This is a genomic window from Rahnella contaminans, from assembly GCF_011065485.1.
In the GTDB taxonomy this organism is placed as follows: domain Bacteria; phylum Pseudomonadota; class Gammaproteobacteria; order Enterobacterales; family Enterobacteriaceae; genus Rahnella; species Rahnella contaminans.
In genome coordinates this window covers 230686-288356 of record NZ_JAADJS010000002.1, presented here as the reverse complement: position 1 = coordinate 288356, position 57671 = coordinate 230686, and the positions used below count along the sequence as shown (strand labels likewise).

Below are 57671 nucleotides of genomic sequence, written 5' to 3'. Positions count from 1 at the left end.
TAAAGAAATGCTGATCAGCGAAGTCCGTAACAGCGAAGTTCGCCGTCGCGTGACGATCCTGCCTCAGGAAGTGGATCAGCTGTCCAAACAGGTTGCGGCTCAGAACGGCAGCAGCGCTGAATTTAACCTCAGCCATATCCTGTTGCCATTGCCGGAAAACCCAACGCAGGATCAGGTTGATACGGCTGAACAGCTGGCGAAGAAAATCGTTGCCGATCTGAACAACGGCGCGGACTTCGGCAAACTGGCTATCACCTACTCTGCTGATTCCCAGGCGCTGAAAGGCGGCAACATGGGTTGGGGCAAATTGCAGGAATTACCTTCCCTGTTCGCTCAGGCGCTGAGTACTGCGCAGAAAGGCCAGGTTATCGGTCCGATCCGTTCAGGCGTGGGCTTCCACATCCTGAAAGTGAACGATATCCGTGGTGATAACAAAAGCGTTTCCGTCACTGAAGTCCATGCACGCCATATCCTGATCAAGCCATCCGTTGTGATGACCGATGCTCAGGCGCGCGCGAAACTGGAACAGGCTGCGGCGGATATCAAGAGCGGTAAAGCAACGTTTGCTGATGAAGCGAAACAGCTTTCTCAGGATCCGGGTTCTGCAAATCAGGGCGGCGATTTAGGTTGGGCGTCTCCGGATATGTACGATCCTGCGTTCCGCGATGCACTAATGAACCTGAAAAAAGGTGAAATCAGTGCGCCAGTTCATTCTTCCTTCGGCTGGCACCTGATCCAGTTACTGGATACCCGCCAGGTTGATAAAACAGATGCGGCACAGAAAGAACGTGCTTACCGCATGCTGTTCAACCGTAAATTTGCGGAAGAAGCCCAGACCTGGATGCAGGAACAACGTGCTGAAGCGTACGTGAAAATTATGGACGGTAATGGACAATAAAACACTGACAACGAAATCTGTCGTCATCACCCCCGGCGAACCTGCCGGGGTTGGGCCGGATCTGGTACTGGCGCTGGCTCAGCAGGCATGGCCTGTTGAGCTGGTGGTGTGTGCCGATCCGGCCCTGCTGCTTGAGCGCGCTGAAAAACTGGGTCTGAAGATCCAGTTGCGCGAATACCTGAAAGACAGCCCGGCAGAACCTCAGGCCGCGGGGACATTAACGGTTTTACCGGTCAGCACGGCTGTGCCTGTCACGCCCGGTAAACTGGATGTCGCCAACAGCCAATACGTGGTAGAAACGCTGGCCCGCGCCTGCGATGGCGCAATCAGCGGTGAGTTTGCCGCGCTGATTACCGGCCCGGTGCAAAAGAGCATCATTAACGATGCCGGTATCCCGTTTATCGGTCATACCGAATTCTTTGCTGACCGCAGCCATTGCAACCGCGTAGTGATGATGCTGGCAACGGAAGAACTGCGCGTCGCGCTGGCGACCACGCATTTACCGCTGTTAGCCGTACCGGGTGCGATCACGCGCGAATGTCTCCACGAAGTCATCACCATTTTGAATCATGATCTGAGAACCAAATTTGGCATCGCCGAGCCGCAAATCTACGTGTGTGGTCTGAACCCGCACGCCGGAGAAGGCGGTCATATGGGTCATGAGGAAATAGACATCATCATCCCTGCGCTGGAAGAACTGCGCCAGCAGGGAATGTATCTTATCGGTCCGCTGCCCGCTGATACGTTATTCCAGCCTAAATATCTGCAACACGCCGATGCTGTTTTATCGATGTATCACGATCAGGGCCTTCCGGTGCTAAAATATCAGGGATTCGGTCGCGCCGTGAATATCACGCTGGGCCTTCCCTTTATCCGGACTTCCGTTGATCACGGCACCGCCCTTGAACTCGCTGCAACCGGCACCGCCGATGCAGGCAGTTTCAAGACAGCAATAAATCTCGCCATTCGTATGGCAAATAACAGCAACGATAAATAACAACAATGAATAGTAGAGTCCACCAAGGTCACTTTGCCCGTAAACGTTTTGGGCAAAACTTCTTAACCGATCAGTTTGTTATCGATAGCATCGTGTCGGCCATTCATCCTATGCCGGGCGAATCTGTCGTCGAAATCGGTCCTGGCCTGGCTGCATTAACTGAGCCCGTCGCTTCACGTCTGGATAGCATGACGGTCATCGAACTCGACCGCGATCTGGCTACGCGTCTGGAAAACAATCCTAAGTTTCAGGGCAAGCTGCGCGTCATTCAGTCTGATGCAATGAAAATCAATTTTGGCGAGCTCTCCGAAGAGCTTGGTCAGCCGCTGCGCGTATTCGGCAACCTGCCGTATAACATTTCCACGCCGCTGATGTTCCACCTGTTCACCTACACCAACGCCATCAAAGACATGCATTTCATGTTGCAGAAGGAAGTGGTAAACCGCCTGGTTGCAGGCCCGAACAGCAAAGCGTATGGTCGTTTAACGGTGATGGCGCAGTATTACTGCAACGTTATCCCGGTGCTGGAAGTACCGCCGGAATCCTTTACACCGGCGCCAAAAGTGGAATCCGCCGTGGTGCGTTTAGTACCGCATGACGTGATCCCTTATCCGGTATCTGATATCCGCATTCTGAGCCGCCTGACCACCGACGCGTTTAATCAGCGTCGTAAGACTGTGCGTAACAGCCTCGGCCATCTGTTCACTCCTGAGCAAATGACGGAGCTGGGCTTAGATCTCAGCATGCGTGCTGAAAATATTTCGGTTGAGCAATACTGTAAACTGGCTAACTGGTTGTCCACGCGGCCTAAAACCCCGGAACCTCAGGAGTAGCGTTATGCTTAATTCGCCCCGTGTTTGTGTTCAGGTGCAAAGTATCTACGTAGAGTCACAGTCGATACCGGAAGAAGAACGTTTTGTTTTCGCCTACACCATCACGATCCGCAATCTGGGGCGTTTTAATGTGCAACTGCTTCGCCGTTACTGGCTGATCACCAACAGTAACGGCCGCCAGACCGAAGTTCAGGGCGAAGGGGTTATCGGTGAACAACCGCTGATCCTGCCTGGCAACGAATTCCACTACACCAGCGGCGCTGTTTTAGAAACGCCACTGGGCACGATGGAAGGCCATTACGAAATGGTCGCGCACGACGGTGAAAGCTTCCGCGTGCCGATCCCGGTCTTCCGCCTCGCCATCCCTACGCTGATAAATTAATCCACATGTCGACATATCTTATTGGTGATGTTCACGGCTGCATCGATGAACTCAAGGCGCTATTGGCGCAGGTGGATTTTGATCCGCAAAATGATGCTCTCTGGCTGACGGGCGATCTCGTCGCGCGCGGGCCGTCTTCTGTTGAAGTCCTGCGTTTTGTCAGTGGTTTGGGCGACTGCGTACGGATGGTGCTCGGTAATCACGATTTACATCTGCTGGCGGTTTACGCAGGCATCAGCTTTAACAAGCCGAAAGATCGTATTACGCCGTTACTCGAAGCAGAAGATGCCGATGAGCTGATCAACTGGCTGCGCCGTCAGCCGGTGTTGCAGGTAGATGAAGATCTGAAACTGGTGATGGCTCACGCCGGGATCACGCCGCAGTGGGATCTCGACACCGCAAAAATGTGCGCCCGCGAAGTTGAAGCCGTGCTGAGCAGCGACACTTACCCGCTGTTTCTCGATGCCATGTATGGCGATATGCCGAACAACTGGCATCCGGAGCTGAGCGGTCTGGCTCGTTTACGTTTCAGTACCAATGCGTTCACCCGCATGCGCTACTGTTTCCCGAACGGGCAGCTGGATATGATTTGCAAAGATGTACCCGAGAACGCGCCAAAACCCCTCAAACCCTGGTTTGATATTCCGGGTCCGGTGCAGGAAGCGGGTTACAGCATTGCGTTTGGTCACTGGGCATCGCTGGAAGGAAAAGGCGCACCGGAAGGCATTTACGCGCTGGACACCGGTTGTTGCTGGGGCGGGGATTTAACGATGCTGCGCTGGGAAGATAAAACCTATTTCACCCAGCCGTCGAACCGTCATAAAGAAAAAGAGCAATCAGAACTCCCGAAAGCACTGTAGTTTTTGGGCGGGATAAAAGTCAAAAGGCACCCCTGAAAGGTGCCTTTTTGCTTTGCGCGTCAGCCTGAAAAATCAGGCGCGACGGTCAAGGATTTCGAAGCAGTAGCCATGAGAGTTTTGCTCATCAGCGTCATGGAATTCGCTGAAAGTGCTTTCCCAGTCATCCGGCTCGTAGTCAGGGAAATGCGTATCCCCTTCCACTTCCGCATCAATGTGGGTCAGGTATAAACGGTTCGCCTTCGGCAATAATTGCTCGTATACGCGGCCACCGCCCATCACCATCACTTCTTCCACATCACCGGCAGCAGTCAGTGCGGCCTCCACAGACGTCACCCAGGTTACGCCATCGTGCGCACCTGGCTTTGAGCTGATGACGATATTCAGCCGGCCAGGTAACGGTCGCCCAATCGACTCGAACGTCTTGCGCCCCATGATGACAGGTTTGTTGAGCGTATTACGCTTAAACCAGGCCAGATCACCGGGTAAATGCCAAGGCATTGCGTTTTCCATGCCAATAACGCGATCGGTCGCCAGTGCGGCGATCAGGCTGATAATCATTAAGAAGCCCTGTGTTGATTAAAGAGACTCAAAAAAAGAGCCCACACTATACGGAAAGCCCAATCAACCGTCGATAGGGAGACTCACGCTTTACAAAGATATAAGAGCGCTCTTACCCTGACGGGATTTTACCCGCCTGATGTGCCAGTTTCGGGTCTGAAAGGGGGTTAAAAACCGGAAGAATTTTCATTTACCCAGCCGAAAATGCTGGAAACACGATCTGTAGTTTGCCCCTCCGATCACGCTTGTACAACTGAGCTTACACACCGGGGCGATTACGGTACAGTCATCGTCCTTTCCACCCTTAACCGAAATGTCAGTCGGGCAAAAAAAGCCATAAGAGTGATTTATCTTGCTAAGGATTGGCGTATCATGCGGCCTTCATTTTGTTCTGAACATTAACGACGGTTATTTCCATGCTTGAAACCACCCTTTTTGTTGCCAGTATTGCGTTCCTCGGCATGCTTTCTCCCGGCCCTGATTTCTTTCTGGTCATCAAAAATGCGGCCCGTTATCCTCGCGTTGCGGCACTGATGACATCGTTTGGGGTGATTTGTGGCGTGATCACGCATATGTCTTACTGCGTCGCGGGTCTGGCTGTCGTTATTACCACCACGCCGTGGCTGTTTGATTTATTAAAATACGTCGGTGCTGCTTATCTGATCTGGGTGGGTATTCAGGCGCTGTTCTCGCGCAGCAACAGTAAGATGAATCTCGACGGGCTGGAACCGCAGCAGGTCAAATTGCGTACCGCGTTTGTGCAGGGTTACTTGTGTAATCTGCTGAACCCGAAAGCCACGCTGTTCTTCCTGGCGATGTTTACGCAGGTCTTGCAGATCAACTCCACCCTGGGCGAAAAGTTGTGGTACGCGTCGATTATTGTCAGCTTATCTGTGGTCTGGTGGCCTTCGCTGGCACTGTTAATCCAGAGCGCACCGGTTCGCCGCGGTCTGGCAAAAGCGCAGAAAATTATCGATAAGCTGCTGGGTGGCGTGCTGATTGGTTTAGGCATTAAAGTGGCGTTGAGCTGATCAAAAAAGCCGGCATTTCAATTCTGTGCCGGCTTTCTGTTCTCCCTCTGAATCCTCAGAGTTTATCCTTTCGCTTCAATCACATCCTTTTCCGGCGCTTTTCCATCAATACTCCCGCGCCAGCCAGACTGAACCGATGACAAACGCTCCTGATCCTGCTCGATAGCCGCGGTCAGCATGTCCTTTGCACGTTGCATACTGGCGATACGGAATTCAGTATCTTCGTAATTCTCGATAGTGGCTTCGAGCATTTTCAGGTTATAGCGACGGAACAAATCAGCCTTTTCCCGCGCTTCATACGCATCCAGACCGAGTTCTTCCAGCACATCACGCCCTACGCGCAGTGAGCCTTCGAACAATTCACGCTCCGGTGCTTCCACGCCCAACTGACGCAGCTGATACCAATGGTCAACATCGCGGGCACGCGCAATCACCTTCAGGTTCGGGAAATGCTCTTTCGCCAGCGCCGTCAGTTGCAGGTTGGCTTCAACGTCATCGATGGCATTAATCAGCACCTTAGCCTGCGCCGCGCCTGCGGATTCGAGTAGATCCACGCGGGTCGCATCACCGTAAAACACTTTGGTGCCGAATTTCCGCAGCGTTTCGATATGATCCGGATCGTGGTCCAGAACGACTGTATGAACATTGTTGGCCAGCAGCAAACGACCGGCAATCTGACCAAAACGACCGAATCCGGCAATAATGACCTGCGCATTTTCGTCATCAATGGTGTCCTGCGGACGGTCATCTTTCGGCGCATTGCGCTCCATGCGGTTCGCAATTACCAGCAGCAGCGGCGTTACGGCCATTGAAAGCGCAACGGCGAGCGTCAGCGCTTTCGACCATTCGTCAGGCATCACGCCGGCCATTTTTGCAGCACTGAAAATCACGAAAGCGAATTCACTACCCTGCCCGATTAAGATCGCAAAAAGGCCACGTTGTTTTTTCGGTACACTCAGCCACGGCGCAATCAGCCACAACAGCGCCGCCTTGAGCGCCATAAAGCCTACCAGCAAGGTGGCGATCAGCAATGGCTGATGCACCAGCGTGCCGAAGTCGATAGACATTCCGACGCCGATAAAGAACAGGCCGAGGAGCAAACCTTTGAACGGCTGGATATCGCTTTCCAGCGCATGACGGTATTCCGAACTCGCCAGCAAAACGCCCGCCAGAAACGCGCCCATCGCCATCGACATGCCAGCCATCTCCAGCAGAATGCCGAAACCGAACACCAGGAAAAGTGCCACGGCGCTGAACACTTCGCGCATGCCGGAACGGGCAACAAAATGCAGCAAAGGCCGCGTAACGTAACGCCCAAGCAGCACCACCAACACCAGCGCACCGGCCACTTTTGCCGCCGACAGACCAAAGCTCAGAAGCGTTGTGGCTTCGCCGGTGCTGGCAAGAAGCGGGATCATCGCCACCAGCGGGATTGCCGCAATATCCTGGAATAACAGCACAGCAAACGCACTGCGGCCTAGCGGTGACGGCGTCAGACTGCGTTCGCTCATCGCCTGCATGGCAATCGCGGTGGAAGACAGCGCCAGCGTCATGCCAATTAACAAGGCAATTTTCCAGTCAAGGCCGAGGAAATAACAGAACGCGCTGAGTACCACGCCACAGCCGACCATCTGAATACTGCCGCCGCCAAAAACTGAGGCGCGCATGGTCCACAACCGTTTAGGATCCAGTTCCAGCCCGATGACAAACAGCATCAGCACCACGCCGATTTCCGCAAAGGTCAGAATCGACTCGGCATCAGAAACCAGTTTCAATCCCCACGGCCCGATAATACAGCCTGCGATCAGATAGCCGAGCACAGAGCCGAGCCCGAGGCGGACAGCAATAGGTACAAACAGTGCCGCGGAGCCAAGATAAATCAGCCCCTCAATCATCAGGTTATGATTATCCATGATTCACCTCCGGCGGGCAGCCTTCTTTCAGGCTCAGGCAGGCCGTCAGGCGACGACGATATTCTTCGCCCGCCGCTTTCAGCGCCACTTCGTCGCAAATGAAGGTGTTATGGACCGCAAAATACGGCAGCCAGTGCATACCGCAATAAATGGCCGTCGCCTGTAAAGGCTGGGCCAGCACATCGAAATCAGGATGATCACCCAGTTCAAAATGATGTTCGTTACCGCCGGTCGTCACTGCCCACAGACAATGTTTGCCGTTCAGCGCATTGCCTTCGTGACCGTATGCCCAGCCGTGCTCAAGCACTTTGTCGATCCACAATTTCATCAGCGGCGGCAGGCTGTACCACTGGATCGGATGCTGGAATACCACCAGATCAGCGCGTTCAACGGCTTGCTGTTCTGCGGCGATATCGATATTAAAATCGGGGTATAGATCATACAGCGAACGCACTTCAACGTTGGGTAAATCACTGACCGCCGAGAGCAGTCCCTGGTTGGCCCGCGAATGGCGCGGATAAGGGTGGGCGTAAATTATTAGAATCATGCAGGTCTCTTGTCTTATTTTATTTACTTCAGCATACGCAACTTTCGGCATTCGGGGGAAAACCGGATGCATAAAATGAAAAAGGCGCAGCTTTCGCCGCGCCTTTCATCTGGCAATTATGCCATCAGCCTTTGATTTTCGCGTGCATTTCCTGCACTGAAATCACCTGCTCAGTCGGGTCAGAAGACAGCGCCATCGCCGTGGCGAAACCGCCGTTAAGCGTGGTGTCGTAATGCACTTTGTATTGCAGTGCACTGCGGCGGATAAGCTTGGAGTCTTCAATCGCCTGACGGCCCGCCGTGGTGTTGACGATGTACACATATTCACCGTTCTTGATACGGTCCTGAATATGCGGACGGCCTTCATGCACCTTGTTGACCAGGCGCGGGTTAATCCCGGCTTCACCCAACACCACCGCCGTACCGTGTGTCGCATCCAGCTCGAAACCGCGTTTAAGCAGTTTCGCGGCCAAATCCACCACGCGGCCTTTGTCGCCTTCACGCACAGACAACAATGCGCGACCGGCTTTCTTCATGCCGGAGTTGCTGCCCAGCTGCGCTTTCGCGAACGCTTCTGCGAAGGTGCGGCCAACGCCCATGACTTCACCGGTAGAACGCATTTCCGGCCCGAGAATCGGGTCAACGCCAGGGAATTTGTTGAACGGCAACACCACTTCCTTGACGGAGTAGTATGGCGGGATGACTTCTTCGGTCACGCCTTGCTGCGCCAGCGTCTGGCCTGCCATGACGCGGGCGGCCACTTTCGCCAGCGCCACACCGGTCGCTTTAGACACGAACGGGACGGTACGTGCGGCGCGCGGGTTAACTTCAATCAGGTAGACTTCGTTGTTTTTCACCGCGAACTGGACGTTCATCAGGCCGCGAACGCTCAGCTCGAAGGCCAGTTTCTCAACCTGCTGACGCATCACGTCCTGAATTTCCTGGCTCAGCGTGTAACAAGGCAGAGAACATGCGGAGTCACCGGAGTGAACGCCAGCCTGCTCAATGTGCTCCATGATGCCGCCAATCAGCACGCGCTCGCCGTCGCAGATTGCATCGACGTCCACTTCAACAGCATCATCCAGGAAGCGGTCGAGCAATACCGGCGCATCGTTGGACACGCTGACCGCATTCTGGAAGTAACGGCGCAGGTCGATTTCGTCGTACACGATTTCCATTGCGCGGCCGCCCAGAACATACGACGGACGAACCACCAGCGGATAACCGATGCCTGCTGCTTTTTCGACAGCCTGTTCGATGGTCGCTACCGTGGCGTTAGCCGGTTGTTTCAGGCCCAGACGGTTAACCGCCTGCTGGAAACGTTCGCGGTCTTCGGCGCGGTCAATGGCGTCCGGGCTGGTGCCGATAATCGGTACGCCAGCGGCTTCAAGTTCCCGCGCCAGTTTCAGCGGAGTCTGGCCACCGTACTGCACGATGACACCTTTCGGCTGCTCGATGCGCACGATTTCCAGCACGTCTTCCAGCGTGACAGATTCGAAGTACAGACGGTCAGAAGTGTCGTAGTCGGTAGAAACTGTTTCAGGGTTACAGTTGACCATGATGGTTTCGTAACCGTCTTCACGCAGCGCCAGTGAGGCGTGTACGCAGCAGTAGTCGAACTCAATGCCCTGACCGATACGGTTCGGACCGCCGCCCAGCACCATGATTTTTGGTTTGTCGTTAGTCGGGTTGGATTCGCACTCTTCTTCGTACGTGGAGTACATGTACGCCGTGTCAGTTGAGAATTCAGCCGCACAGGTATCCACACGTTTGTAAACGGGGTGCAGATTGTATTTGTGGCGCAGTTTGCGCACTTCGCTTTCGGATACACCCACCAGTTTAGCCAGGCGCAGGTCAGCAAAGCCTTTGCGTTTAAGCATGCGCAGGTATTCCGGCGTCAGTATGTTAAAACCGCCTTCGGCGACTTCATTTTCCAGTTTCACCAGCTCTTCAATTTGCACCAGGAACCAGCGGTCGACGTTGGTCAGGTTGAAGATACCATCAACGGACATCCCGGCGCGGAAGGCGTCAGCGATGTACCAGATACGCTCCGCGCCCGCTTCTTTCAGCTCGCGACGGATTTTCGTCAGCGCTTCCGGGTCGTCCAGGCTCACTTTCGGGTCGAAGCCGCTTGCGCCCACTTCCAGACCGCGAAGGGCTTTTTGCAGCGATTCCTGCTGGGTGCGGCCAATCGCCATCACTTCGCCAACGGATTTCATCTGCGTGGTCAGACGGTCGTTTGCACCGGCAAATTTCTCAAAGTTGAAGCGTGGGATTTTCGTCACAACGTAGTCAATGGACGGTTCGAACGACGCAGGCGTTTTGCCGCCGGTGATGTCGTTCATCAGTTCATCGAGGGTGTAACCCACCGCCAGTTTCGCCGCCACTTTGGCGATCGGGAAACCGGTCGCTTTAGAGGCCAGCGCGGAAGAACGGGATACGCGCGGGTTCATCTCGATAACAATCAGACGGCCATTTTTCGGGTTCACCGAGAACTGGACGTTGGAACCGCCGGTTTCTACGCCGATTTCACGCAGTACCGCCATCGAGGCGTTACGCATGATTTGGTATTCTTTGTCGGTCAGGGTCTGCGCGGGTGCCACGGTGATGGAGTCACCGGTGTGGATGCCCATCGCATCGAAGTTTTCGATTGAGCAAACGATGATGCAGTTGTCGTTTTTATCACGCACCACTTCCATCTCGTACTCTTTCCAGCCAATCAGCGACTCATCAATCAGCAGCTCTTTGGTTGGGGAAAGATCCAGACCGCGTTCGCAAATCTCTTCAAATTCTTCACGGTTGTAAGCGATACCGCCACCGGTGCCGCCCATGGTGAATGAAGGACGAATGATGCACGGGAAACCGACGTCAGCCGCGATCACCAGCGCTTCTTCCATGGTATGCGCAATGCCTGAACGAGCGGTATCAAGGCCGATTTTCTTCATCGCAATATCGAAACGGCGACGGTCTTCGGCTTTATCAATGGCGTCTGCGGTCGCGCCAATCATGGTCACGCCGAATTCTGCCAGCACGCCCTGACGTTCCAGTTCCAGTGCACAGTTCAGTGCAGTCTGGCCGCCCATGGTTGGCAGCACGGCGTCCGGACGTTCTTTCTCAATAATCTTGCGCACAACTTCCCAGTGAATCGGCTCGATGTACGTCGCATCAGCCATTTCCGGGTCAGTCATAATCGTTGCCGGGTTGGAGTTCACCAGAATGACGCGGTAACCCTCTTCACGCAGCGCTTTACACGCCTGTGCGCCGGAATAGTCAAACTCACACGCCTGGCCGATAACAATCGGGCCTGCGCCCAGAATCAGGATGCTTTTTATGTCTGTACGTTTTGGCATTTTTTATTCGCTCCTGATTTATTTGCTTATAAGAGTGGCGTTGTTGTTATGAGAAGCACGGTAAGCGTTAATCAGTTCGATGAAATGATCGAACAATGGCGCTGCATCGTGCGGGCCCGGGCTGGCTTCCGGGTGTCCCTGGAAACTGAACGCCGCTTTATCGGTGCGGTGAATGCCCTGAACGGTGTGGTCAAACAGCGATTTGTGCGTCACGCGCAGGTTCGCAGGCAGATTATTTTCATCTACCGCAAAGCCGTGGTTCTGCGCCGTAATCATCACTACGTTGTTATCGATATCTTTAACCGGGTGGTTACCGCCGTGGTGGCCGAGTTTCATCTTCAGCGTTTTCGCGCCGCTGGCCAGCGCCAGTAACTGATGACCGAGGCAGATGCCGAACACCGGAATGTCGGTTTCGAGGAAAGCTTTAATCGCGGCGATGGCGTAATCGCAAGGCTCCGGGTCACCCGGGCCGTTGGACAGGAAGATGCCGTCCGGATTGAGTTTCAGCACGTCGGCCGCCGGAGTTTGCGCCGGAACCACCGTCAGGCGGCAACCGCGATCTACCAGCATACGCAGGATATTGCGTTTCGCGCCGTAGTCATAGGCCACAACGTGGAACGGTAATTCTTCATTTTTCCTGGCTTCAGGCAACTCACCTTCGAGCGTCCAGCTGCCTTGCTGCCAGCTGTAGGATTCCGCGGTGGTGACTTCTTTTGCCAGATCCATGCCTTTCAGCCCAGGGAATGCTTTGGCTTTTTGCAGCGCCAGTTGAGCATCCGGTGAATCGCCCGCGATGATGCAGCCATTTTGCGCACCTTTTTCACGAAGAAGGCGGGTCAGTTTACGGGTATCAATATCGGCGATGGCCACGATGTTATGGCGCTTAAGGTAATCAGAGAGGTTTTCTTCACTGCGGTAGTTGCTGGCAATCAGAGGTAAATCGCGAATGACCAGACCTTGAGCGTGTACTGCGGAGGATTCTTCATCAGCGGCATTGGTGCCGACATTACCGATATGGGGATAAGTGAGAGTGACAATTTGGCGGGAATAGGAAGGATCAGTGAGGATTTCTTGATAACCGGTCATCGACGTATTGAAGACCACTTCCCCCACTGCCGACCCTTCTGCCCCGATGGCCCGACCGTGGAATTGGGTTCCGTCTTCCAGAACCAATAGCGCTGACTTTATCAAAGCATCCTCCAAGAATAATAAATCACAATATCTGCATATTAATTCAGATAACGAGATCTAAATCAATGCAAAAATCGCTCCCAAAGCCAATTTTTGGCAAACGGCGGCATTTTAGAGAGGGCGATGGGGTTTGTCTACTAAAAGCACCAATATTTCTTTGTTTTTTGCACAACTCAGCGAAAAGCCTCTGTCACTGCCATAAAAACATAGCTCAAGTCAGTATAGTAACCGTTTGCGGAAGGGGATGTCTGGAAAAGGGTGATGTAAACGAGATTATTACAAACCGGAGGAGTTGCATTGTTTAAAAAGCATACATCAGGATGGGGTATTAAGCATGAATATTTATAGAAATGGCAATCACGAAGAAAATTACAGTCAGAATCGATATTTTAGAATAAAAAAGAGAAGGGCAATCAAGGAACTGCCCTTTTATCAAAACATTATGACCAAAACAACCACATCACATCTAAATCAAATTCTATAAATCATCTAACCCAAGCACATCCCGCATGTCATAAAGGCCATTTTTATGCGAGGAAAGCCACTTTCCTGCACGAACTGCGCCATTTGCGAATGTCATGCGGCTGGAAGCCTTGTGCGTAATCTCTACGCGCTCACCGATATCTGCAAACATCGCGGTGTGTTCACCGACAATATCCCCGGCGCGGATGGTCGCAAAACCAATGCTTTTCGGATCACGTTCGCCGGTATGTCCTTCGCGGGCATACACTGCGCAGTCTTTCAGATCACGGCCCAGCGCATCAGCAATCGCCTCGCCCATCGCCAGCGCGGTGCCGGAAGGCGCATCCACTTTGTGGCGGTGATGCGCTTCCACAATTTCGATATCCGTATAATCGCCCATTACCTTTGCGGCTTTTTCCAGTAACTTGAGCACGACGTTGACGCCCACGCTAAAGTTAGCGGCAAAAACCACAGGAATGCTCTCTGAAGCCTGTTTAATTGCGGCCTTACCGGCGTCATCGAAGCCCGTAGTGCCAATAATCATACCTTTATGGTGTTTCTGGCAAAAAGCCAGGTGCGCCAGCGTGCCTTCCGGGCGGGTGAAGTCGATCAGAATATCGAAGTCATTCGCCACCGCATCGAGGTCATCATTCACCCGGATACCGGATGTACCGGTTCCCGCCAGTTCGCCCGCATCGGCTCCGACCAGGGAAGAACCCGGACGTTCCAGCGCCGCGCCCAATACCACGCCGTCAGTATCAGTGACGGCCTGAATCAGTTGCCGGCCCATACGACCGCCTGCGCCAACGATAGCCATGCGAATATCAGCGTTACTCATAATTACTACTCTCTTCTTATAGTCGTTCTGCCGTGAAACAGAATCAGGTTATCGACCCTGCGATCCAGGAGCCAGAGAAATTGCCTCATAATTAGAAAATTATGATATAGGTCCGTTAACATCAGTAAAAGCCATCTGTTTTCAGGTTACGCAATCTAAGATTTTGTGTTAAACGGTTCGTAAAAGCGGAACTGATTGAGAAATGCGCCTTAAAATTTTTCATCCGGGCACTTCGCATAATCATTCACTTTAGTGCATAAACGTCTGACATCAGTTCTGCATCTAATGCCGCACCCTATCCGGCGTTCATGAGAACTCAATGAACTCCCTTCTTTATTACCGCATTCCTGCGCCGCGGGAATAGTCCACGTTAGCAATAATCACCACTGTATCTCCCCGCCACGTAAGACAAATAAAAGAACAAACACGCTATTTCTTAGATCTGAAACATTAAATTTTTATTATATGTGATGAAATAATATTGATAAAATCAATGATTGTGATAATAAATAGCCACCTAATTTTAACCTCCTAAATTTGATTTTAGGATCGCTAAAATAAGTAGCCTGGACCCATGAGGCGCGTCTTCACCCTGACCAGACAGTTACCGGTAAGGGGAAATAATAAAAATACATCGCCAGTTCACATACCGGTTCTTCCGGGTAAGTATATTGGCGCAGGGACTTAACATGAAATTCAAACTAAACAAAGTCACGCAAGTGGCGACCGCTGGCCTGTTGTTCGGTCTGGCTTCCTTTGCTTCACACGCAGAAATCACCCTGATTAAACAAGACCCACAGCCTAACGATCCGCTGAGCCGTCTGCAATTCCAGGTTGGCGGGAGTATTCGTCCACAGTTCCAGTTCCAGAACGGCGTCAAAAACTATAAAACCAACGGTTTTGACGGCGGTACTCGTTTCCGTTTCTCCACTGACTACTATCTGTTTGATGACATCAGCTGGATTAACTATTACGAGCTGGGTGTGAATATTCCTGCGCTGACTGGCTGGGATAATCACTACGCTGCCGGCGCGCATAACACCACCCGTCGTATGCTGTACACCGGTCTGAAAAGCAAAACCTACGGTCAGCTGACTTTCGGCCAGCAAAACAGCGTTTATTATGATGTTGTGGGTGCGAAAACCGATATCTGGGACTACGACATGCTCGCTCAGGCACCAGGCAACGGTGTTAACGGCGACTACGACGGTTCTTACCGTTCACGTAAGATGCTGAAATACAAAAATACCTTCGGCGATGCTGATGTGTATGCCTCTTACCTGTTCTCAGATAACGATCTGCTGACCGGTAAAAACAGCCTGCGTTATAAACGTAATGGCGGCGGTTCTGTGGGTGTGGATTACCACATCACCAAAGAACTGACATGGGGTACTGCGTACAACTACACCGACGCAGAAATGAAAAATCCAAATAACAACACCTCCAAAGACTACAATCAGAGCATCGTTGGTACCGCTCTGAGCTGGAAACCAGGCAACTGGACAGCGTCCTTCGGTGGCGGTTATTACCATGACTTCCTGACCACCGGCCTGAAAACCGAAGATCACTTCTTCGCAGGCGATGCATACGGTCTGGAATACTTCCTGGGTTACGCTTTCCCAATCAACCAGTTCGCTGTGAAAACCATTCAGCCATACTTCATGGGTGACCGTCTGACCTATGTGACTGGCCGCAATTATCAGCGTATCGATAACGGTCTGGGTGTGTCCTTCCAGCTCGATTACGGCTTCCGTGTTGATTACGAACATGTGTTCACGTCTTCTACCGATAACCTCGGCGACATGAACCTGATCCGTCTGAGATACGACTTCTAAGCCTTAACGATTGAACTTCAGGGGCCAGCTTTACGTCTTATTGACGGGCTGGCCCTTTCTTTTTACACCATTCTTAATCCCTGCGGGCAAAGCCAGACTAGACTGAATACAGACAGTTTTTCGCTATATCCACTTTGCAGCCAGCAGGAGAGCTTTGCGATGTCAGCATTTTTCCGGTCCGACATAACTGCCGTAGGCGACTATCGAGCCGAATTGGGTGAAACTCCCGTCTGGTGCCAGCGCACCCAGTCATTATTGTGGGTCGATATCCTGGCTCAGCGCGTATTACGTTACTGGCCAGCTTCCGGCCAGACTGAAATTCACGAACTCCCCTCCCTGACCAGCGGCGTATTGTTAACGCAAAAGCGTAACGTCTTTTTGCTGATTTCTCAGGACGGCGTTCACCTCTACGATTACGAATCTCAAACCCGGCAGAAACTCTGCGATTATCCCGGCGCGGAAGGAACGCGCCCCAACGAAGCCGCTGTCGCACCTGATGGCTCACTTTGGTTTGGCACGCTCGATATAAAAGAAGAGAAGGACAATGGGGAATGGTTCCGCTATGAAGCGGGGTCCGAAAAGCCAGAAATGATGCTCGACGGGGTGGGTTGTACCAATACACTGGTCTGGTATGAAGGCAAAGTCTGGTTCGCCGACAGCAAGAAAAAACGTTTCTTCTCGGCCAATGCCCGCCGGATAAATCCGCTGAAAATATCCTGCTTCTCTTCGGGCGATAAAACCCCGGATGGCTCAGCGCTGGCACAAAATGGCTGGCTGATCACCGCCTGCTGGGGATCGAAATGCCTGTTGCGCCAGCAAATTAATCAGGGCGAACTGCTGACGCTGGACACCCTGCCCGTGCCCGTCACGCAGCCTAGTTGCTGCACTTTTGGTGGCCCGGATATGACCGAGATATTTATCACGTCGGCACGTAAAAACCTTAATGCCCCTCACGCGCTGGAAGGAGCGCTGCTGCACGCTAAAACAGCGACCGTTGGCGCGCCGCAGAATCTTTTCAGACTCGAAAACCCGTAACGGGTGTCAAAAAAGACGTAAAAAAAACCGGCCACGTGAGCCGGTTTTTTAATTTTATGCGTTTCATCAGTCGATCTGACGCACATCAACACGCAACTCTTTCGGCACTTCGAAGACAATATTTTCTTCACGCCCTTCGATATTAATCACATCGAGGCCACCAAATGCTTTCAGCTTGCTGATCACGTCCTGTACCAAAATATCCGGTGCCGAAGCGCCAGCTGTCACGCCAATGCTTTTCGCATTTTTGAGCCAGCTTTCCTGAATATCTGCCGCAGAGTCGATCAGATAGGAAGGCACACCGACGCGCTGTGCCAGTTCCGCCAGACGGTTGGAGTTGGAAGAGTTCTTCGACCCGACCACCAGCACGACATCCGCGCCATCAGCCAGCGTACGCACGGCTTCCTGACGGTTAGTTGTCGCATAGCAAATATCGTCTTTACGCGGCCCGATAATCTTTGGGAAACGCTCGCGCAGCGCATCAATCACCGCAGATGTATCATCAACAGAAAGCGTAGTTTGTGTCATAAAACACAGGTTATTTTCGTCTTTCACCTGCAATTTATAGACATCTTCCGGCGCCTCGACCAGATACATTCCCCCGTTCGGGTTGCTGTACTGGCCCATTGTGCCTTCCACTTCCGGGTGACCGGCATGACCAATCAGAATCGCTTCCGTACCCTTACGGCTGGCACGCGCGACTTCCATATGGACTTTAGTCACGAGGGGACAAGTGGCGTCAAACAACATGGTCAGATCACGCGCTTTCGCTTCAGCACGGACGGCCTGAGACACACCGTGCGCGGAGAAAATCAGAATCGAGCCATCGGGCACTTCGCTGATTTGCTCGATAAAAATCGCACCGCGCTGACGCAGACTGTCAACCACATAGCGGTTGTGTACGACTTCATGACGAACGTAAATCGGCGCGCCGTAAATTTCCAGCGCGCGTTCTACGATGCTGATTGCACGGTCAACGCCCGCACAAAATCCTCGCGGATTAGCCAGCAATATCTGCATGCTTCTCCTCCAGTTGCGGATCAATTTCCAGCACTTCAATATCGAAGTCGATATGCTGGCCCGCCAGCGGATGGTTGAAATCTACAGTGATAGAATCTTCCGTCACCTCACGCACCACGCCCGGCATTTCGCTGCCGTCACGCCCGGAAAACAGCATAATCGTGCCGACATCCGGCACGCCTGTTTCCTGGAAATCACGGCGCGAAAAGAACTGAACCAGGTCGGGGCTTTTGCCGCCAAACGCCGATTCAGGTGCAAGGGTAAAGGCGCGTTTATCGCCCACCGTCAGGCCTAACAGCTGATTCTCCAGCGCGTCAGACAAGCTGCCATCGCCAAGGCGAAACAGCGCGGGTTTCCCATTAGCGCGGGTTGATTCTGCCGTCGAACCGTCTTCCAGTTTCAACGTAAAATGCACCAGCACGGCGCTGTCATGTTTCACCTGTTGAGACATCATACTTATCCTTTGCTCTTTTCCGCTTCTGTAGGTTTTGCCAGAAAACCTTCCAGCACGACCAGCGCTGCACCGACGCAAATAAAGCTGTCAGCCAGATTGAACGTCGCGAAATGCCAGTTGCCGACATAGAAGTCGATAAAGTCGACCACGAAACCGTGATACAGGCGGTCGAACAAATTACCTAACGCCCCGCCGATAATCATCGCAAACGCGATGTTATTGAGTTTTTGCTTCGCGGTACCGCGGTACATCAGTACCACCAGCGCCAAGACGATTGCCAGTGCAATCACAGCAAAGAACCAGCGCTGCCAGCCGCCTTTATCTGCCAGGAAGCTAAACGCTGCCCCGTGGTTTTGCGCATAGAACAGGTTTAAATACGGGATCAGCGGCATGGATTCGCCAAGCTGGAAGTTCCCCATGATGAGGAACTTACTGCCCAGATCCACGATGATGACCACGACCGCCAGCCAGAGCCAGCGGAGTCCGGTGGAACAGATCGATTTACTCATTATGCAAACTTACGCTCTTCGCCGTCGCCGGCAATGTTGGTCACACAGCGGCCACAGAGTTCGCTGTGTTCCGCGTTCTGGCCGACGTCAGTGGTGTAATGCCAGCAGCGCGGGCACTTGTCGCCTTCTGCTTTTGCCAGACCAATTTTCAGGCCTTTGAGCAATTCACTTGGCTGAGCGGATTCGTCAGCTTCTGACAGCGCAGCCACTTTAGCGCCGGAGGTCAGCAGCACGAAGCGCAGTTCATTGCCCAGTGAGCGCAGATCGGCCGCCAGAGCGTCATCGGCATACAGCGTGACTGCCGCTTCCAGCGAACCGCCCAGACGTTTATCGGCACGCGCCTGTTCAATCACTTTGTTCACTTCGCCACGAACTTTCAGCAGCTCATCCCAGAACGCATCGTTCATGGATTCGTTACCGGTCAGGCCAAACAGACCGTCAAACCATTCTTCGGTAAAGACAAATTTCTCACGCTGGCCCGGCAATTCAGCCCAGATTTCATCCGCTGTGAAGGACATGATCGGCGCCATCCAGCGAACCAGTGCTTCGCTGATGTAATACAACGCGGTCTGGCAGCTGCGACGTGCAACGCTGTCGCTTTTGGCGGTGTACTGGCGATCTTTGATGATATCCAGATAGAAAGAACCCATCTCGATGGAACAGAACTGCATCAGACGCTGAACCACACCGTGGAAATCATAGGCTTCATATGCGGCAATGATCTCTTCTTGTGCAGCTTTTGCGCGGCCAACGGCCCAGCGATCCAGAACGACCATGTCTTCCGGAGCCACGCTGTGCAGCGCCGGATCGAAACCGTTAAGGTTCGCCAGCAGGAAGCGCGCGGTGTTACGGATACGGCGGTAAGAATCCGCGGCACGTTTGAGGATTTCGTCGGACACGGCGATTTCACCGGTGTAATCCGTTGACGCGACCCACAGACGCAGGATGTCGCCACCAAGTTTGTTCATCACGTCCTGAGGCGCGATGGTGTTACCGATGGATTTGGACATTTTGCGACCCTGACCATCCACTGTGAAACCGTGCGTCAGAACTTGTTTGTAAGGCGCTTTGCCTTTCATGGCTGTCGAAATCATCAGTGAAGACATGAACCAGCCGCGATGCTGGTCGGAGCCTTCCAGATACAGATCCGGGGAATGGCCGCTGAACTCAGGACGCACATCTACAACAGAAGAATGCGTAGAACCGGAGTCGAACCACACGTCCAGCGTATCAGGCACTTTGACGTAATCGGCGGCGTCTGCACCCAAAATATCTTCAGGGTTCAGATCCCACCACGCCTGAATGCCGTCAACTTCAACGCGTTTTGCGACTTCTTCCATCAGCTCAAGGCTGCGCGGATGCAGTTGCTCAGTGTCTTTGTGAACAAACAGAGACATTGGTACGCCCCAGGTACGCTGACGGGAGATACACCAGTCAGGACGGTTAGCGACCATGTTTTCGATACGCGCCTGACCCCAGTCCGGGATCCACTGAACGCCTTTGATCTCTTCCAGTGACTGCTGACGCAGGCCTTTCTGATCCATGCTGATGAACCATTGCGGCGTGGCGCGGAAGATGATTGGCGTTTTGTGACGCCAGCAGCATGGGTAGCTGTGCGTGATTTTCTCAACGTGCAGCAATGCGCCTTTTTCACGCAGCAGTTCGACGATCAAATCATTGGCTTTAAAGACAAACTTGCCGTCCAGCGTCGGGTAAGTTCCCGGCAGGTAACAACCATTCGGGCCAACCGGGTTAGCCACTTCCAGACCGTATTTCTGGCCGATAACAAAGTCATCAGGACCGTGGCCCGGTGCGGTATGAACAGCACCCGTACCTGCGTCGAGCGTAACGTGATCGCCCAAAATAGCCGGAACATCGAAGCCCAGGAACGGGTGTTTGAAGCGCAGCAATTCAAGATCTGCACCTTTGCATTCGCCCAGCACAGACCATTCTGCGATACCGGCGCGTTTCATCACGCTTTCAACCAGATCGGTTGCCAGAATCAGACACTGGCCTTCCACCTGAACCAGCTGATAAGAGAATTCAGGATTCAGGGAAATTGCGCGGTTTGCAGGCATGGTCCACGGCGTGGTGGTCCAGATAACCAGAGAGATCGGGCCATTAAAGGAAGCCGCACCGAATTTCGCTGCCACAGCCGCTGCGTCAGTGGCGTTAAACATCACATCGATAGACGGGGACGTTTTGTCGTAATACTCAACTTCCGCTTCAGCCAGTGAAGAGCCGCAATCGGTACACCAGTGAACAGGTTTCGCACCTTTATGCAGGTGACCGTTACCGATGATTTTGCCCAGTGCACGGATGATGTTGGCTTCAGTTTTGAAGTCCATGGTCAAGTATGGGTGATCCCAGTCGCCCAACACGCCCAGACGGATGAAGTCTTTCTTCTGGCCTTCAACCTGTTCTGCGGCATATTTACGGCACGCTTCGCGGAACTCAGCCGCCGTCACTTTCTCACCCGGCTTGCCGATCAGTTGCTCAACTTTCAGCTCAATCGGCAGACCATGACAATCCCAGCCCGGAACATACGGCGCATCGAAGCCCGCAAGCCCTTTGGACTTGATAATCATGTCTTTAAGAATTTTGTTTACTGAGTGACCAATATGAATGCTGCCGTTCGCATACGGAGGGCCGTCATGCAAAATAAAGGTTTTTTTGCCTTTCTTGGCAGCACGAATAATCCCGTACAGATCCTGGTCATACCAATTTTTCAGCATGTCAGGTTCACGCTTGGCCAGATCGCCACGCATCGGGAACCCTGTTTCCGGCAAATTCAGGGTGTTCTTGTAGTCACTCATAGATTCTCGGTTCCGTTTTTCGGCTGGATTCCAGGCTTTGTTACACGCCTGTCAGTACATGTTTAGCGTGGTGTCTTTAACCCAAAGAATTCCCGGGCCGTCACCTCATCGTTCGCAATTTGTTGCTTCAAAGCATCAAGCGAGGAAAAACGCTGTTCGTTGCGCAATTTCGCGCGAAGCACCACGTCAATGTGGCGCCCGTATAGATCTAATGTGGTGTCGAGAAGGTGCACTTCCAACTGCTTGCGCACACCGCCGACCGTCGGGCGTATACCAATATTGGCTACGCCCGGCAAAGGCTCAGGCCCGAGGCCTAATACGTCCACAGCATAAACACCGCGCACGGGTGAAACCACGCGTTTGAGCGGCACGTTGGCCGTTGGGAAGCCGATGGTACGCCCCAGTTTGTCGCCGTGAACAACGCGGCCGGAGATACTGAACGGATGGCCCAGTAAATTTTCGGCCAGCGCCAGATCGTCATCGCGCAGCGCATCGCGAATTGCAGTGCTGCTGATACGATTGCCGCCTTCGCGGAAGGTTTGTGTGCTGATCACTTCAAAGCCATATTCTTCACCGGCTTTCTGTAACAGCTCAAAATCTCCCAGACGGCGCGCGCCAAAGCGGAAATCATCCCCGACAGTCAGGAATCTGACGCCCAGTTTCTCCACCAGCAATTTAGAGATAAATTCCTGAGCAATATGCGCTGCGAACCGGGGTTCGAAGCGTACGCATAACAGATAATCTACTCCGCACTCGGCCAGATACTTGGCTTTGTCACGCAAACTGGTCAGGCGCGCAGGTGCTTTATCACCGGCGAACAGTTCCAGCGGCTGTGGCTCAAAAATCATTACCATCACCGGCAGCCCCAGACGTTGACCTTCCAGCTTTAGCTGTTTGATCAGGGCCTGATGACCACGGTGTACACCATCAAAATTGCCAATAGTCAGCACACATCCATGATGACGTGCTCGAATATTGTGTATTCCGCGAATTAGCTCCATAGCTGGCTCAAATCCAATGCTGACTCATAAAGATGGAAATCGGCGGATTATACCTTGTACAGCCTCCAAGGTTAACCAGCGATTCACAGGATCACACCATTCTCCCTTGCATACGGCAGATATTGCGGTTCAAATGGACGAGTGGCGATGAAAATCTTTCGTTGCATACAGGGAATGCGTGACTTTTCGCATAAACAAGGCGTTAATGGCCGCAGTGGGCAGTTTGTACACTCTCCTGTCGATTTTTCTCGCGAAAGACTGTATTCCGATGCCGGAAGCTGTTAAAATCCTGCGCCATCACAACGTAACAAGCGACGATTAAAGTTTACGCTTAAAAGCGCCGCTTATTTGCACAAATCCGTTGACAAAAGAAGACCGAAAAGGCATATTCCTCGGCCTTTGAATTGTTCATCAATAGAAAAATATTTGGGAGTTGGCCTTGGCTAATATCAAATCAGCTAAGAAACGCGCCGTACAGTCAGAAAAACGCCGTAAGCACAACGCGAGCCGTCGTTCAATGATGCGTACCTTTATCAAAAAGGTACACGCGGCTATCGCAGCAGGCGACAAAACTGCTGCACAAAATGCATTTAACGAAATGCAACCAATTGTGGACCGTCAGTCTTGCAAAGGCCTGATCCACAAAAACAAAGCAGCGCGTCATAAGTCAAACCTGACTGCGCAAATCAACGCAATGCAATAATCGCATTACGCTGAAATGCTTTGATAAAAAAACCGGCCCAGGCCGGTTTTTTTATATCTGAAATTTGAGTCGTTTCCGTTTTCAGGTAAATAGCGCCGAAAAGTCAGTGTGACAAATCCGCTGTACCGAAGGATGCTGGATCATCCTTTCCGCAAAAATCACGTAATACTCTTCCATGATCCCTTCTACACGCCCGACCTCTTCAATTTTCTCATCCTGAAACTCCGTCAAGGAGTAGATAGCCGGTGCGACAAAAATGGCATCGTTGTTCATTCCGAATGCTTTCATCAGCGCCGCGTCATCGAATTCCCCGAGGATATTGACGTTCAGCCCCTGTGTCGTAAACCAGTTCAGCAATTTACGCCCTAACATCGAACGGCGGCCGGGAATAAGCAGTGGGCGTTGCTCAAGGCAGGCCGGAAAATCTACGCCATCCAGCGGCTTGCAACAAAAGAAGCTGATCGGGCTTTCGCCCAGTTTGACTGAAAATAGCCCTTCCTGCTGGGTAGAATCCACCGGACAATCGGACAAAATCATATCCAGCTTATGCAAACTTAGCTGTTCGAGCAGCATTTCGTGTGTCGATTCAAAACAGCGTAAATGAATTTGCGCATTTTCTGGTACGGCGGCTTCCAGCACACGGCTGACCAGACGTTTAGACAACGCATCCGCAACGCCTACATCAAACAGCAGGCTCGACTCTTTGCGGTAATTCACGATATCCAGCATTTCCTGACTCAGGGTGAACATTTTGTCCGCATAGCGATAGACCAGCTGACCCAGCTCGGAAGGTATCAGCCCGCGCCCTTGCCGCTTAAAAAGTTTACCGCCGAGCCTTTCTTCCAGTGATTTGATCTGGCCGGTGATTGTTTGCGGGGTGAGATACAACGCCTCGGCGGCTCCCACAACAGAACCTGATTTACACACGTGCCAAAAATAATACAAATGGTTGTAGTTAATATGAGGCATGGTTTCATCCTTTTCTGAAGCACGAGATTGCTATCAGGTTGCGCGACTCAGCGCGCAACCTGTCGGTCAATGTGTAACAACTTTCTTTGGCAAAGCACGGCTCAACAGCACATATCCAAGCAGTGCCGAAGCCACTGATCCCATCAGTATGCCCATTTTCGCGTAAGTCAGCAGTGCCGGATCCCGCAGGGCGAAAGCCAGTGAACCAATGAAAATCGACATGGTGAAACCAATGCCGCACAGCACGGAAACGGCTGAAATCTGGCCGAATGAAATCCCTGACGGTAAACGGGTGATGCCCAATTTAAGCGCCACGCTGCTGAACAACATGATGCCCAGCGGTTTACCCAGCAATAAGCCGGCCGCAATCCCCATTGGCAGCAGGGAAAATGCGCCGGAAGCCGTCACGCCCTGCAAAGAAATCCCCGCATTCGCAAAAGCAAAAATGGGCAAAATAAACCAGGCAACGTACGGATGAATTCCGTGCTCCAGGCGGCGTGCCGGTGAAGCCTTATTTTTTTTAGTATTCAGCGGGATCAGAAACCCGAGAACCACGCCCGCCAATGTCGCATGGATACCTGATTTCAGAACGCATACCCAGAAAATTGCACCAATCAGCAGGTAAGGCGTCAGTTTAGTGACCCCGCGCCAGTTAAGGCAGGCCAGCGCGGCGACGCAGACTGCCGACAATCCCAGCGCCATCATCGAAATATCGTGGCTGTAGAACAGCGCGATAATCACGATGGCACCCAGATCATCAATGATGGCCAGCGCCAGCAGGAAAACTTTCAGCCCGGTCGGTACACGTGATCCCAACAGCGCCATAACCCCCAGCGCAAAAGCGATATCCGTTGCAGCCGGGATTGCCCAGCCCTGACGTGCAATTTCGTCATTGCCGTTGAACAGCAGATAAATCAGCGCCGGAACGATCATACCGCCCAGCGCGGCGATAGCCGGGAACAGCGCCTGCTCGCGATTGGCCAGTGCGCCTTCACACATCTCCCGCTTAACTTCCAGACCAATCATCAGGAAAAACACCGCCATCAGGCCGTCGTTAATCCACAGCAAAAGCGGTTTGTCGATCAGCAATTCAGAGAAGCGCAGCGTGACCGGAATATCTAAAAACGCCTGATAAGCGCCCTGCAACGGGCTGTTTGCCATAACCAGTGCCACAACGGCGGCAATGATGAGCACAATTCCGCCCGCAGCTTCCATACGCAAAAAACGACGAATTAAATTCGACATTCTGACTCTCCTGTTAATTAAGCGTGGCTAAAAACGGGACGCCACAATGGGATGCGCGAATTGTACGCAGTGATTCACTTCGTAAAAACTCGTTTATTTCTGGAGTATACCTCGGTTTTTACGAATTATTTATTGGCCGCTTTCACCGTTTTTTTAAAAAAATCCCATAAAAAAATCCCCGGCGCGAATTGCTGCCGGGGATTTGTCTGGACTATACCGTTCCTGTTTGCAGGAACCGATTAACGTGTCAGATCATCGAAAAACTTTTTCACGCCGTCCAGAAAGCTTTTAGAGCGCGGGCTATTTTTTTCGCCCGATACGCCACCAAAGCTTTCTTCCAGATCACGCAGCAATTGTTTTTGCTTTTCGCTCAGGCTGACCGGTGTTTCGACTACAACACGGCACATTAAGTCGCCCTGCGCGCCGCCACGTACGGATTTCACACCGCGTCCGCGCATACGGAACATCTTGCCGGTTTGCGTTTCGGCTGGGATCTTCAGGCTCACGCGACCATCAAGCGTAGGAACCTCAATTTCGCCACCCAGTGCAGCCATCGCAAAGTTGATTGGCACTTCGCAGTACAGGTTGTTGCCTTCGCGCTCAAAAATTTTGTGCGCTTTGACCTGAACCTGAACGTACAGATCGCCTGACGGTGCGCCATGCTCACCCGCTTCGCCCTCACCTTCCAGACGAATACGGTCACCGGTGTCTACACCTGCAGGAATTTTCACGGACAGCGTTTTCGAACGTTCTACGCGGCCATGACCGTGACATTTGTTGCACGGATCTTTGATAACTTTACCGCGCCCCTGACAGGTCGGACACGCCTGTTGCACAGTAAAGAAGCCCTGACGCATCTGCACCTGGCCCGCACCGTGACAGGTTGGACAGGTCGTTGGTGAGCTACCCGCTTTCGCGCCGCTGCCGTGGCAAACGTCACATTCATCCAATGTCGGGATGCGGATTTCTTTGGTGACACCACGAACGGCCTCTTCCAGAGTCAGATCCATGTTGTAACGCAGATCTGAACCCCGGCTGGCACGCTGACGGCGACCGCCGCCAAAGATGTCGCCAAAGACGTCACCAAAGATGTCGCTGAAATCTGCACCGCCGCCGCCGTAACCACCGCCACCGCCCATGCCGCCCTGTTCAAAGGCTGCATGACCATACTGGTCATAGGCCGCACGCTTTTGCGCATCGGTCAGAATTTCGTAAGCTTCTTTAATTTCTTTAAATTTGCTTTCAGACTCTTTATCGCCCTGATTACGGTCAGGGTGATGCTTCATTGCCAGGCGCTTGTAGGCCTTTTTGATTTCGCGCTCATCGGCCGTTTTAGAAACGCCCAACAGCTCGTAATAATCTTGCTTCGCCATGCTTTTTCCTGCCCTCAACATGCGTGCACGGGCGTAGAGTTTCCTCGACGCCCGTGCTGGTTTTCAGTAATGAACTCTTACTGTGCCCGCTAAAGGGCGATTATTTCTTGTCTTTAACTTCTTCGAATTCAGCATCAACAACGTCGTCATCTTTCTTCGCGCTGTCATCGCTGCCTTCGGTCTGGCCTTGCTGCTGAGCCATTTCCATCAGTTTGCCGGAAACCTGAACCAGCGCCTGGATTTTCGCTTCGATATCAGCCTTGTCTTCACCTTTAGCAGAAACTTCCAGTGCTTTCAGGGCTTCTTCAACCGCAGTTTTGTCTTCAGCTGGCAGTTTGTCGCCGGCTTCTTCCAGTTGCTTACGGGTTCCGTGGATCAGGTGGTCCGCCTGGTTGCGGGTCTGAACCAGTTCTTCAAACTTACGGTCGGCTTCAGCATTCGCTTCAGCATCGTTGACCATTTGCTGGATCTCTTCTTCCGTCAGACCAGAAGATGCCTTGATGGTGATCTTCTGCTCACGGCCGGTATTTTTGTCTTTCGCAGACACATGCAGGATACCGTCGGCGTCAAGGTCGAAGGTCACTTCGATCTGTGCCTGACCGCGTGGCGCTGCCTGAATACCGTCCAGGTTGAACTGACCCAGAGATTTGTTATCACTTGAACGTTTACGCTCACCCTGCAACACATGGATGGTTACTGCAGACTGGTTGTCTTCCGCAGTAGAGAACACCTGGCTGTGTTTTGTCGGGATAGTGGTGTTTTTGGTGATGAGCGGAGTCATCACGCTGCCCATGGTTTCGATACCCAGAGACAACGGAGTCACGTCCAGTAACAGAACGTCTTTAACATCACCTGCCAGCACACCACCCTGAACTGCTGCACCGATTGCCACAGCTTCGTCCGGGTTCACGTCTTTACGTGGTTCTTTACCAAAGAATTCAGCAACTTTCTTCTGAACCATTGGCATACGCGTCTGACCACCGACCAGGATCACGTCCTGAACGTCAGATACAGACAGACCTGCGTCTTTCAGAGCCACTTTCAGTGGTTCAATACAACGGTTAACCAGGTCTTCCACCAAAGATTCCAGTTTTGCACGGGTCACTTTGATGTTCATGTGTTTTGGACCGGTTGCATCCGCAGTGATATACGGCAGGTTAACGTCGGTCTGCTGAGCAGAAGACAGTTCAATCTTCGCTTTTTCAGCCGCTTCTTTCAGACGTTGCATTGCCAGCGGATCATTACGCAGATCCATACCTTGTTCTTTCTTGAACTCTTCAACCAGATAGTTGATCAGACGGCTGTCGAAGTCTTCACCACCGAGGTGAGTATCACCGTTGGTTGCCAGAACTTCGAAGGTTTTTTCACCGTCAACTTCGTCGATTTCGATAATTGAGATATCGAAAGTACCACCACCGAGGTCGTATACCGCGATAGTGCGGTTACCAACTTCACGATCCAGGCCGTAAGCCAGTGCCGCTGCGGTCGGTTCGTTGATGATACGTTTGACTTCCAGACCTGCGATACGGCCGGCGTCTTTCGTTGCCTGACGCTGAGCATCGTTGAAGTATGCAGGTACAGTGATAACAGCTTCAGTTACTGGTTCGCCCAGATAATCTTCAGCAGTTTTCTTCATTTTCTTCAACACTTCAGCAGAGATCTGCGGAGGTGCAATTTTCTGACCTTTAATGTCGATCCAAGCGTCGCCGTTGTCGGAGCCTACGATCTGGTAAGGCATGATGCCTTTATCGCGTTGTACTTCTTCATCCTGGAAGCGACGGCCAATCAGGCGTTTGATCGCAAACAAGGTGTTCTGCGGGTTGGTCACTGCCTGACGTTTAGCCGGAGAACCTACCAGAGTCTCGCCATCTGCCGCATAAGCGATGATGGAAGGAGTGGTGCGGTCGCCTTCAGCATTCTCCAGTACACGAGCAGTCGTGCCATCCATGATAGCTACACAAGAGTTGGTGGTGCCCAGGTCGATCCCAATAATTTTACCCATCTAAAACGTCTCCACTTAAATTCATATTCGTTCAGGTTGCTACTGTATATGAGGACGATCTTTTCGATTTCAACAGCCCCATATTACGGTTTTACCGACGGTAACAACTGCGGTTGAGGATAAGATGGGGCCATGACGCTCAGCATCAAGGGGCAAAGTGAAAAAAAATCTTCAATTGCTGTTACGCCAGATCAATGTTTACTGACGCAACCCTCCTTATGATGCCGCGCGCTTCTAAAGATATGCGGCTTTTTTACCCATTTCCCAAGCGTTTCTTCCCCCGATTATCAATTAATAATAATTCTGATACAGAGGATCTATGCAGACCAAAACGTTGGCAAATCCAGGCCCGCTCGGGTTAATGGGATTTGGTATGACTACTATCTTGTTGAATTTACACAACGCAGGCTTTTTCCCGCTGACCGCTGTTATTGTCAGCATGGGCATTTTTTATGGTGGTTTGATTCAAATTCTTGCAGGGATGATGGAATTTAAAAAAGGGAATACCTTCGGCACCACGGCGTTTACCTCCTACGGTGCGTTCTGGCTGAGCCTGGTCGGTATTCTGATGCTGCCACGCATGGGCATGGCCGATGCCAGCAGCGAAAGTTTCCTGGGCGCTTATCTGGGCATCTGGGGCGTTTTCACTCTCTTTATGTTTTTTGGCACGTTGAAAGCAAACCGTGGTTTACAGGTCGTTTTCGGCAGCCTGACTATATTGTTTGCCCTGCTGTGTTTCGGCAACATGACCGGCAATACAGCAGTTCTGCATTTTGCAGGTTTTGAAGGTATCTTCTGTGGCGCCAGCGCGATTTATCTGGCGATGGCCGAAGTGCTCAACGAGCAGTATGGCCGTACCGTTTTGCCGATTGGCGAACCGAAAAGCTACGCTCGCGATGTGAATGCGGTTACGGCATAACGCACGACGTATCAGATGAAAAAGCCCCGATGAACGGGGCTTTTTTTTGCGCCAAAAATGAGTTTAAGAAACTTACTGGCCGGAAGCGGCGCGCTCTGCAAATTTAGCTTCGCGGGCGGTTTCACTGTTCAGATCACGGCTGAGATAAATGCCAGTCAGTAAACCAATCACGGACAATGCCAGCACGTAATAAGCCGGTGCCATAGGTGTCAGACGCATGATAAGCGTCACGAACACCGGCGTCAGGCCACCAAAAATGGCATAAGCCACATTGTAAGAGAAAGAAATCCCGGTAAACCGCACTTCCGCCGGGAAAGCCCGCACCATCACATACGGCACCGCACCAACCACGCCCACGCTTAAACCGGCCAGCGCGTACATTCCCATCAGCACAGACGGGTCAGCCGCAACCATATGATAGAAAGACCAACTGCAAATACCGAGGAAGAGGCTGCCGATAATAAACGTCTTACTGGCGCCCAGACGATCCACAACACTGCCCGAAATAATGCAGCCGAACATCAGCGCAACAGTGGCGAGGCAGTTTGCCTGCAACGCCGCTGCCGCCGGAATACCAAACTGTTTTTGCAGCCACGTTGGCGTCATCAGAATAACGACTACGATCCCCGCGGACAGCAGCCATGTCATCAGCATCGACACCACGATTTCTTTTTTATGATTCGCGACAACGGCCTTCAGCGGCAATTCTTCGGCCAGCGCTTTGTGGGCTTTCATCTCGATAAAGACCGGCGTTTCCTGCAACCAGCGGCGCAGATACAGGGCGATTAACCCGAAGATCCCACCGATAAAGAAGGGAATGCGCCAGCCATACTGGCTGATCGCGGCAGGCGCCATACTGGTGTTCAGTAAAGTTGCCACAAGAGAACCCAGCAGGATACCCATTGTCAGGCCAGCTGTCAGCGTTCCGCAGGCAAAACCAATACGGTTACGCGGGACGTGTTCCGCCACAAAAACCCAGGCTCCCGGCACTTCGCCGCCGATCGCTGCGCCCTGCAAAATACGCATCAGTAACAGCAATAACGGTGCGGCAATGCCGATCGAAGCGTACGTCGGCAGGAGCCCCATCGCCAGCGTCGGTAACGCCATCAGCAGAATACTCAGGCTGAACATCCGTTTGCGGCCAACCAGATCCCCAAAGTGCGCCATGATAATGCCGCCCAGCGGCCGCGCCAGATAACCGGCGGCAAAAATGCCAAACGTCTGAACCTGACGCAGCCAGTCGGGCATATCAGCCGGGAAGAAAAGGTCGCCAATAACCGCAGCGAAGAAGACGAAAATGATGAAATCGTAGAATTCGAGGGCGCCGCCCAGCGCAGCCAGGGAAAGCGTTTTGAAGTCCTGCCGGTCCAGCCGGCGCGATTGTGCGTGTTGCATAAGAGTCCGTGTGACGCCAGAGTGAAAATGGAAACGGTTTTTGCCGCTTTTTGTAAAGTAATTATTACTATAGCGGCAAATATTTTTCACACCAGAGCGCCTGAATCTTATTTCAAAAACAAAGCGTATTCAGTTTTTTGTGTCGCGACGGGCACTTTTTGGACGAAATGCTGCTACCACATGGTCGTGCGTTTCAATATACGGCCCGTCGAGCAACTGGATGCAGTAAGGCACGCTGGCGAAAATACCGGAAACGATCACTTTGCCTTCCGCGTCTTTCAGCCCTTCCAGCGTTTCCTGAATAGATTTGGGTTGTCCCGGTAAGTTGAGGATCAGCGCCTGTTTGCGGATCACGCCGACCTGACGCGATAAAATTGCCGTCGGGACAAAGTGCAGGCTGATCTGACGCATCTGTTCACCAAAGCCCGGCATCTCACGATCGGCGATGGCCAGCGTGGCGTCCGGTGTCACATCACGGCGCGCGGGGCCGGTTCCGCCGGTGGTCAGCACCAGATGACAGCCACTTTCATCGACCAGCTCGCTGATCGCCTGTTCAATCAGAGGTTGTTCATCCGGAATAAGCCGGGTTTCGAGCTTAAAGGGCGTGATGAGCGCTTTCTCCAGCCATTCTTCCAGCGCCGGAATACCTTTGTCCTGATACACCCCACCCGACGCACGGTCTGACACCGATACCAGACCAATTCGCAATTTATCCATGCCATTTCTCCGTGACAAAATCTGCTTTCAATAAGCCTCATTATATCGATAACGGCACGGGGTTTTATCACAGACACAAAAAAAGCGGCTGATTAGCCGCTTTTTGTCGAAACTGAGTGCTGATTACAGCAGATCAGAGATCATTTTTTCCAGTTTACCCTGGTCAACAGCAAACTTACGGATACCGTCCGCCAGTTTGTCGATCGCCATTGGATCCTGGTTGTGTTCCCAGTAGAACTGAGGTTCAGTCAGTGGTGCAGGACGCGGCTTGGTTTCACCGGAGAAGGACAGTTTGCGTTCCAGCGGGCCTTCACTTTCAGCCAGCTCTTTCAGCAGCGCAGGGGCGATAGTCAGACGGTCACAGCCAGCCAGTTCGATGATTTCGCCGATGTTACGGAAGCTTGCGCCCATCACGACAGTTTCGTAGCCGTGTTGTTTGTAGTATTCGTAGATTTCGGTCACAGACACAACGCCCGGATCTTCATTCGGTGCGAACTCTTTTTTGTCGCCATTGGCTTTGTACCAGTCGAGAATACGGCCAACGAATGGAGAAATCAGGAACACACCGGCTTCTGCACATGCACGTGCCTGAGCGAAGGAGAACAGCAGCGTCAGGTTACAGTTGATGCCTTCTTTTTCCAGTTTTTCCGCTGCGCGGATACCCTGCCAGGTAGAAGCCAATTTGATCAGGATACGGTCGTTACTGATGCCCGCATCGTTGTACAGTTTGATCAGGCGTTTCGCTTTTGCCACACTCGCGTCTGTGTCGTAAGACAGACGTGCGTCAACTTCAGTTGAAATACGGCCCGGGACAAGTTTCAGGATTTCCAGACCGATGTTCACTGCCAGTTTGTCAGCTGCATCAGTAATCTGCTGATCGTGATCACTGCTCTGGTCACGTGCCCAGGCGATTGCTTCGTCGATCAGTTTACGGTATTCAGGAATTTGCGCAGCGCTGAGGATCAGTGACGGGTTAGTGGTCGCATCCTGCGGCTGGTACAACTTCATTGCCGCGATATCTCCGGTGTCAGCAACAACCTGAGTCATTTGGCGTAGGGAAGTCAGTTTATCGGTCATTTTGGCATATCTCATCGTTTGGACGTTTTCGTATAGGCATTTTCATGCCTTGCCTTTGGCTGATGATAACATGCAAAAAGCCACGCGCAAGGCGCTTATCACGGCATGCTCGGCTACGAACATCTATGGATTTCTCACCTTCCAAAACACACAAAATCAGCCAATTTGCATATGTCCCCGTTTCAATAAAAAAGGTATGTTAGCCAACCAAAGTGGTCATAGCCCTCAGAGCGAACAACTAAAAAAATGAAGGGTTTATCAACCAAGGATAATTCATGAATGATCTGCTGGATTTTTTTGACACCATTCTCTGGAGTTCCATCCTGATTTACCTGCTGTTTGGCACCGGCATTTACCTCACCATGCGCCTGAGTTTCATCCAGTTCCGTCGTTTCAGACATCTGTTTTCCCCTGCCCTTTTTACGACTGGCCGCGATCCACGAGGAATGTCACCCTGGGGCTCGCTGTGCCTGAGTTTATCCTCACGTATTGGTACCGGTAACCTGACCGGCGTGGCGATAGCCATTACCCTCGGCGGGCCCGGCGCGATTTTCTGGATGTGGGTCATCGCCGTTTTCAGCATGGCAACGGCCCTGATTGAAAACACGCTGGCACAGATATACAAAGGCGCGGGCGAACGCGGTAAATTTCGCGGCGGACCGGCAGATTACATGGAGAAAGGGCTGGGCATGCGCTGGATGGGCATTCTGTTTTCCTTCCTGATGGTTGTCTCCTGCGGCTTTGTTTTCAGTGCGTTACAGGCTAATTCCATTGCTCAGGCCTCCTTTCATTTGCTACATGTTCCCCATCTGACCACCGCCGCTATTCTGGCTACGATGACCGCTCTGCTGATTTTTGGCGGTATACGTTCTGTTATCTGGCTGTCCAAATGGATGGTTCCGCTGACGGCCATTGCGTACCTGCTGCTGGCGATCTGGGTCATCGGTCATAACATCGAAAAATTGCCGCAGGTGATTGCGCTGGTCTTCAAAAGCGCTTTCGGCTTACAGGAAGCGGCCTCCGGCGCTCTGGCTTATGGCGTCACGCAGGCCATCACTCAGGGAATGCAGCGCGGCGTTTTTGCGAGCGAAGCGGGCGTCGGTTCGTCACCAAATGCGGCGGCGATGGCGTCGGTCACCCACCCCGCCACCATGGGCTTCAACCAGATGTTTGCCGTCTTTATCGATACCGTGGTGATTTGCACCGCCACGGCGCTGATTGTGCTGACGTCAGGCGTGCTTGATCATCCGGACGCGCCTTTTGGTATCCGCTTATTACAGCAGGCCATCACGCCCGCAACGGGCGGGTGGAGCCACATCGCACTGGCCGTGCTGGTGTTTTCCTTCGCCTTTACTTCTATCTCAGGCAACTACGCGTATGCGGAAAACAACCTGAGTTTCGTTCACCGCGCCGCGCCGTATAAATTGCTGATTTTCCGCCTGATGGTCATCGGGATGGTGTTCTGCGGCTGTCTGATGGAACTGCATATCGTCTGGAAACTGGCGGATATCTTCATGGCGCTGATGGCAATACTGAACCTGACCGCACTGCTGCTGCTTTCGGGCGTGGCGGTCAAAGTGGTGAAAGACTACGAACGCCAGCAACGTATGGGGAAAATACCGGTGTTTAATCCCGACCATTTCCCGGAATTACGCGACCAGCTGGAGCCGGGAATTTGGGATAAAAAAACGTCCCGGCGCTGACAGTTAAGCTTTTACCTATCGATATCATGGCTCCCCCGCGGCGGCTTTTTTGCTACAGTAGTGCAACGAAAAAATCCCAAATTTAAAGCGTCACTGACCAACGGACGAGACCATGCTGACCATTATTTCACCTGCCAAAACGCTCGATTACGAAAGCCCGCTTGCGACAACGCGCTATACCCAACCTGAGTTGCTGGATAAATCGGCTCAGTTGATCACCGTGGCGCGTAAAATGTCGCCTGCGCAGATCTCTTCACTGATGGGGATCAGCGATAAACTGGCCCACCTGAACGCCGAACGCTTCAATGACTGGCAGCCGGATTTCACGCCGAAAAATGCCCGTCAGGCGCTTCTGGCCTTTAAAGGTGATGTGTATACCGGCCTGCAGGCGGAAGATTTCAGCGAGAAAGATTTCGATTTTGCCCAAAAACATCTGCGCATGTTGTCCGGTTTATACGGCCTGCTGCGTCCGCTGGATTTGATGATGCCGTATCGTCTTGAAATGGGTATCCGTCTGGAAAACCCGCAGGGCATGAATCTGTATGCTTTTTGGGGCGATTTACTGACTGAGAAACTCAACCTGTTGCTCAGCGAACAAAAAAGCAAAGTGCTGGTAAATCTGGCATCCGATGAATACTTCAAAGCGGTAAAACCTAAACTGCTGAATGGCGAAATCATAAAGCCGGTATTCCTCGATGAGAAAAACGGCAAATACAAAGTCATCAGCTTCTATGCCAAAAAAGCACGTGGCCTGATGAGCCGCTTCATTATCAAAGAGCGTCTGGATAAGCCGAAACAACTTCAGGATTTCAATCTGGAAGGTTACGAATTTGATGAATCACGTTCACAGGGCAATGAACTGGTATTTACCCGCCCTGAACGCTGAGTTTACTGAGTCGTAAGCATAAAAAAGCCCTCACGAAGAGGGCTTTTGCATTTGTGAATCAGCGTATTTATTCAGGCAGCGCCATCAGGAATGCACGCATTTCGCTGAAGTCAGCCGGGAGATTGTGCGACAACAATGGCAGGTCTGCACGATCTGCCAGTTCTTTCGGCAAACCGATGTCCTGATCCAAAATCGCTTCCACGCTCTCTTTGAATTTTGCCGGATGCGCGGTGCCGATGAACAGGCCGAATTCGCCCGGTTGCAACTGGTCACGCAGTACCCGGTAAGCAATCGCCGCGTGAGGTTCAGAAATATATCCGATATTCGCCAGCTCGCGCATCGCGTCTTCGGTGGTGTCGTCACTGACCGCGCCGAAGCCCAGATCTTTCAGCTGCCAGGTTTTACGGCGATACAGTTCTTCCACGCGCGGCCAGTTGTTTGGCTGGCTGACGTCCATGGCGTTCGACAATGTCGCAACGGTTTTCTTCGGTTCCCATTCGCCATTGCTCAGGAAACGCGGCACGGTGTCATTGGCGTTGGTGGCAGCTATAAAACGCTTCACCGGCAGACCGAGAGATTTCGCCAGCAAACCGGCAGTCAGATCACCAAAGTTACCGCTTGGTACAGAAACTACCAGCTGATTACGGGCTTCCTGAGGCAGTTGTGCCACGGCTTCGAAGTAATAGCAAATCTGCGCCAGCAGACGGCTGATGTTGATGGAGTTCGCGGAATTGAGCTTCAGGACATGTTTCAGTTCTTCATCATCAAACGCCTGCTTGACCAGCGCCTGACAGGCATCGAAATCGCCATCGATAGCCACGGTGTGAATATTGCCACCGAGAGTACAGAACAATTTTTCCTGAAGCGGGCTGATTTTGCCGCGCGGATACAGGATCACTACACGAACGTTTTTCAGACCGTGGAAAGCGTGCGCCACAGCAGCACCGGTATCACCGGATGTTGCGGTCAGGATCGTGACCGGCTGATCGCCAGAAACCTGCGTCAGGATCTGCGCCATGAATCGGCCACCGAAATCTTTAAATGCCAGGGTCGGGCCGTGGAACAGCTCCAGACAGGCAATATCGTCTTCCACTTTTGCGACAGGCGCCGGGAAGGCAAACGCGTTTTTCACGCGCTGATGCAATTCATCTTCAGGAATTTCATCGCCGATGAAAGCAGAAAGAATGCGCGTGCTGCGGGTGACGAAATCCAGATCCAGCAGGCGGTCAATTTCAGTCAGCTCAAACTCCGGCAGGTCGAGCGGGAAGAATAATCCCTGTTGTTTGCCCAGACCTTGTTTGACGGCCTGCGCAAAACTCACTTGCTCGTTGTGATCCTTCAGGTTGTACAGTTTCATTAGTTATCCCAGTCGATTATCGAGTTATCCCAATACCCGCGCGCCAGCGGTATCCAGACGACAAATATGAACAAAGCCTTCGTCATTTTGCAGATAGTGTGTCTGCAACCAGTCGGCCATACGTTTCGCCGTTGCGCTGTCATTGCAGACGGCAAACAGCGTCGGGCCGGAACCGGAAATCCCGCAAGCCAGCGCACCGATTTCTTCGGCCGCGCTGCGTGCTTCGGCAAAACCCGGCAGAAGACGTGTGCGGTAGGGTTCGGCGATCACATCTTTCATCAGCTTCGCGGCCAGCGCCGGCTGCTGTGTGTGGCACGCATGAATAAAGCCCGCCAGATAACGCCCGTGGCTGATGCAATCCTGGCGGCGATACTGCGCCGGTAAAATCGCGCGCGCTTCCGCCGTCGATACTTTGATGCCCGGATACGCCATCACCCACAGCCAGTCGTCAAAACTTGGCACGTTCTGGCTGATGATATCCAGCTCTTCGAGCATCAGCTGGATGCCACCCAGATAGCATGGTGCGACGTTATCAAAGTGCACACTGCCAGAAATTCGCCCTTCCAGCTCGCCCATCAGCTCCAGCATTTTGTTGTCGCTGAGCGGCTTGCCGCAGAATTCGTTCATTGCCATCAGACCGGCAACCACCGAACAGGCGCTGGAACCTAATCCGGAGCCGATCGGCATATTTTTTTCAAGCGTCATAGCCACCGGCACATCTTTGCCGATTTCCTGACAGAAACGCTGCCAGCACTGATAAACGATATTGTCTTCCATCCGGTCAGGCAGTTTGGAAACAAACTTGCCTTCGTTTTTCAGGCTGAATTTTGTGGCGGCTTCTACCGATACGCAATCACCCAGAAGCGTGCCATCCACCGGAGACACTGCGGCGCCCAGAACGTCAAAACCTACGCTGACGTTCCCAATTGAAGCCGGGGCATACACCTTAACCATATTAAACTCCTAACTTCCATGACAGCGTTCTCAAAAGATCGGCAAACACACCCGCCGCCGTCACATCATTACCGGCACCATAACCGCGCAACACCAGCGGTAACGGCTGATAATAGCGGCTGTAAAACGCCAGCGCATTCTCACCATTTTTTACTTTATAAAGCGGGTCATTACCATCGACAGCGTCAATTTTTACCTTGCAGCGCCCTTCTTCGATAGCACCGACGTAGCGCAATACTTTACCCGCTGCCGTCGCATCCGCAACGCGCTGAGCAAATTCGGCGTCCAGTCCCGGCAGTCGTGCCACAAATTCATTTACATTGCCCGAGGAATCAAACGATGCAGGCAAAACAGATTCCACATCGATATCCGATAATTCCAGCTTATAACCGGCTTCACGCGCCAGAATAAGTAACTTACGGGCGACGTCCATACCCGACAGATCATCACGCGGATCCGGCTCGGTGTAGCCCATCTCGCGCGCCTGCAAGGTGGCGGCAGACAGTGACATGCCTTCGTCCAGCTTACCGAAAATGAAGGACAGCGATCCGGAGAGGATCCCGGAGAAACGCAGCAGTTCATCGCCCGCATTCAGCAGGTTTTGCAGGTTCTCGATAACCGGCAAACCGGCGCCGACGTTGGTGTCGTACAGGAATTTGCGACGCGAACCATCTGCCGCTTTACGCAGCTGATGGTAATAATTCATCGATGAGGTATTGGCCTTTTTGTTCGGCGTGACGACATGGAAACCATCGGCCAGGAAGTCGGCATATTGGTCCGCCACTTCCTGGCTGGAAGTACAGTCAACAATCACCGGGTTCAGCAGATGGTATTCCTTCACCAGGCGGATCAGACGGCCCAGATTCAGAGGCTCTTTCGCCGCGCCCAGTTCGTCCTGCCAGGTATCCAGCGGAATGCCGTGAACGTTGGTGAGCAACGCGCGGGAATTGGCAATACCGCAAATGCGCAGATCGATATGTTTGGTTTTCAGCCAGGCCTGCTGACGGCGGATCTGTTCGATCAACGCCCCGCCGACACCGCCGACGCCAATCAGAAAGACTTCGATAACCTGATCGGTGTTGAACAACATCTGGTGGCTGACGCGGACACCGGTAGTGGCATCTTCGTTATTCACCACAACGGAAATGGAACGCTCAGAAGACCCCTGCGCGATGGCGACGATATTGATATTGGCGCGCGCCAGTGCGGAGAAGAATTTCGCCGAGATTCCGCGCAGTGTACGCATGCCGTCGCCGACCACAGAAATCACGGCCAGTTTTTCCATCACATCCAGCGGCTCAAGCAGACCATCTTTCAGCTCAAGATAGAACTCATCTTCCAGCGCCTTGCGTGCGCGAACCAGCTCACTTTGCGGCACGCAGAAGCTGATGCTGTATTCAGACGAAGACTGGGTGATCAGCACAACGGAAATCCCGGAGCGCGACATCACTGCAAAAACGCGCGCCGCCATGCCGATCATCCCTTTCATTCCGGGGCCGGAAACGTTGATCATCGCCATGTTATTCAGATTGGTGATGCCTTTTACCGGCGTGCTGTCATCAAGGCTTTCACTGCCGATCAGGGTTCCCGGCGCCTGCGGGTTAGTGGTGTTTTTAATCAGGCAAGGGATCTGGAACTGGGCAATCGGCAGGATGGTACGCGGGTGAAGGACTTTCGCGCCAAAATACGAAAGCTCCATGGCTTCCTGATAGGACATCGATTTCAGCAAGCGGGCATCGGGCACAGTGCGCGGGTCGCAGGTATAAACGCCGTCGACGTCAGTCCAGATTTCACAGCAGTCAGCGCGCAAACAGGCGGCCAGTACGGCGGCTGAATAGTCGGAACCGTTGCGGCCCAGCACCACCAGTTCGCCTTTTTCGTTACCGGCAGTGAAACCGGCCATCAGCACAATGTGATCGGCAGGAATGGCGCTGGCGGCAATCCGGCGGGTGGATTCGTTGATATCGACAGTGGATTCAAGATAGTGGCCCTGAGCCAGCAGCTTTTCGACAGGATTAATGACGGTGACGCCAAACCCTTTCGCGATGAAAACGGCCTCCATAATGGCGATAGAGAGCTTTTCGCCACGACAGATAATTGAGGCGTTCACGCTGTCCGGGCATTGCCCCAGCAGCGCGATGCCGTGCAGTAACTGTTTAAGCTGAGCGAATTCCTGATCAACAAACGCTTTCACTTTCGGCAAATCAAAGCCCGGCTGCTGTGCTGCCAGACCGGTAATCAACTGACCAAAAATGTTTTCTGCGTCGCTCATGATGGTCTTGATGTCTTGTCCGGCGACAGTCCGTTCAATCATGGCAACCAGATAGTTGGTAATTTTGGCAGGCGCGGATAATACCGTCGCGACCTGTCCCTGACGCGCATTGCTTTCCATAATGTCCGCAACCCGCAAGAAGCGTTCTGCGTTTGCTACCGAGGTCCCGCCAAATTTCAACACTCGCATTTCTGGTTCTCTCCTGAAGCTCTCGTTTAAATGTAAAAAAAAAGCCCGCACTGTTTAGGTGCGGGCTTTTTTTCTTTTTCCTGTACGCGTCAGCCCGCCCCGTTACCTGTGGTATCGGTGGTGGTAATAATTGTTGTGTTCAGGCTGATGATTCGCATTTTATTTTTCTGTCTGTCTTTAGGTTTGTACTCTGTCTGCCTCTATTAGCTAAAGCATAAGGCACAATAAGTCAATTTTTTTCTGTTTTTGCCCGGTTAATCACGGACAGAATCAAATGGATAATGAGCTGCCATTAAAATCATTTTCAGTGTTATCCGCAGGTCTCTTTCCTTCACACCGAAGATCACACCAGTGAAGCGGGTATTCCCGTCAGATCATTGGGTCAGCTTTTTTTCGATGTCATGCAGCAATGTGTGCAGCATTGCGGCGTCGCGCTGCTGCAAAAGACCGAGCCTCTGATGCAGCCAGTCGGACAGTTTCTGGTCGTCTCCGGCACCGACATTTTCCAGTAAACGATCCACTCTTCCACGCAGCGCAGACAACTGTCCTTCCTGCGCGTTTTCCGCTTTCGCCGACGTCACCTGATTCAGCGCTGACAGCTGATAGCAGAAAACCATCACCGCCTGGCCCAGATTCAGCGAGGGGTAATCTGCCACCATCGGGACGCCGGTCAGAACATCGGCAAGTTCCAGCTCTTCATTCGTCAGCCCGGAATCTTCGCGCCCGAACACCAGCGCCGCGTGGTTTATCCAGTCGCTCTTCTCTTCGAGCTGAACCTGCAATTCCTGCGGCGTGCAGTAATAGTGAAAACGCGCGCGGCTGCGTGCGGTGGTGGCAACGGTAAAATCAATGTCGGCCAGCGCTTCGGCGAGCGTATTGAAATGCAGCGCATTTTGCAGGATTTCCTGCGAACCGTGCGCAACCCAGCCGGCTTCCGGTTTGAGATGCGCCTCGCTGTCTACGATGCGCAATGACGCGAAGCCCATCGTTTTCATTGCCCGGGCAGCCGCACCGACATTTTCCGGGCGGGCCGGAGAAACTAAAATAATATGAAGTTGCATGTCGCGCCCCTGCAAAGAGTGAATGAAATTGCCGCCTGTTTTACAGCGATGAAATTTTATCCGATTCCAAAACTATTCATCGCTTATATTCTTCACAAGAACTTAACAGTCGGCTCAATATATTCTTTTATTTTATCGGAAAAGCTTACCCGATACGAAAAAAAGGTGCTGGTGCGGTTAAGCCGACTTTAAAGAAAAATTTATCATTATTTTTCATAAAGATATATAATAAGAATACATACAGATTTTGCATTTATCTTTCGTTGCTTGATGAATTGCTGAATCGTGTACAATAAAGGCCGAAATGTGACTCAAGCGTGCATTCTTGTAAGTGTTTTTCACTGTTCTGTTACCGTGCTACAATTGAACTTGATATATGTCAACAAACCGTAATTTTGTTGGGTGGTAATTTCGGCACTCGCTGTTATATTGCTGTTAATAGGGTTAGGATGTTCGCCGCTTTAGAACCCCGTGGAACTGCAGAAAGTGGAATCCCTGACCGAGCTTGCGATGTTGTTGCCGTTGATGGAAATTGCATCGAGAACGCGTTTACGTACTTTAGTCATGTAACGAGTGAGATGGCCAATAAGGCATCAAAATTCATCGGGATAACAAGGACTTCTGTACTCCTATTTTCTATTTGTTGGCAATCTTAGGTAGCAATCATGCAGACCCCTCACATTCTGATCGTCGAAGACGAGTTAGTGACACGTAATACGTTAAAGAGCATTTTTGAAGCAGAAGGCTACATGGTGCATGAAGCCAATGATGGCGCTGAAATGCACCACATTCTGTCCGAAAATGACATCAATCTGGTTATCATGGATATCAACCTGCCAGGCAAAAATGGCCTGCTGCTGGCACGCGAATTACGCGAACAAGCCAGCGTTGCACTGATGTTCCTGACCGGCCGCGACAACGAAGTCGACAAAATTCTGGGGCTGGAAATCGGCGCTGATGATTACATCACTAAGCCATTCAACCCGCGCGAACTGACTATCCGCGCACGCAATCTGTTATCCCGTACGATGAACCTGGGCACGACCGGTGAAGAACGTCGTCTGGTCGAAAGCTACAAATTCAATGGTTGGGAACTGGACATCAACAGCCGTTCACTGATCAGCCCGCAGGGCGAACAATACAAGTTACCGCGCAGCGAATTCCGCGCGATGCTGCACTTCTGCGAAAACCCGGGCAAAATCCAAACCCGTGGCGACCTGCTAAAGAAAATGACCGGTCGCGAGCTGAAGCCGCATGACCGTACTGTTGACGTCACCATTCGCCGCATTCGTAAACATTTCGAAGCGACGCCAGATACTCCGGAAATCATCGCGACCATTCATGGCGAAGGCTACCGTTTTTGTGGTGATCTGGAAGACTAATACAGAAGGTTGCCAACCGCTCTGTAGACGATGCAGCAAAACGTTAAAGGCCAGCGAAAGCTGGCCTTTTGTTTGAGTTCTGCTTTGAACATCCTCAAAAACTTACGGCGTCGTATGCGCCCACGGAATGATCGGAACAGCGCTCAGCGCATTTTTAGGTGAGCCATCGACGACTTTGTCTGAGTAACTCAGATAGATAAGCGCGTTACGTTTTTCATCGTAAAAGCGAACAACCTGAAGCTTTTTAAACACCAGTGACGTCCTTTTCTGAAAGACTACAGTTCCCTTGTCTTTGCCTTGTTTAATCTTATCGCTCAGTTCGATGGGGCCGACCTGCTGGCAGGAAATCGCCGCATCAGACGTGTCTTCTGCCAACCCTAATCCGCCTTTAATCCCGCCGGTTTTCGCGCGACTGATATAACACGTTACATTTTTAATATCAGGATCATCAAAGGCCTCGACGACGATTTTATGGTCCGGTCCGAACAATTTGAAGACCGTATCGACCGACCCGACTTCCTCGGCATGCACTGCCCCGGAACAAATAACAAACATCCCAAATACAAAAATCCAACACTTTTTCATTAAGTTACTCCACGTCATGAGCATGACGTTGTTTTCTAAAGAAACCCCATTCGGAAAGCGTGCATTCACAGTTTCTGAATGAAATACTCTGTAACACCTGCAAATAGCACAGATAGCCAAAAAATTCTTAGGAAGTCTTATCAGTAAAAAGTTGCTATTATGCGCGCAACATTCTGTGAATTATCTTAGCTCAACGAGGACGATCTATGGATCAAGCAGGAATCATTCGTGACCTTCTTAGCTGGTTAGAAACCCATTTAGACCAGCCCTTGTCACTCGACAATGTCGCAGCCAAGGCCGGCTATTCCAAGTGGCACCTGCAGCGGATGTTTAAAGATGTCACAAACAATGCAATCGGTGCTTATATTCGCGCGCGTCGTCTTTCTAAAGCCGCCGTCGCTTTACGCCTCACCAGTCGCCCCATTTTAGATATCGCCCTTCAGTACCGTTTTGACTCTCAACAAACGTTTACACGGGCATTCAAAAAGCAATTTGCTCAAACTCCGGCGCTGTACCGCCGTGCTGAAGACTGGCATTCTTTCGGGATCTGCCCGCCAATTCGCCTGGGTGCGTTTATTCTGCCTCAGCCGGAATATATCGCGCTGCCTGAACAGCATCTGATCGGTATGACGCAAAGTTACGCCTGTACGCTGGAACAAATCACCACGTACCGTAACGAAATGCGCCGCCATTTCTGGCGTCAATATATTGGTGAAGCGAAAACGCTGCCACCGATACTTTATGGCCTGCACCATTCGCGTCCAAGCCAGGAAAAAGATGACGAACAGGAAGTCCTTTACACGACCGCGCTTGAGCCTGGGCATCTGCCGGAAAATGTTGAAGGTCAGCCGATTGTGTTGCAGGAAGGTGAATATGCCATGTTCCACTACAATGGCACGCCTGAGCATTTGCAGGAGTTTATTCTGACGTTGTACAGCACCTGTCTGCCAACGCTGAAACTGACCCGCAGAAAGGGACAGGATATCGAACGCTTCTACACTAATGGCCGTGCTCCCGGCACTGCACCATTAGAAATACAGTGTGATTACCTGATCCCAATCCGCCGCTAACGCCTCCAGGCGTTAGCGTTGTAACTCGTCTAACGCGGGCAGATCCAGATGTGATACATCGCCCGCCGTTTCCACAATCCAGCCATTCGCCAGCCACGCACTTTGCTGATGATCCACGCGCGACAATGAACAGTTACGCAGGCGAAGACGACGTTCCGCATATGCAGGCAATCCCAGAATCGTACTGATCAGACATCCCAGCGCAATGCCGTGGCTGACCAGCAGAGGTTTGCTGCCCGGCGGCAGTTGCAGACAGCTATCGAGCGCAGCACGCATACGCGCCGCCAGCTCCGTCATGGTTTCGCCTTCCGGAATACGCCCTTGCGGTGAGCCATCAACCATCTGCTTACGCCAGATTTCTTCCTGCCCGGTCAGGCCATCCAGAACGCGCTCTTCCAGCACGCCCATATGCAACTCGCGCAGACGCGGCTCATTGATCACTTCACAGCCGCAAGCATCAGCGATAATCTGCGCGGTGTGACGGGTACGCCCTAAATCACTGGTGATAACGTGAGTGATCCCTTCGTTGCGCACGCGCTCAGCAACCTGACGGGCCTGATAAAGACCTTTAGCCGTCAGAGGGCTGTCTGACTGCCCCTGAATACGACGCGCTGCGTTCCATTCTGTTTCGCCGTGACGGACGAGATATACCTGTAACATGTGTGTTTTCCGTTATACTGCGTGAAATTTGCTAAAGGATGCCAGAACTCTATGTACCATGTTGTCGCTGCAACCACTAACCCGGCAAAGATCAAAGCTATCGCCATGGCTTTTGAAGACATTTTCGGCGCTGAGGCGTTTCGCATTGAAGGCGTTGACGTCGATAGTGGTGTTCCAAATCAGCCCATCGGCAGTAATGAAACCCGTACCGGTGCGCGTCATCGCGTCATTGGTGCGCGTCAGGTTCGCCCGGAAGCGGACTTCTGGGTCGGCGTGGAAGCCGGTATCGAAGACAATATGACGTTCGCCTGGATGGTGATTGAGAATATGCACCAGCGCGGCGAATCCCGTTCTGCGAGCCTGATGTTACCTGAAATTATTTTACAGGGAATCAATCAGGGCAGCGAATTGGGAGATGAGATGGAGAAGCTGACCGGTATTGCGGAAGTTAAACGTAAAGGCGGCGCGATTGGCATTTTTACGGCGGGTAAACTGACGCGCACCAGCGTTTATCATCAGGCGCTGGTTCTGGCCTTAGCGCCGTTCCATAATCCGGTGTATCAGACTCGCGCGCAGACGCACTGAGTTTTGAAAACTGAAATTAAAACGAAAACGGACGCATCAGTCGTCCGTTTTTTCTGACAGTAACTGCTCTCCTAACCATTCCTTCAGTTCCGCCGGTGCCGTTTTCAGGCCGTTGGAACCCCGGGTTATCGTCGCGATACCAGCACCCAGCTGGCTTTTCAACTCCCGCTGGCTCATTTCTCCCCGCATCAGTTCCTGAATAATGCGCACCCGCGTCCCCAGCGCCGCTCGTTCGTCGGGCGTCAGAAGCAGTTGCAACAAATCCTGATGCAGATTTTCAGCAAAAGATTGCTGTAGCAGTGCCAGAAAGCACTGCCAGTCCTCATTGCCTTGTTGGGAAAGAGCAGGGTCAGTGAGTGTTCGTTGCGTCATGTGAGGGCTGCCATACTATTGAACTAGTACAGCAGCTTAACATAAACGCCCGAAAATCAGTAACGCCTCTGCCATTCGGCATCCGTCAAAATTTTGGCCGGTTGATGTAAAAAATAGCGATAAAACGCATCATATGCCAACACATTTTTAACATATCGGCGCGTTTCAGAGAAAGGGATACTTTCGATAAATGCGACGGAGTCCACCCTGCCCGCGCTGGTTCCCAGCCAGGTGTTCACACGCGACGGACCGGCGTTATAGGCGGCGCTGGATAAAATACGGTTGCGGCCAAACATCTGGTAGACGTATTCAAGATAGCTGGTGCCGATGGTGATATTCATCTGCGGATCCAGCAACTGCGCCGGATTGCTGTAACCCTGCAAACCGAACATATCCACCGTGTGCTGCGCCGTCGCAGGCATAACCTGCATCAGGCCCGCCGCGCCCACCGGAGAACGCGCTTTCGGATTCCATGCGCTTTCCTGACGGGCAATCGCCATCGCGTAGCTTTGGGTAATGCCTTTATCATTGGTCGCACGGCGGAATTCATCCGGCCATGCCAGCGGGAAACGTTCTTCGAGATAATCCCACAGCTTGCCGGTTATCGTGGCCTGTACGCTCAGGTCCGGCCATTTTTGCTCGAAGGCATAACGCGCCAGCGCGGATTGCTGCGCTGTACTGCGGCTGCTCACCAGATAGCTCCATTCGGTGCGCGCCAGATTGTCCATCTGCCAGTACATCAGTTCACGTACACGGGCCACTTCCGGCAATGCCGCTATGCTGGCATCCGGTTTTGTCGCCACAGAAATCTGCATCGGATACGCGACATTCAGCTTTTGCGCCGCCGCCATCGGATAGAAACCGCGCCCCTGCATTAATGTGCGCAGCATCGCTTCACCCTGCGAGCGTTGCCCTTTGTCGATCATGACCGACGCACGCCAGTATTGCCATTCGTCCTGCTGCAAAGCGTCCGAAGGCAAACGCTCCAGCCACTGACTCAGGCCCTGACGGTCACCGGCAGCCAGCGCCATGCGGATCCGACGTTCAACCAGCGGGGTGGAATGGCTGCGCAGAATCACGTTATCGCGCCATGCGGCCTGTTCCGGCGTGGCATCGCTACCCATATAACGCCAGGCAACGGCTTCTTCCAGTTCCAGACGATCGCTGTCACTCATCTTCTGCAAACGCGCCAGAACCGGGATCATCGAACGCGCGTTTTCCGAATCATCGCGGGCAATGCGGGCGAACGTAATGCTGGTGGCGTTACGGGTGAAATCGGTCGGCCCTACGTTACGCGCAAAGCTTTCAATCGTATTCGGGTTGTTTTGCAGATCGACCAGTGCGTCGCGCATCGTCTGATAATCCGGTGGCAACTGTTTCGCCAGATAACTCACCAGACTGGTATTCCCGGCTTTCATCGCCAGACCAATACGTTGCAGTGTCGTCAGGGCAGTCTGATTGCCTGCGCCCTGCCAGACTGAGAATAATTTGTCGCAGGTATTCGGCAGCGACGTGCCGGTTAACCAGATATCTTTCGCGCCATCAAACGCAGTTTTCTGATCGCCGGTGGCCCATTTTGCATAGTAATAGTTACAGCGGGCGGCGACCGGCTTCGGCGGCTGCGGGCTGAAAGACAACAAACTGTTCCAGTCCTGACGGCGCGCCAGTTCATTCACAAAGCGTGCTGGCAGGGAACGCGCCGGCGGCAAGGTCGGGTTCGCTTTCACAAAGGCATTCACCTGAGCCGGTGTCGCCTCGCCCAGATCCTGCGTCAGCTGGCGGTATTCGAGATAAGGATAAAGAGGATAATCTTCGAGCGTCGGCATCAGCTGGCCAACGACGTCCATCTGATTATTATCCCACGCCTGTTTAATCTGCATGTAGTGCTGACGTTGCGAATCCAGCGAATCCGCTTTCGCCACGCCCGATGCTGTCACCAGCAATACGCTCATTGCCAGAGCGTGCCATTTGTCCACCTTGACCATACTTGCCTTTATCCTCACGGGTTGTCTTTCCTTCTGTGCCAGCCGCACAGATATTGCCCTACAGACCTGCTGTTTTTGATGTAAGAACTGTTCTTCGTTCTGTAGACAGTCACTACGCTAATCGATTCATTTTGAAAATTGAAGTCATGCGGGAAGCGCATCACAAACTTTACACAGTGTGAGGCATGCGCAAAGCCGTTACCAGAGAACCGCGCGCTTAATTTACGTAACACAACGTAGCAGATGAATAAGCGCAAATGGCTATATTATTACCGCGATAATGGTCGGATATTTGAGAGATCCCAAATAGATAGTACCCTTACAATGAGAATCTGAACAAACACACTGACAAAATTTATCTTTATTTACGCTAATTTACCGTGATATTAAAACCCTAAACAAAACCTAAATGAGTAGCAAATAATACCGATATTCCTAATTCAATTAACACAATGTTTTAATTTGAAAATTTTATTATTGATATCGTTATAAAAGTCTTTATTGGTTCAGATCAATTTTATTTTCGCGTAATTAATTATTATCACGCCATATTCTCAAACCGATTTGAATACCCGTAGTAATTACACGCTTAATTTAATCACGTGCAAGCATTCTTATTCATCGCTTATGGAAAAGTATATGACTCACTCATCATCTGTCAAAACCAATGCCAGCCCTTCTTCTTCAGCGGCGGCAGAAAACAAAAACTGGTATCAGATTAGTAGTAACGACGCCATGTCGCGTCTGGAAACCAGCGAAGCCGGCCTGAACCCGCAGGTTGCCGCTGAGCGCCTGAAAGAATTTGGTCCAAATGCCTTACCGGAAAAACCAACCAAAAGCGCCCTGATGCGTTTCCTGGCGCATTTCAATGACGTCCTGATTTACATCCTGCTCGCGGCAGCGGTTGTGACCGGTGCAATGGGCCACTGGGTGGACACGCTGGTAATCCTCGGCGTTGCTGTCATTAACGCCATGATCGGTTTTCTGCAAGAAAACAGCGCCGAGAAATCGCTGAAAAGCATTCAGAATATGCTGTCCAGTCAGGCGGTTGTGATCCGCGACGGACAGATTCAGACCATCAATGCCGATCAACTGGTACCCGGCGATATCGTTCAGCTGCGTCCGGGCGATAAAATCCCGGCAGACCTGCGTATCGTCAGCGCACACAATCTGCAGGTTGAGGAAGCCATCCTGACCGGCGAATCTACCGTCGTCACCAAAACAGCCCGTACTATCGACGATGAAGTCATGATTGGCGACCGTCACAATCTGCTGTTCTCGGGCACGATGATCAGCGGCGGAACGGCTACCGGCGTGGTGTATGCCACCGGTAAAGACACCGAACTGGGCCATATCAACCAGATGATGTCGTCGATTGAACCGCAGCGCACCCCGTTGTTGCAGCAAATCGACAAGCTGGGTAAAGGCATTTTTGCCCTGATTTTGCTGATGATGGCGTTCCTGTTTGTCTTCGCCTTTATCCTGCGCGACATGCCGCTCGGCGAACTGTTGCTGTCGCTGATAAGCCTCGCCGTGGCTTCCGTGCCGGAAGGCTTACCGGCCATCATCTCGATTATTCTGTCCCTCGGCGTTCAATCGATGGCGCGTAATCACGCGATTATCCGTAAGCTGCCGACCGTCGAAACGCTGGGTTCAATGACCGTCATCTGCTCGGATAAAACCGGCACGCTGACCATGAATGAAATGACCGTTAAGGCGGTGATTCTGGCAGACCGCGCTTATAACGTAGAAGGTGAAAGCTACCAGCCGAGAGGCCGGATTGTGGACGCCACGACGCAGCAGCAAATTGATGTCATCAATACGCCGGTGCTGAACACCTTCATCACGGCGGTCGATTTGTGTAACGACAGCCAGCTGATTCAGGACGACAAAGGCCACTGGGGCATTACCGGCGGGCCGACCTCCGGCGCGCTGAAAGTGCTGGCGGCGAAATGCACACTGAACACCGGTAAAATCGAATCTCTGGATAAAATCCCGTTCGATTCCAAACACAAATACATGTCGACGTTGCAGCGCATTGACGGCAAAACGCAGCTCTTTGTGACCGGTGCGCCAGACGTCCTGTTCTCGCTGGCGACATTTGAGCTGACCGAAAACGGTGTACAGCCTTTCCGCCGCGAATACTGGGAAGAAGAGATGGCGCGCTACGCCCGTCAGGGCCTGCGTATGGTTGCCGCCGCGTTCAGGGATGAGCCGGAAATCAACGGTGATCTGAGCCACGACGATTTGCAGCAAGGCCTGGTCTTCGCCGGTATCGCCGGAATGATGGATCCGCCACGTCCGGAAGCCATTGATGCGATTGCGCAATGTCAGCAGGCCGGGATCCGCGTGAAGATGATCACCGGTGACCATCAGGAAACGGCGATGGCCATCGGCAAAATGTTAGGTATTGGCAACAGCGGGGATTCCATCACCGGCAACGAGCTTGAGCACATGGACGACGCCGAACTGGCGGTCGCTGCCAGCCAGTACGATATTTTCGCCCGTACCAGCCCGGAGCATAAGCTGCGTCTGGTGAAAGCGTTGCAGGAAAACGGTGAAGTGGTCGGCATGACCGGCGACGGCGTGAACGATGCGCCTGCGCTGAAACAGGCTGATGTCGGCATCGCGATGGGCATCAAAGGCACCGAAGTTACCAAAGAAGCCGCCGATATGGTGCTGACGGATGACAACTTCGCGACCATCGCCAGTGCGGTGAAAGAAGGCCGTCGTGTTTACGACAACCTGAAGAAAACCATTCTGTTTATTCTGCCGACTAACCTCGCGCAGGGGCTGCTGATTATCCTGGCGATTCTGGCCGGTGCGGTGATCCCGCTGACGCCGGTGCAAATCTTGTGGATGAACATGGCAACGTCAACCACGCTGTCATTCGGTCTGGCCTTTGAGCCTGCCGAGAAAGGCATGATGCGCCGCCGTCCGCGTGAGCCGGGTCAGCACGTGTTAGACCTGCACGCCGTCTGGCGTATCGCTTTCGTCGGTATTCTGATTGCCTGTAGTGCCTTCATTCTTGAAGCCTGGATGCAACCGCTCGGCTACAGCAGCGATTTGATTCGTACTGTCTTGCTGCAAACGCTGGTCACCGCGCAGTGGGTTTACATGTTTAACTGCCGCGTGATGGACCGCTTCCCGCTGAGCCGCGAAGTGTTCGTCAACAAAGGTCTGTGGATTGTCTCCGGCGTGCTGCTGGTGCTGCAACTGGCGCTGATTTATCTGCCAGTGATGAACCACCTGTTTGGCACCGTACCGCTGCCGCTGAAATTCTGGGGCATTACCCTGCTGGTCGGTGCGATGATCTTCGTGATTGTCGAAATCGAGAAATGGCTGGTTAACCGCTTCATTCGTAAAAAAGCGTAGCGAGTTTCCCGCTTACCGGGCTACTTTCTGTAGCCCGGTTTTTTTCAATAAAAACATCACAATTCTAAAACTTTAACGCGCATCGCCCTCATTTCGTCTCAAAGATCTCACAAAACGTCCCAAAGCCGGTTCTGCTGATTTACATCAATCCTTCCCCGCTTTATTACTCTGCCTAAGGGTTCTCCCGTCACACAGCAAAGTCATATTTTGCCGCCAAACGGCAATTTCCAGGGATACGCCCCCATCGCAGTACGGCTGCGTTGAATAAACCGGTCGATTTATAAAAACGAGCTCTCTGCGCCTGCAGAAAAACATAGAGCCAAAAAATAGGTAACTTACGATGTCATCGCTCATTGTAGATAAGTGCTTTTACACGCAGCTGGCATTGCATTCACTCTTGCAACTTAACGGACAACACCAGAAAGATATTCTTTCGCTTAAGGACATCAACGCACTGCAAGCCGCATGCAATTCCCTGAGGCCTGAAATCATCTTTGTAAACGAAGACTGCTTCGTCACCGATGCACAGTCTGGTCACGCGTTAAGGGAAGTGATCAACGCGCATCCCGGTACGCTGTTCTTTGTTTTTATTTCCAAAGAAAACCTGAATTATCAGAACTATGTACCGATCCGGAAAAACATCATCATCATTTCGAAATCGATTCGCACCACCACGATTTACCAGCTGATCGCGCATAATCTGCAACTGTCACGCTTCACAGAAGCAGAGCCTGAAGTTGAAACGGAGCAACCGCTGGATCTCACGCCGGTCAGCCTGAGCCGTACCGAGTCAAGCATTCTGAAAATGTGGATGTCTGGGCTGAACACGCAAAATATTTCCCAGCACCTGAACATCAAGCAGAAAACGGTGGCGTCTCACAAAGGCAACATTAAGCGCAAAGTCAAAACCCAAAATAAACAGGCTATTTATCATGTCGTTAAGCTCACAGATATTTTGACCACAGGAATGTTTGTCGGCAGAACCCAGCCTATCCGCCTCACCGGCGAACCGGACGAATTCAGCGTTCCTTTCGGCTAACCGTTAACGCCCCTGCATCCGGCCAGCAACATTCTTCCCTTACTGTGAAGCTGATGGTTGGGAACACGACTGAAACACGCTAAACTTCCCGGTCGGAACCCTTATCAGTCATGCCGCAGTCAGGCGGGGCTGGCTTTAATTCGCCGCTGCGCCCGCCGGATCAGTCTCAATGATTCGGCTCATGCGCGCGGCCCGCAGAGAAAGAGGCTCAAAACAACGTGGCTCAATACGTATATTCCATGCACCGCCTCGGCAAAGTTGTTCCGCCGAAGCGTCATATTCTTAAGAACATCTCCCTGAGTTTCTTCCCCGGCGCCAAAATCGGCGTTCTGGGTCTGAACGGTTCAGGTAAATCTACCCTTCTGCGCATCATGGCCGGTATCGATACCGATATCGAAGGCGAAGCGCGCCCGCAGCCTGATCTGAAAATTGGTTATCTGCCGCAGGAACCGCAACTGAACATGGAACACACTGTGCGTGAGTCCGTGGAAGAAGCCGTTTCTGAAGTTGTGGGCGCACTCAAACGCCTTGATGAAGTCTATGCGCTGTACGCTGAGCCGGAAGCCGATTTCGACAAACTGGCCGCCGAACAGGGCAAGCTGGAAGAAATCATTCAGGCACACGACGGCCATAACCTGAACAGCCAGCTGGAACGTGCTGCCGATGCGCTGCGCCTGCCAGACTGGGATGCGAAAGTCGCGACCCTGTCCGGGGGTGAACGCCGCCGCGTGGCGCTATGCCGTCTGCTGCTCGAAAAACCTGACATGCTGCTGCTCGACGAACCGACCAACCACCTGGATGCGGAATCCGTAGCATGGCTGGAACGCTTCCTGCACGATTTCGAAGGGACCGTTGTGGCGATTACCCACGACCGTTACTTCCTCGATAACGTTGCCGGTTGGATCCTTGAGCTTGACCGCGGCGAAGGTATTCCGTGGGAAGGTAACTATTCCACCTGGCTGGAACAAAAAGATGAACGTCTGGCGCAGGAAGCTTCTTCCGAAGCGGCCCGTCGTAAATCTATTGAGAAAGAGCTGGAATGGGTTCGTCAGGGCGCGAAAGGCCGTCAGTCTAAAGGCAAGGCCCGTCTGGCTCGCTTCGAAGAACTGAACAACACCGAATACCAGAAACGTAACGAAACCAACGAATTGTTCATTCCACCGGGTCCACGTCTGGGCGACAAAGTCGTTGAAGTGAAGAACCTGAGCAAATCTTATGGTGATCGCGTTCTGATTGACGACCTGTCCTTCTCCGTACCGAAAGGCGCTATCGTCGGCATTATCGGCCCGAACGGTGCCGGTAAATCTACACTGTTCCGCATGATGTCCGGTCAGGAAGAAGCAAACAGCGGCACGATTGAGCTGGGCGACACTGTGAAACTGGCGTCCGTTGATCAGTTCCGTGACTCAATGGATAACAGCAAAACCGTGTGGGAAGAAGTGTCCGGTGGTCAGGACATCATGCGTATCGGCACGACCGAAATGCCAAGCCGCGCGTACGTGGGCCGTTTCAACTTCAAAGGGGTTGATCAGGGCAAACGCGTCGGTGAGTTGTCCGGTGGTGAGCGCGGTCGTCTGCATCTGGCAAAACTGCTGCAGGTGGGCGGTAACATGCTGCTGCTCGATGAACCGACCAACGACCTCGACATCGAAACCCTGCGCGCACTGGAAAACGCCTTGCTGGAATTCCCGGGCTGCGCCATGGTCATTTCCCATGACCGCTGGTTCCTCGACCGCATCGCGACCCACATCCTTGATTATCAGGATGAAGGTAAAGTCGAATTCTTCGAAGGTAACTTCACCGAATACGAAGAATACAAAAAACGTACTTTAGGTGCGGAAGCGTTAGAGCCGAAGCGCATCAAGTACAAAAAGATGATCAAGTAATCGTCTTTATGAACGAACGAAGGCCCGGCGACGGGCCTTTTTTTATGCGCCGGATACCCTTTATTCCCCCGCCAGCGCTTCGCTGTAACTCTTCGCAAAGCCGTATTCTTCCAGCATAAAATCAATAAAACACGCCAGCGCCGGAGAATTCAGTTTCCGCCCCGGATACACCAGAAACAGATCGTTGCCTTCCGCTTCCCACTCCGGCAACACTCGCACCAGCGTACCGGCGGCCACTTCGTCATGGCACAAAAATGCCGGTAACAACGTGATGCCCGCGCACGCCAGCGCGCATTCCCGCGCATACAGCAGATTGTCAGTGGTATGCGCCGAAGGCAGCAGCCAGCGATGATAAGTTTCGCCGCGATGCAGCACCCATTCCGACCATGCACGGTGCGCAATACAGTGATGCGAGGCTAACTGCTGAGGTGATTCAATCAGCGGATGCTGCGCCAGATAATCAGGCGAAGCCAGAAGATAGCGCGGGCTGTGGCCCAGTTCGCGGCCGATCAGCGAGGAGTCCTGCGGCTTGCCGGTGCGCAGCGCGATATCAAATCCTTCCTGCACCAGATCCACCAGCGCGTCAGACACCGACACTTCCAGCGAAACATCCGGGTAACGCTTTTGGAATTCGACGTTCATGCGCGCCAGCAGCGTGGCACCCAGCCCCGCCGGGCTGGTGATGCGCAAGCGCCCGCTGGGATTATCACGCAACCGGCGGATCGCCAGTTCCGCCCGCTCGCTGGCCTGCATCATTTCCTGACAGTGGATCAGATAGCGTTCACCGGCAAACGTCAGATTGAGCTGGCGCGTGGTGCGGTTCAGTAGCCGCAGGCCAACGGATTTTTCCAGCTGGCTTATCCGCTGGCTGACGCTGGATTTCGGCAAACCGGCACGGCTGGCCGCCTGTGTAAAACTGCCGCATTCCGCGACCAGAGCAAACAGCGCCATATCCTGCAATTGTTTAAACACGATTGTTCACCTCAGCCGAACACTTTGTTAGTTATTGTCCATCTTATCAGGCTGCCGTCAGAGGACTAGACTGTCTGAATACCCAATGGAGGAATTTTTATGTCTGTTAAAGCGATTGCCGTAAATCCAAAAGAACCATCCCGTTTTATCGCCATCGAACTGCCACAACCTGTGCCGGGCGAAAATGACCTGCTGGTGGAAGTGAAAGCCGTTTCGATTAACCCGGTCGATACCAAAGTGCATAAAGGCGTGCAGAAAAGCGGCCTTGATGCGCCTAAAATTTTGGGCTGGGATGCCAGCGGGATTGTGAAAGCCGTGGGCAGCTCGGTGAAAAACTTCAAAGCGGGCGACGAAGTCTGGTACGCCGGTGACATCACCCGCTCCGGCAGCAACGCTTCCGAGCAGCTAATCGACTCACGCATCGTTTCCGTGAAACCGAAATCCCTGAACTGGGCGCAGGCCGCCGCAATGCCGCTGACCACGCTGACGGCCTGGGAAGCGCTGTTCGAACACCTGAAAATTCAGGAGGCTTCGGACGACAAAACGCTGCTGATTATCGGCGGTGCCGGTGGCGTCGGTTCGCTGGCGATCCCGTTTGCTTCGCTGCAAAGCAAAGTAAAAGTCATTGCGACCGCTTCGCGTCCGGAATCTGCGCAGTGGTGTCTGGATCGCGGTGCGGATCTCACCGTGAATTACAAGGATCTGAAAGGCGAACTGGCGAAGCACAATATCAAACAGGTGGATTTCATTCTGTGTCTGAACGACACCGACGGCCACTGGGAAGCCATCTCAGATCTGATCGCACCGATGGGCCACATTTGTACCATCGTTGAAAACGAACATCCGCTGGATATGAACAAGCTGAAACTGAAAAGCGCCGCGCTGCACTGGGAACTGATGTATACCCGCAGCATGTTCAATACGCCGGATATCGCGCAGCAGGGCGAGATCCTCAAGCAAGTCGCCGCGCTGGTGGATGAGGGCAAAGTCACCACCACGCTGAGCGAAACCCTGCACGGTCTGACCGTGGAAAGCATCGAAGCAGCTCACGCGAAAGTGCTGGATGGCCATATGCAGGGCAAAGTCGTCGTCGCTTTCTGACCTTTTCTGCAAAAGCAAAACCCCGCGATTTTCATGGCGGGGTTCTTTTTAATCCTGCATTGCGGCTATTCGCCGTCATCAACCTTCTGCCATCTGGCGTCCGGATCAAACGTCGTCAACGCCCGCGCCACAGCATCAGTGTTTGCACCTAAATCCTGCTGATACACATCGCCTTGCTGATTAATCATAAAACTGGTGATACCGGTATGGCCGTAAACCACCGGCCACGCGATGAGCGCAAAACCCCGGGTCATTTTTCCGTTTTCGATGTAACTGTGTGCCCCGCCGCTGGCGTTCCCGCCCTGCGCGGTGAGAATGCGGTAATAGTAGCCGTGATAATCGGTGCCTGGCTGATCCTGACCGAAAGCAGGCCCAAGCGGGCTTGGCGCGTCGCCTTCTTTGACCGGCCAGTACAACCCGTCGTGCTGCCCGTCAGTGCTGATAATCTTCTGAGCAAACTGCCCGGCGCCCAGCTGATATTCATGTTGTGCGTCGGCGTAAGCCGAAACCGCCTGCATGGCCGACAGCTCGTTACGACCAATGGTGCGGGTTTCAATTTCTGCCGCGCCCGCCACCATATCGAACTCCCAGCCCTGCGCCGTGCGTTTCATCGGGATCGGCAGTTGCCAGTTTTCTTCCCCGACGTTCAGATGTGCAATATCACCTTGCTCGACAATTTTGTGGCTGACATTCCAGTCACGCAGAAAGCGCGCCACTTCATCAGGGTCGACCTCTTTTTTCGGCAGATAAACCTGCCAGTCGCTGCCGAGAATTTTCCCCAGCGCCATATCGTCATGTGCCTGCGTCGCTTTCACCAGCGCCTGAGCCGCCTGTTCCGGGCGGGAAAATGCCTGCTGCGCAAACCCCGTCAGAGGCAGGGCAAACAGGCTGGTGCAAATCACAATGTTACGTAATGTCTTCATGACTTTTCCTCGTAAGCCTAGCGGCGGTGAATATGAACCGGTTCCGCATTCGCCGGGCGTGCGTGCTGGAAGTTTTGCATCTGCTGGCGGCTCTGATTACCGCGCGCCTGCTGCTGTTGCCATGACGGCGCGCGGCTCGAATTTCCGCTGAATGCCGTGCTGCGCGGCATATTACTGGCCTGATGGAAGTTCTGCCTCTGTTGCTGATTTCCGCCTCGCAGGGCGTTCTGGTTGCCGTTTTGCTGACGGTTTAACGCCTGATGCTGCTGCGGTAACGGATGACCGGACGCCTGATGATTATTCAGATTCGCAGCGCCGCGGCTGGCCGAAGCGGCACCCGTCGCGGAATGCGTCGCACCCGACAAATTGCCCTCATGGCGATTCA

General features: G+C 52.6%; 49 protein-coding genes and 1 other annotated feature (2 of these 50 only partly in view). Of the genes, 19 read left to right on the top strand and 30 right to left on the bottom strand.

What is annotated here, in order from left to right; all coding sequences use genetic code 11:
* The 5 genes in view from surA to apaH are tightly spaced (at most 5 nt apart) and all read left to right on the top strand, a layout consistent with a single transcriptional unit that may run on beyond the window.
* Positions 1-898 carry the 3' portion of a peptidylprolyl isomerase SurA gene (gene surA / locus GW579_RS10500; RefSeq protein WP_152325160.1) on the top strand. 398 nt of this gene lie to the left of the window's left edge, so the window shows 898 of its 1296 coding nt (coding positions 399-1296); the start codon falls outside the window, past its left edge; the stop codon is at positions 896-898.
* Entirely contained in the window at positions 888-1895 is a 1008-nt protein-coding gene (pdxA, locus tag GW579_RS10495) for a 4-hydroxythreonine-4-phosphate dehydrogenase PdxA (protein WP_165058974.1), read from the top strand. Before surA ends, pdxA begins: the two co-directional genes overlap by 11 nt.
* Positions 1896-1900: 5 nt before the next feature.
* Positions 1901-2728, top strand: coding sequence for a 16S rRNA (adenine(1518)-N(6)/adenine(1519)-N(6))-dimethyltransferase RsmA (gene rsmA, locus GW579_RS10490; RefSeq protein WP_152325162.1), 828 nt, complete (start codon positions 1901-1903; stop codon positions 2726-2728).
* Positions 2729-2732: 4 nt separating this feature from the next.
* Entirely contained in the window at positions 2733-3110 is a 378-nt protein-coding gene (gene apaG / locus GW579_RS10485; RefSeq protein ID WP_152325163.1) for a Co2+/Mg2+ efflux protein ApaG, read from the top strand.
* Between the two features lie 5 nt (positions 3111-3115).
* A complete protein-coding gene (gene apaH / locus GW579_RS10480) occupies positions 3116-3970 on the top strand; it encodes a bis(5'-nucleosyl)-tetraphosphatase (symmetrical) ApaH (RefSeq protein WP_152325164.1) in 855 nt (284 codons plus the stop codon).
* Positions 3971-4042: 72 nt separating this feature from the next.
* On the opposite strand, the gene folA is transcribed toward apaH, so the two are convergent.
* Positions 4043-4528 (bottom strand): type 3 dihydrofolate reductase, encoded by a 486-nt coding sequence (gene folA / locus GW579_RS10475; protein WP_152325165.1) that lies wholly within the window; start codon positions 4526-4528, stop codon positions 4043-4045.
* 416 nt (positions 4529-4944) lie between these two features.
* Here folA and GW579_RS10470 point away from each other — a divergent pair, with 416 nt between their 5' ends.
* Positions 4945-5559 (top strand): LysE family translocator, encoded by a 615-nt coding sequence (locus GW579_RS10470; protein WP_165058972.1) that lies wholly within the window; start codon positions 4945-4947, stop codon positions 5557-5559.
* A 62-nt stretch (positions 5560-5621) separates the two neighbouring features.
* Here GW579_RS10470 and kefC read toward each other — a convergent pair whose 3' ends face one another.
* The 5 genes from kefC to dapB all read right to left on the bottom strand — a co-directional run bounded on the left by kefC (position 5622) and on the right by dapB (position 13859).
* Positions 5622-7472: a glutathione-regulated potassium-efflux system protein KefC gene (gene kefC / locus GW579_RS10465; RefSeq protein WP_165058970.1), complete on the bottom strand. Its 1851-nt coding sequence runs from the start codon at positions 7470-7472 to the stop codon at positions 5622-5624.
* Positions 7465-8019 (bottom strand): glutathione-regulated potassium-efflux system oxidoreductase KefF, encoded by a 555-nt coding sequence (gene kefF / locus GW579_RS10460; RefSeq protein WP_152325168.1) that lies wholly within the window; start codon positions 8017-8019, stop codon positions 7465-7467. The genes kefC and kefF overlap by 8 nt, the downstream gene beginning before the upstream one ends.
* Positions 8020-8143: 124 nt before the next feature.
* On the bottom strand, positions 8144-11368 hold the full coding sequence (carB, locus tag GW579_RS10455) for a carbamoyl-phosphate synthase large subunit (protein WP_152325169.1): 3225 nt from the start codon (positions 11366-11368) through the stop codon (positions 8144-8146).
* An 18-nt stretch (positions 11369-11386) separates the two neighbouring features.
* Positions 11387-12559: a glutamine-hydrolyzing carbamoyl-phosphate synthase small subunit gene (gene carA / locus GW579_RS10450; protein ID WP_165058968.1), complete on the bottom strand. Its 1173-nt coding sequence runs from the start codon at positions 12557-12559 to the stop codon at positions 11387-11389.
* 478 nt (positions 12560-13037) lie between these two features.
* Positions 13038-13859 (bottom strand): 4-hydroxy-tetrahydrodipicolinate reductase, encoded by an 822-nt coding sequence (dapB, locus tag GW579_RS10445; protein ID WP_152325171.1) that lies wholly within the window; start codon positions 13857-13859, stop codon positions 13038-13040.
* A 689-nt stretch (positions 13860-14548) separates the two neighbouring features.
* On the opposite strand from dapB, the gene GW579_RS10440 reads away from it, so the two are divergent.
* Both GW579_RS10440 and GW579_RS10435 read left to right on the top strand, forming a co-directional pair.
* Positions 14549-15694 (top strand): porin, encoded by a 1146-nt coding sequence (locus GW579_RS10440; RefSeq protein ID WP_152325172.1) that lies wholly within the window; start codon positions 14549-14551, stop codon positions 15692-15694.
* Positions 15695-15853: 159 nt separating this feature from the next.
* On the top strand, positions 15854-16729 hold the full coding sequence (locus GW579_RS10435) for an SMP-30/gluconolactonase/LRE family protein (protein WP_165058966.1): 876 nt from the start codon (positions 15854-15856) through the stop codon (positions 16727-16729).
* A 66-nt stretch (positions 16730-16795) separates the two neighbouring features.
* Here GW579_RS10435 and ispH read toward each other — a convergent pair whose 3' ends face one another.
* The 5 genes from ispH to ribF form a co-directional block, all read right to left on the bottom strand.
* Positions 16796-17749 (bottom strand): 4-hydroxy-3-methylbut-2-enyl diphosphate reductase, encoded by a 954-nt coding sequence (gene ispH / locus GW579_RS10430; RefSeq protein WP_152325174.1) that lies wholly within the window; start codon positions 17747-17749, stop codon positions 16796-16798.
* Complete coding sequence (gene fkpB, locus GW579_RS10425; protein ID WP_165059691.1) at positions 17730-18200, bottom strand: FKBP-type peptidyl-prolyl cis-trans isomerase; 471 nt, start codon at positions 18198-18200, stop codon at positions 17730-17732. Before fkpB ends, ispH begins: the two co-directional genes overlap by 20 nt.
* A 5-nt stretch (positions 18201-18205) precedes the next feature.
* Positions 18206-18712, bottom strand: a complete 507-nt coding sequence (gene lspA / locus GW579_RS10420) for a signal peptidase II (protein WP_165058964.1) — start codon at positions 18710-18712, stop codon at positions 18206-18208.
* Positions 18712-21528: an isoleucine--tRNA ligase gene (gene ileS / locus GW579_RS10415; protein ID WP_165058963.1), complete on the bottom strand. Its 2817-nt coding sequence runs from the start codon at positions 21526-21528 to the stop codon at positions 18712-18714. Before ileS ends, lspA begins: the two co-directional genes overlap by 1 nt.
* Before the next feature lie 62 nt (positions 21529-21590).
* Positions 21591-22529 (bottom strand): bifunctional riboflavin kinase/FAD synthetase, encoded by a 939-nt coding sequence (gene ribF / locus GW579_RS10410; protein ID WP_165058962.1) that lies wholly within the window; start codon positions 22527-22529, stop codon positions 21591-21593.
* Between the two features lie 439 nt (positions 22530-22968).
* On the opposite strand from ribF, the gene rpsT reads away from it, so the two are divergent.
* Complete coding sequence (gene rpsT / locus GW579_RS10405) at positions 22969-23232, top strand: 30S ribosomal protein S20 (protein WP_104923385.1); 264 nt, start codon at positions 22969-22971, stop codon at positions 23230-23232.
* Between the two features lie 81 nt (positions 23233-23313).
* Here the strand turns inward: rpsT and nhaR are convergent, their stop codons facing one another.
* The 4 genes from nhaR to dnaK all read right to left on the bottom strand — a co-directional run bounded on the left by nhaR (position 23314) and on the right by dnaK (position 28821).
* Entirely contained in the window at positions 23314-24201 is an 888-nt protein-coding gene (gene nhaR / locus GW579_RS10400; protein WP_165058960.1) for a transcriptional activator NhaR, read from the bottom strand.
* A 66-nt stretch (positions 24202-24267) separates the two neighbouring features.
* The gene (gene nhaA / locus GW579_RS10395; RefSeq protein ID WP_165058958.1) at positions 24268-25446 is read right to left on the bottom strand and encodes a Na+/H+ antiporter NhaA; all 1179 of its coding nucleotides are present in this window, start codon (positions 25444-25446) and stop codon (positions 24268-24270) included.
* Positions 25447-25685: 239 nt separating this feature from the next.
* Positions 25686-26819 (bottom strand): molecular chaperone DnaJ, encoded by a 1134-nt coding sequence (dnaJ, locus tag GW579_RS10390; protein WP_165058956.1) that lies wholly within the window; start codon positions 26817-26819, stop codon positions 25686-25688.
* Between the two features lie 100 nt (positions 26820-26919).
* On the bottom strand, positions 26920-28821 hold the full coding sequence (gene dnaK / locus GW579_RS10385; RefSeq protein WP_152325180.1) for a molecular chaperone DnaK: 1902 nt from the start codon (positions 28819-28821) through the stop codon (positions 26920-26922).
* A gap of 319 nt (positions 28822-29140) precedes the next feature.
* On the opposite strand from dnaK, the gene satP reads away from it, so the two are divergent.
* Entirely contained in the window at positions 29141-29740 is a 600-nt protein-coding gene (satP, locus tag GW579_RS10380; protein WP_165058954.1) for an acetate uptake transporter, read from the top strand.
* Positions 29741-29812: 72 nt separating this feature from the next.
* Here satP and GW579_RS10375 read toward each other — a convergent pair whose 3' ends face one another.
* The 3 genes from GW579_RS10375 to tal form a co-directional block, all read right to left on the bottom strand.
* Complete coding sequence (locus GW579_RS10375) at positions 29813-31135, bottom strand: MFS transporter (RefSeq protein ID WP_152325181.1); 1323 nt, start codon at positions 31133-31135, stop codon at positions 29813-29815.
* A 129-nt stretch (positions 31136-31264) separates the two neighbouring features.
* Positions 31265-31852, bottom strand: coding sequence for a molybdopterin adenylyltransferase (gene mog / locus GW579_RS10370; RefSeq protein ID WP_152325182.1), 588 nt, complete (start codon positions 31850-31852; stop codon positions 31265-31267).
* Between the two features lie 123 nt (positions 31853-31975).
* Entirely contained in the window at positions 31976-32929 is a 954-nt protein-coding gene (gene tal, locus GW579_RS10365; RefSeq protein WP_165058952.1) for a transaldolase, read from the bottom strand.
* Positions 32930-33204: 275 nt separating this feature from the next.
* Here tal and GW579_RS10360 point away from each other — a divergent pair, with 275 nt between their 5' ends.
* The gene (locus GW579_RS10360) at positions 33205-34632 is read left to right on the top strand and encodes an alanine/glycine:cation symporter family protein (RefSeq protein ID WP_152325184.1); all 1428 of its coding nucleotides are present in this window, start codon (positions 33205-33207) and stop codon (positions 34630-34632) included.
* Positions 34633-34744: 112 nt separating this feature from the next.
* Positions 34745-35518, top strand: a complete 774-nt coding sequence (yaaA, locus tag GW579_RS10355; protein WP_152325185.1) for a peroxide stress protein YaaA — start codon at positions 34745-34747, stop codon at positions 35516-35518.
* Between the two features lie 67 nt (positions 35519-35585).
* Here the strand turns inward: yaaA and thrC are convergent, their stop codons facing one another.
* The 5 genes from thrC to GW579_RS10330 form a co-directional block, all read right to left on the bottom strand.
* The gene (thrC, locus tag GW579_RS10350) at positions 35586-36875 is read right to left on the bottom strand and encodes a threonine synthase (RefSeq protein WP_165058950.1); all 1290 of its coding nucleotides are present in this window, start codon (positions 36873-36875) and stop codon (positions 35586-35588) included.
* Positions 36876-36899: 24 nt separating this feature from the next.
* Positions 36900-37829, bottom strand: a complete 930-nt coding sequence (thrB, locus tag GW579_RS10345) for a homoserine kinase (RefSeq protein ID WP_152325187.1) — start codon at positions 37827-37829, stop codon at positions 36900-36902.
* Position 37830: 1 nt separating this feature from the next.
* The gene (gene thrA, locus GW579_RS10340) at positions 37831-40290 is read right to left on the bottom strand and encodes a bifunctional aspartate kinase/homoserine dehydrogenase I (RefSeq protein ID WP_165058948.1); all 2460 of its coding nucleotides are present in this window, start codon (positions 40288-40290) and stop codon (positions 37831-37833) included.
* A gap of 34 nt (positions 40291-40324) precedes the next feature.
* Positions 40325-40441 (bottom strand) — a sequence feature (Thr leader region).
* Complete coding sequence (gene thrL / locus GW579_RS10335) at positions 40380-40448, bottom strand: thr operon leader peptide (RefSeq protein WP_071823645.1); 69 nt, start codon at positions 40446-40448, stop codon at positions 40380-40382. Its footprint overlaps the feature before it by 62 nt.
* Before the next feature lie 216 nt (positions 40449-40664).
* Entirely contained in the window at positions 40665-41351 is a 687-nt protein-coding gene (locus GW579_RS10330) for a tRNA/rRNA methyltransferase (protein ID WP_152325189.1), read from the bottom strand.
* Between the two features lie 665 nt (positions 41352-42016).
* Between GW579_RS10330 and arcA the strand changes: the two genes are divergently transcribed.
* A complete protein-coding gene (gene arcA, locus GW579_RS10325) occupies positions 42017-42733 on the top strand; it encodes a two-component system response regulator ArcA (RefSeq protein WP_013577079.1) in 717 nt (238 codons plus the stop codon).
* 102 nt (positions 42734-42835) lie between these two features.
* On the opposite strand, the gene creA is transcribed toward arcA, so the two are convergent.
* On the bottom strand, positions 42836-43318 hold the full coding sequence (creA, locus tag GW579_RS10320; RefSeq protein ID WP_165059690.1) for a protein CreA: 483 nt from the start codon (positions 43316-43318) through the stop codon (positions 42836-42838).
* Positions 43319-43524: 206 nt separating this feature from the next.
* Between creA and robA the strand changes: the two genes are divergently transcribed.
* On the top strand, positions 43525-44388 hold the full coding sequence (robA, locus tag GW579_RS10315; protein WP_152325190.1) for an MDR efflux pump AcrAB transcriptional activator RobA: 864 nt from the start codon (positions 43525-43527) through the stop codon (positions 44386-44388).
* Between the two features lie 12 nt (positions 44389-44400).
* Here robA and gpmB read toward each other — a convergent pair whose 3' ends face one another.
* Entirely contained in the window at positions 44401-45048 is a 648-nt protein-coding gene (gene gpmB, locus GW579_RS10310; protein WP_152325191.1) for a 2,3-diphosphoglycerate-dependent phosphoglycerate mutase GpmB, read from the bottom strand.
* Between the two features lie 51 nt (positions 45049-45099).
* Between gpmB and yjjX the strand changes: the two genes are divergently transcribed.
* Complete coding sequence (gene yjjX / locus GW579_RS10305) at positions 45100-45633, top strand: inosine/xanthosine triphosphatase (RefSeq protein WP_047609789.1); 534 nt, start codon at positions 45100-45102, stop codon at positions 45631-45633.
* A gap of 36 nt (positions 45634-45669) precedes the next feature.
* On the opposite strand, the gene trpR is transcribed toward yjjX, so the two are convergent.
* Both trpR and sltY read right to left on the bottom strand, forming a co-directional pair.
* The gene (gene trpR / locus GW579_RS10300; protein ID WP_104923402.1) at positions 45670-46005 is read right to left on the bottom strand and encodes a trp operon repressor; all 336 of its coding nucleotides are present in this window, start codon (positions 46003-46005) and stop codon (positions 45670-45672) included.
* Between the two features lie 56 nt (positions 46006-46061).
* On the bottom strand, positions 46062-47981 hold the full coding sequence (gene sltY / locus GW579_RS10295; protein WP_193333118.1) for a murein transglycosylase: 1920 nt from the start codon (positions 47979-47981) through the stop codon (positions 46062-46064).
* A 648-nt stretch (positions 47982-48629) separates the two neighbouring features.
* On the opposite strand from sltY, the gene GW579_RS10290 reads away from it, so the two are divergent.
* The 3 genes from GW579_RS10290 to ettA all read left to right on the top strand — a co-directional run bounded on the left by GW579_RS10290 (position 48630) and on the right by ettA (position 54290).
* Positions 48630-51365, top strand: a complete 2736-nt coding sequence (locus GW579_RS10290; RefSeq protein WP_165058946.1) for a cation-transporting P-type ATPase — start codon at positions 48630-48632, stop codon at positions 51363-51365.
* A 340-nt stretch (positions 51366-51705) separates the two neighbouring features.
* A complete protein-coding gene (gene rcsA, locus GW579_RS10285; protein WP_152325194.1) occupies positions 51706-52404 on the top strand; it encodes a transcriptional regulator RcsA in 699 nt (232 codons plus the stop codon).
* A gap of 218 nt (positions 52405-52622) precedes the next feature.
* Positions 52623-54290 carry an energy-dependent translational throttle protein EttA gene (ettA, locus tag GW579_RS10280; protein WP_152325195.1) on the top strand — a complete coding sequence of 556 codons (1668 nt, stop codon included), beginning with the start codon at positions 52623-52625 and terminating at the stop codon, positions 54288-54290.
* A 60-nt stretch (positions 54291-54350) separates the two neighbouring features.
* Here the strand turns inward: ettA and GW579_RS10275 are convergent, their stop codons facing one another.
* The gene (locus tag GW579_RS10275) at positions 54351-55262 is read right to left on the bottom strand and encodes a LysR substrate-binding domain-containing protein (RefSeq protein ID WP_165058945.1); all 912 of its coding nucleotides are present in this window, start codon (positions 55260-55262) and stop codon (positions 54351-54353) included.
* A 99-nt stretch (positions 55263-55361) separates the two neighbouring features.
* On the opposite strand from GW579_RS10275, the gene GW579_RS10270 reads away from it, so the two are divergent.
* Entirely contained in the window at positions 55362-56363 is a 1002-nt protein-coding gene (locus tag GW579_RS10270; protein ID WP_165058943.1) for a zinc-binding alcohol dehydrogenase family protein, read from the top strand.
* Between the two features lie 65 nt (positions 56364-56428).
* On the opposite strand, the gene GW579_RS10265 is transcribed toward GW579_RS10270, so the two are convergent.
* Positions 56429-57286: a DUF2950 domain-containing protein gene (locus GW579_RS10265; protein WP_152325198.1), complete on the bottom strand. Its 858-nt coding sequence runs from the start codon at positions 57284-57286 to the stop codon at positions 56429-56431.
* Between the two features lie 17 nt (positions 57287-57303).
* Positions 57304-57671, bottom strand: the 3' end of a protein-coding gene (locus tag GW579_RS10260; protein ID WP_165058941.1) for a DUF3300 domain-containing protein. 1207 nt of this gene lie beyond the right edge of the window; 368 of the gene's 1575 nt are visible here — the last part of the coding sequence; its start codon lies off the right edge, out of view; it ends in the stop codon at positions 57304-57306.

Excerpts from the sequence above, each read along its gene's own strand:
- pdxA (WP_165058974.1), top strand. The coding sequence starts at position 888 with ATGGACAATAAAACACTGACAACGAAATCTGTCGTCATCACCCCCGGC.
- rsmA (WP_152325162.1), top strand. The coding sequence starts at position 1,901 with ATGAATAGTAGAGTCCACCAAGGTCACTTTGCCCGTAAACGTTTTGGG.
- apaG (WP_152325163.1), top strand. The coding sequence starts at position 2,733 with ATGCTTAATTCGCCCCGTGTTTGTGTTCAGGTGCAAAGTATCTACGTA.
- apaH (WP_152325164.1), top strand. The coding sequence starts at position 3,116 with ATGTCGACATATCTTATTGGTGATGTTCACGGCTGCATCGATGAACTC.
- folA (WP_152325165.1), bottom strand. The coding sequence starts at position 4,528 with ATGATTATCAGCCTGATCGCCGCACTGGCGACCGATCGCGTTATTGGC.
- GW579_RS10470 (WP_165058972.1), top strand. The coding sequence starts at position 4,945 with ATGCTTGAAACCACCCTTTTTGTTGCCAGTATTGCGTTCCTCGGCATG.
- kefC (WP_165058970.1), bottom strand. The coding sequence starts at position 7,472 with ATGGATAATCATAACCTGATGATTGAGGGGCTGATTTATCTTGGCTCC.
- kefF (WP_152325168.1), bottom strand. The coding sequence starts at position 8,019 with ATGATTCTAATAATTTACGCCCACCCTTATCCGCGCCATTCGCGGGCC.
- carB (WP_152325169.1), bottom strand. The coding sequence starts at position 11,368 with ATGCCAAAACGTACAGACATAAAAAGCATCCTGATTCTGGGCGCAGGC.
- dapB (WP_152325171.1), bottom strand. The coding sequence starts at position 13,859 with ATGAGTAACGCTGATATTCGCATGGCTATCGTTGGCGCAGGCGGTCGT.
- GW579_RS10440 (WP_152325172.1), top strand. The coding sequence starts at position 14,549 with ATGAAATTCAAACTAAACAAAGTCACGCAAGTGGCGACCGCTGGCCTG.
- GW579_RS10435 (WP_165058966.1), top strand. The coding sequence starts at position 15,854 with ATGTCAGCATTTTTCCGGTCCGACATAACTGCCGTAGGCGACTATCGA.
- ispH (WP_152325174.1), bottom strand. The coding sequence starts at position 17,749 with ATGCAGATATTGCTGGCTAATCCGCGAGGATTTTGTGCGGGCGTTGAC.
- fkpB (WP_165059691.1), bottom strand. The coding sequence starts at position 18,200 with ATGTCTCAACAGGTGAAACATGACAGCGCCGTGCTGGTGCATTTTACG.
- lspA (WP_165058964.1), bottom strand. The coding sequence starts at position 18,712 with ATGAGTAAATCGATCTGTTCCACCGGACTCCGCTGGCTCTGGCTGGCG.
- ileS (WP_165058963.1), bottom strand. The coding sequence starts at position 21,528 with ATGAGTGACTACAAGAACACCCTGAATTTGCCGGAAACAGGGTTCCCG.
- ribF (WP_165058962.1), bottom strand. The coding sequence starts at position 22,529 with ATGGAGCTAATTCGCGGAATACACAATATTCGAGCACGTCATCATGGA.
- nhaR (WP_165058960.1), bottom strand. The coding sequence starts at position 24,201 with ATGCCTCATATTAACTACAACCATTTGTATTATTTTTGGCACGTGTGT.
- nhaA (WP_165058958.1), bottom strand. The coding sequence starts at position 25,446 with ATGTCGAATTTAATTCGTCGTTTTTTGCGTATGGAAGCTGCGGGCGGA.
- dnaJ (WP_165058956.1), bottom strand. The coding sequence starts at position 26,819 with ATGGCGAAGCAAGATTATTACGAGCTGTTGGGCGTTTCTAAAACGGCC.
- dnaK (WP_152325180.1), bottom strand. The coding sequence starts at position 28,821 with ATGGGTAAAATTATTGGGATCGACCTGGGCACCACCAACTCTTGTGTA.
- satP (WP_165058954.1), top strand. The coding sequence starts at position 29,141 with ATGCAGACCAAAACGTTGGCAAATCCAGGCCCGCTCGGGTTAATGGGA.
- GW579_RS10375 (WP_152325181.1), bottom strand. The coding sequence starts at position 31,135 with ATGCAACACGCACAATCGCGCCGGCTGGACCGGCAGGACTTCAAAACG.
- mog (WP_152325182.1), bottom strand. The coding sequence starts at position 31,852 with ATGGATAAATTGCGAATTGGTCTGGTATCGGTGTCAGACCGTGCGTCG.
- tal (WP_165058952.1), bottom strand. The coding sequence starts at position 32,929 with ATGACCGATAAACTGACTTCCCTACGCCAAATGACTCAGGTTGTTGCT.
- GW579_RS10360 (WP_152325184.1), top strand. The coding sequence starts at position 33,205 with ATGAATGATCTGCTGGATTTTTTTGACACCATTCTCTGGAGTTCCATC.
- yaaA (WP_152325185.1), top strand. The coding sequence starts at position 34,745 with ATGCTGACCATTATTTCACCTGCCAAAACGCTCGATTACGAAAGCCCG.
- thrC (WP_165058950.1), bottom strand. The coding sequence starts at position 36,875 with ATGAAACTGTACAACCTGAAGGATCACAACGAGCAAGTGAGTTTTGCG.
- thrB (WP_152325187.1), bottom strand. The coding sequence starts at position 37,829 with ATGGTTAAGGTGTATGCCCCGGCTTCAATTGGGAACGTCAGCGTAGGT.
- thrA (WP_165058948.1), bottom strand. The coding sequence starts at position 40,290 with ATGCGAGTGTTGAAATTTGGCGGGACCTCGGTAGCAAACGCAGAACGC.
- GW579_RS10330 (WP_152325189.1), bottom strand. The coding sequence starts at position 41,351 with ATGCAACTTCATATTATTTTAGTTTCTCCGGCCCGCCCGGAAAATGTC.
- arcA (WP_013577079.1), top strand. The coding sequence starts at position 42,017 with ATGCAGACCCCTCACATTCTGATCGTCGAAGACGAGTTAGTGACACGT.
- creA (WP_165059690.1), bottom strand. The coding sequence starts at position 43,318 with ATGAAAAAGTGTTGGATTTTTGTATTTGGGATGTTTGTTATTTGTTCC.
- robA (WP_152325190.1), top strand. The coding sequence starts at position 43,525 with ATGGATCAAGCAGGAATCATTCGTGACCTTCTTAGCTGGTTAGAAACC.
- gpmB (WP_152325191.1), bottom strand. The coding sequence starts at position 45,048 with ATGTTACAGGTATATCTCGTCCGTCACGGCGAAACAGAATGGAACGCA.
- yjjX (WP_047609789.1), top strand. The coding sequence starts at position 45,100 with ATGTACCATGTTGTCGCTGCAACCACTAACCCGGCAAAGATCAAAGCT.
- trpR (WP_104923402.1), bottom strand. The coding sequence starts at position 46,005 with ATGACGCAACGAACACTCACTGACCCTGCTCTTTCCCAACAAGGCAAT.
- GW579_RS10290 (WP_165058946.1), top strand. The coding sequence starts at position 48,630 with ATGACTCACTCATCATCTGTCAAAACCAATGCCAGCCCTTCTTCTTCA.
- rcsA (WP_152325194.1), top strand. The coding sequence starts at position 51,706 with ATGTCATCGCTCATTGTAGATAAGTGCTTTTACACGCAGCTGGCATTG.
- GW579_RS10270 (WP_165058943.1), top strand. The coding sequence starts at position 55,362 with ATGTCTGTTAAAGCGATTGCCGTAAATCCAAAAGAACCATCCCGTTTT.
- GW579_RS10265 (WP_152325198.1), bottom strand. The coding sequence starts at position 57,286 with ATGAAGACATTACGTAACATTGTGATTTGCACCAGCCTGTTTGCCCTG.